This is a genomic window from Yoonia maricola, assembly GCF_002797915.1.
Taxonomy (GTDB): domain Bacteria; phylum Pseudomonadota; class Alphaproteobacteria; order Rhodobacterales; family Rhodobacteraceae; genus Yoonia; species Yoonia maricola.
Map to the genome: position 1 here is coordinate 114,205 of NZ_PGTY01000002.1, position 57,671 is coordinate 171,875.

General features: G+C 54.7%; 52 protein-coding genes (2 of these 52 only partly in view). 21 read left to right on the forward strand and 31 right to left on the reverse strand.

All coding sequences use genetic code 11. From position 1 onward, the window contains the following. On the forward strand, positions 1 to 178 hold the 3' portion of the coding sequence (locus BC777_RS10755; RefSeq protein WP_100368195.1) for an NUDIX hydrolase. It extends 275 nt beyond the left edge of the window; the window shows 178 of its 453 coding nt (coding positions 276-453); the start codon falls outside the window, past its left edge; it ends in the stop codon at positions 176 to 178. On the opposite strand, the gene BC777_RS10760 is transcribed toward BC777_RS10755, so the two are convergent. Beyond that, complete coding sequence (locus tag BC777_RS10760; RefSeq protein ID WP_133122544.1) at positions 175 to 738, reverse strand: hypothetical protein; 564 nt, start codon at positions 736 to 738, stop codon at positions 175 to 177. The genes BC777_RS10755 and BC777_RS10760 overlap by 4 nt on opposite strands. A gap of 328 nt (positions 739 to 1,066) precedes the next feature. Between BC777_RS10760 and BC777_RS10765 the strand changes: the two genes are divergently transcribed. Then, the gene (locus tag BC777_RS10765) at positions 1,067 to 2,281 is read left to right on the forward strand and encodes an argininosuccinate synthase (RefSeq protein WP_100368197.1); all 1,215 of its coding nucleotides are present in this window, start codon (positions 1,067 to 1,069) and stop codon (positions 2,279 to 2,281) included. 402 nt (positions 2,282 to 2,683) lie between these two features. On the opposite strand, the gene BC777_RS10770 is transcribed toward BC777_RS10765, so the two are convergent. From BC777_RS10770 to BC777_RS10785, 4 genes are read right to left on the reverse strand one after another with little or no spacing between them, the layout of a single operon-like run. After that, the gene (locus tag BC777_RS10770) at positions 2,684 to 3,385 is read right to left on the reverse strand and encodes a sulfotransferase-like domain-containing protein (protein WP_100368198.1); all 702 of its coding nucleotides are present in this window, start codon (positions 3,383 to 3,385) and stop codon (positions 2,684 to 2,686) included. Beyond that, positions 3,382 to 4,281: a D-amino acid aminotransferase gene (locus BC777_RS10775; RefSeq protein WP_100368199.1), complete on the reverse strand. Its 900-nt coding sequence runs from the start codon at positions 4,279 to 4,281 to the stop codon at positions 3,382 to 3,384. The genes BC777_RS10770 and BC777_RS10775 overlap by 4 nt, the downstream gene beginning before the upstream one ends. A 58-nt stretch (positions 4,282 to 4,339) precedes the next feature. Beyond that, complete coding sequence (locus BC777_RS10780; protein ID WP_100368200.1) at positions 4,340 to 5,206, reverse strand: ribokinase; 867 nt, start codon at positions 5,204 to 5,206, stop codon at positions 4,340 to 4,342. Further along, positions 5,206 to 7,461, reverse strand: a complete 2,256-nt coding sequence (locus BC777_RS10785) for an NADP-dependent malic enzyme (protein WP_100368201.1) — start codon at positions 7,459 to 7,461, stop codon at positions 5,206 to 5,208. Before BC777_RS10785 ends, BC777_RS10780 begins: the two co-directional genes overlap by 1 nt. A 122-nt stretch (positions 7,462 to 7,583) precedes the next feature. Here BC777_RS10785 and mutS point away from each other — a divergent pair, with 122 nt between their 5' ends. Beyond that, positions 7,584 to 10,211, forward strand: coding sequence for a DNA mismatch repair protein MutS (gene mutS / locus BC777_RS10790; RefSeq protein ID WP_100368202.1), 2,628 nt, complete (start codon positions 7,584 to 7,586; stop codon positions 10,209 to 10,211). On the opposite strand, the gene BC777_RS10795 is transcribed toward mutS, so the two are convergent. Genes BC777_RS10795 through hrcA form a run of 3 tightly spaced genes read right to left on the reverse strand, consistent with a single transcriptional unit; the run spans position 10,212 to position 12,891 of the window. Next, positions 10,212 to 11,261, reverse strand: coding sequence for a TPM domain-containing protein (locus BC777_RS10795; RefSeq protein ID WP_168769142.1), 1,050 nt, complete (start codon positions 11,259 to 11,261; stop codon positions 10,212 to 10,214). It lies immediately after the preceding gene. Beyond that, on the reverse strand, positions 11,258 to 11,815 hold the full coding sequence (locus BC777_RS10800; protein WP_100368204.1) for a nucleotide exchange factor GrpE: 558 nt from the start codon (positions 11,813 to 11,815) through the stop codon (positions 11,258 to 11,260). The genes BC777_RS10795 and BC777_RS10800 overlap by 4 nt, the downstream gene beginning before the upstream one ends. Positions 11,816 to 11,826: 11 nt before the next feature. Next, positions 11,827 to 12,891, reverse strand: a complete 1,065-nt coding sequence (gene hrcA / locus BC777_RS10805) for a heat-inducible transcriptional repressor HrcA (RefSeq protein WP_100368205.1) — start codon at positions 12,889 to 12,891, stop codon at positions 11,827 to 11,829. A gap of 115 nt (positions 12,892 to 13,006) precedes the next feature. On the opposite strand from hrcA, the gene rph reads away from it, so the two are divergent. The 3 genes from rph to hemW are packed head-to-tail and all read left to right on the forward strand — an operon-like array spanning position 13,007 to position 15,472. Beyond that, positions 13,007 to 13,714, forward strand: a complete 708-nt coding sequence (rph, locus tag BC777_RS10810) for a ribonuclease PH (protein ID WP_100368206.1) — start codon at positions 13,007 to 13,009, stop codon at positions 13,712 to 13,714. Beyond that, positions 13,714 to 14,322, forward strand: coding sequence for an RdgB/HAM1 family non-canonical purine NTP pyrophosphatase (rdgB, locus tag BC777_RS10815; RefSeq protein WP_100368207.1), 609 nt, complete (start codon positions 13,714 to 13,716; stop codon positions 14,320 to 14,322). The genes rph and rdgB overlap by 1 nt, the downstream gene beginning before the upstream one ends. Then, positions 14,315 to 15,472, forward strand: coding sequence for a radical SAM family heme chaperone HemW (gene hemW, locus BC777_RS10820; RefSeq protein ID WP_100368208.1), 1,158 nt, complete (start codon positions 14,315 to 14,317; stop codon positions 15,470 to 15,472). Before rdgB ends, hemW begins: the two co-directional genes overlap by 8 nt. Here hemW and BC777_RS10825 read toward each other — a convergent pair. From BC777_RS10825 to hemJ, 7 genes are all read right to left on the reverse strand, one after another. After that, complete coding sequence (locus tag BC777_RS10825; RefSeq protein ID WP_100368209.1) at positions 15,469 to 16,362, reverse strand: ParB/RepB/Spo0J family partition protein; 894 nt, start codon at positions 16,360 to 16,362, stop codon at positions 15,469 to 15,471. The two genes, hemW and BC777_RS10825, sit on opposite strands and share 4 nt — an antisense overlap. Continuing rightward, positions 16,363 to 17,160 (reverse strand): ParA family protein, encoded by a 798-nt coding sequence (locus BC777_RS10830; RefSeq protein ID WP_100368210.1) that lies wholly within the window; start codon positions 17,158 to 17,160, stop codon positions 16,363 to 16,365. Then, a complete protein-coding gene (gene rsmG / locus BC777_RS10835) occupies positions 17,150 to 17,770 on the reverse strand; it encodes a 16S rRNA (guanine(527)-N(7))-methyltransferase RsmG (RefSeq protein WP_100368211.1) in 621 nt (206 codons plus the stop codon). Before rsmG ends, BC777_RS10830 begins: the two co-directional genes overlap by 11 nt. Positions 17,771 to 17,773: 3 nt before the next feature. Beyond that, on the reverse strand, positions 17,774 to 19,642 hold the full coding sequence (gene mnmG / locus BC777_RS10840) for a tRNA uridine-5-carboxymethylaminomethyl(34) synthesis enzyme MnmG (protein ID WP_100368212.1): 1,869 nt from the start codon (positions 19,640 to 19,642) through the stop codon (positions 17,774 to 17,776). Positions 19,643 to 19,654: 12 nt separating this feature from the next. Continuing rightward, positions 19,655 to 20,935, reverse strand: a complete 1,281-nt coding sequence (gene mnmE / locus BC777_RS10845) for a tRNA uridine-5-carboxymethylaminomethyl(34) synthesis GTPase MnmE (protein ID WP_100368213.1) — start codon at positions 20,933 to 20,935, stop codon at positions 19,655 to 19,657. A 29-nt stretch (positions 20,936 to 20,964) separates the two neighbouring features. Continuing rightward, positions 20,965 to 22,236 carry a transcription termination factor Rho gene (gene rho / locus BC777_RS10850; RefSeq protein ID WP_100368214.1) on the reverse strand — a complete coding sequence of 424 codons (1,272 nt, stop codon included), beginning with the start codon at positions 22,234 to 22,236 and terminating at the stop codon, positions 20,965 to 20,967. Positions 22,237 to 22,357: 121 nt separating this feature from the next. Further along, the gene (gene hemJ / locus BC777_RS10855) at positions 22,358 to 22,807 is read right to left on the reverse strand and encodes a protoporphyrinogen oxidase HemJ (protein ID WP_100368215.1); all 450 of its coding nucleotides are present in this window, start codon (positions 22,805 to 22,807) and stop codon (positions 22,358 to 22,360) included. A 403-nt stretch (positions 22,808 to 23,210) separates the two neighbouring features. Here hemJ and BC777_RS10860 point away from each other — a divergent pair, with 403 nt between their 5' ends. The 4 genes from BC777_RS10860 to dnaQ are packed head-to-tail and all read left to right on the forward strand — an operon-like array spanning position 23,211 to position 25,939. Beyond that, positions 23,211 to 23,810 (forward strand): Maf family protein, encoded by a 600-nt coding sequence (locus BC777_RS10860; RefSeq protein WP_100368216.1) that lies wholly within the window; start codon positions 23,211 to 23,213, stop codon positions 23,808 to 23,810. Next, positions 23,807 to 24,634: a shikimate dehydrogenase gene (locus BC777_RS10865; protein ID WP_100368217.1), complete on the forward strand. Its 828-nt coding sequence runs from the start codon at positions 23,807 to 23,809 to the stop codon at positions 24,632 to 24,634. The genes BC777_RS10860 and BC777_RS10865 overlap by 4 nt, the downstream gene beginning before the upstream one ends. Further along, on the forward strand, positions 24,631 to 25,221 hold the full coding sequence (gene coaE / locus BC777_RS10870) for a dephospho-CoA kinase (RefSeq protein ID WP_100368218.1): 591 nt from the start codon (positions 24,631 to 24,633) through the stop codon (positions 25,219 to 25,221). Before BC777_RS10865 ends, coaE begins: the two co-directional genes overlap by 4 nt. Further along, the gene (gene dnaQ, locus BC777_RS10875) at positions 25,214 to 25,939 is read left to right on the forward strand and encodes a DNA polymerase III subunit epsilon (RefSeq protein ID WP_100368219.1); all 726 of its coding nucleotides are present in this window, start codon (positions 25,214 to 25,216) and stop codon (positions 25,937 to 25,939) included. Before coaE ends, dnaQ begins: the two co-directional genes overlap by 8 nt. Before the next feature lie 10 nt (positions 25,940 to 25,949). Here the strand turns inward: dnaQ and secB are convergent, their stop codons facing one another. Then, positions 25,950 to 26,447, reverse strand: a complete 498-nt coding sequence (gene secB / locus BC777_RS10880) for a protein-export chaperone SecB (RefSeq protein WP_100368220.1) — start codon at positions 26,445 to 26,447, stop codon at positions 25,950 to 25,952. A 58-nt stretch (positions 26,448 to 26,505) separates the two neighbouring features. Next, positions 26,506 to 26,988 carry an FxsA family protein gene (locus BC777_RS10885; RefSeq protein ID WP_100368221.1) on the reverse strand — a complete coding sequence of 161 codons (483 nt, stop codon included), beginning with the start codon at positions 26,986 to 26,988 and terminating at the stop codon, positions 26,506 to 26,508. A 112-nt stretch (positions 26,989 to 27,100) separates the two neighbouring features. Here BC777_RS10885 and BC777_RS10890 point away from each other — a divergent pair, with 112 nt between their 5' ends. From BC777_RS10890 to BC777_RS10900, 3 genes are read left to right on the forward strand one after another with little or no spacing between them, the layout of a single operon-like run. Continuing rightward, on the forward strand, positions 27,101 to 27,763 hold the full coding sequence (locus BC777_RS10890) for a Tim44/TimA family putative adaptor protein (protein ID WP_100368222.1): 663 nt from the start codon (positions 27,101 to 27,103) through the stop codon (positions 27,761 to 27,763). Next, the gene (gene mltA, locus BC777_RS10895; RefSeq protein ID WP_511256438.1) at positions 27,760 to 28,791 is read left to right on the forward strand and encodes a murein transglycosylase A; all 1,032 of its coding nucleotides are present in this window, start codon (positions 27,760 to 27,762) and stop codon (positions 28,789 to 28,791) included. The genes BC777_RS10890 and mltA overlap by 4 nt, the downstream gene beginning before the upstream one ends. Then, complete coding sequence (locus BC777_RS10900) at positions 28,791 to 29,381, forward strand: Smr/MutS family protein (RefSeq protein WP_100368223.1); 591 nt, start codon at positions 28,791 to 28,793, stop codon at positions 29,379 to 29,381. The genes mltA and BC777_RS10900 overlap by 1 nt, the downstream gene beginning before the upstream one ends. Here the strand turns inward: BC777_RS10900 and BC777_RS10905 are convergent. From BC777_RS10905 to hslV, 4 genes are read right to left on the reverse strand one after another with little or no spacing between them, the layout of a single operon-like run. After that, entirely contained in the window at positions 29,364 to 30,599 is a 1,236-nt protein-coding gene (locus BC777_RS10905; RefSeq protein ID WP_100368224.1) for an MFS transporter, read from the reverse strand. The two genes, BC777_RS10900 and BC777_RS10905, sit on opposite strands and share 18 nt — an antisense overlap. A gap of 47 nt (positions 30,600 to 30,646) precedes the next feature. After that, positions 30,647 to 31,954 carry an ATP-dependent protease ATPase subunit HslU gene (gene hslU / locus BC777_RS10910; RefSeq protein ID WP_100368225.1) on the reverse strand — a complete coding sequence of 436 codons (1,308 nt, stop codon included), beginning with the start codon at positions 31,952 to 31,954 and terminating at the stop codon, positions 30,647 to 30,649. A gap of 8 nt (positions 31,955 to 31,962) precedes the next feature. After that, positions 31,963 to 33,030 (reverse strand): hypothetical protein, encoded by a 1,068-nt coding sequence (locus tag BC777_RS10915; RefSeq protein ID WP_100368226.1) that lies wholly within the window; start codon positions 33,028 to 33,030, stop codon positions 31,963 to 31,965. After that, positions 33,027 to 33,584, reverse strand: a complete 558-nt coding sequence (gene hslV / locus BC777_RS10920; protein ID WP_100368227.1) for an ATP-dependent protease subunit HslV — start codon at positions 33,582 to 33,584, stop codon at positions 33,027 to 33,029. Before hslV ends, BC777_RS10915 begins: the two co-directional genes overlap by 4 nt. A 100-nt stretch (positions 33,585 to 33,684) precedes the next feature. On the opposite strand from hslV, the gene BC777_RS10925 reads away from it, so the two are divergent. Next, positions 33,685 to 34,602, forward strand: a complete 918-nt coding sequence (locus tag BC777_RS10925) for a capsular polysaccharide export protein, LipB/KpsS family (RefSeq protein ID WP_100368228.1) — start codon at positions 33,685 to 33,687, stop codon at positions 34,600 to 34,602. A 53-nt stretch (positions 34,603 to 34,655) separates the two neighbouring features. On the opposite strand, the gene trxA is transcribed toward BC777_RS10925, so the two are convergent. The 8 genes from trxA to regB form a co-directional block, all read right to left on the reverse strand. Next, positions 34,656 to 34,976 carry a thioredoxin gene (gene trxA / locus BC777_RS10930; protein ID WP_100368229.1) on the reverse strand — a complete coding sequence of 107 codons (321 nt, stop codon included), beginning with the start codon at positions 34,974 to 34,976 and terminating at the stop codon, positions 34,656 to 34,658. 60 nt (positions 34,977 to 35,036) lie between these two features. After that, entirely contained in the window at positions 35,037 to 38,375 is a 3,339-nt protein-coding gene (gene addA, locus BC777_RS10935) for a double-strand break repair helicase AddA (RefSeq protein ID WP_100368230.1), read from the reverse strand. Further along, positions 38,372 to 41,299, reverse strand: a complete 2,928-nt coding sequence (addB, locus tag BC777_RS10940) for a double-strand break repair protein AddB (protein ID WP_100368231.1) — start codon at positions 41,297 to 41,299, stop codon at positions 38,372 to 38,374. Before addB ends, addA begins: the two co-directional genes overlap by 4 nt. Then, positions 41,292 to 41,963: a nucleotidyltransferase family protein gene (locus BC777_RS10945; RefSeq protein WP_100368232.1), complete on the reverse strand. Its 672-nt coding sequence runs from the start codon at positions 41,961 to 41,963 to the stop codon at positions 41,292 to 41,294. The genes addB and BC777_RS10945 overlap by 8 nt, the downstream gene beginning before the upstream one ends. After that, a complete protein-coding gene (locus tag BC777_RS10950) occupies positions 41,960 to 42,931 on the reverse strand; it encodes an aminoglycoside phosphotransferase family protein (RefSeq protein WP_100368233.1) in 972 nt (323 codons plus the stop codon). The genes BC777_RS10945 and BC777_RS10950 overlap by 4 nt, the downstream gene beginning before the upstream one ends. Then, a complete protein-coding gene (gene tsaE / locus BC777_RS10955; RefSeq protein ID WP_100368234.1) occupies positions 42,924 to 43,388 on the reverse strand; it encodes a tRNA (adenosine(37)-N6)-threonylcarbamoyltransferase complex ATPase subunit type 1 TsaE in 465 nt (154 codons plus the stop codon). Before tsaE ends, BC777_RS10950 begins: the two co-directional genes overlap by 8 nt. Positions 43,389 to 43,429: 41 nt before the next feature. Continuing rightward, positions 43,430 to 44,986, reverse strand: a complete 1,557-nt coding sequence (locus tag BC777_RS10960) for a PAS-domain containing protein (RefSeq protein ID WP_100368235.1) — start codon at positions 44,984 to 44,986, stop codon at positions 43,430 to 43,432. A 77-nt stretch (positions 44,987 to 45,063) separates the two neighbouring features. Then, positions 45,064 to 46,467, reverse strand: a complete 1,404-nt coding sequence (gene regB / locus BC777_RS10965) for a sensor histidine kinase RegB (protein ID WP_100368236.1) — start codon at positions 46,465 to 46,467, stop codon at positions 45,064 to 45,066. A 155-nt stretch (positions 46,468 to 46,622) separates the two neighbouring features. On the opposite strand from regB, the gene BC777_RS10970 reads away from it, so the two are divergent. After that, a complete protein-coding gene (locus BC777_RS10970; RefSeq protein ID WP_100368237.1) occupies positions 46,623 to 47,174 on the forward strand; it encodes an ActR/PrrA/RegA family redox response regulator transcription factor in 552 nt (183 codons plus the stop codon). Between the two features lie 13 nt (positions 47,175 to 47,187). Here the strand turns inward: BC777_RS10970 and ppsR are convergent, their stop codons facing one another. Both ppsR and BC777_RS10980 read right to left on the reverse strand, forming a co-directional pair. Continuing rightward, positions 47,188 to 48,615, reverse strand: coding sequence for a transcriptional regulator PpsR (ppsR, locus tag BC777_RS10975; RefSeq protein WP_100368238.1), 1,428 nt, complete (start codon positions 48,613 to 48,615; stop codon positions 47,188 to 47,190). A 35-nt stretch (positions 48,616 to 48,650) separates the two neighbouring features. After that, positions 48,651 to 49,451, reverse strand: a complete 801-nt coding sequence (locus BC777_RS10980; RefSeq protein WP_100368239.1) for a cobalamin B12-binding domain-containing protein — start codon at positions 49,449 to 49,451, stop codon at positions 48,651 to 48,653. A gap of 275 nt (positions 49,452 to 49,726) precedes the next feature. Between BC777_RS10980 and bchF the strand changes: the two genes are divergently transcribed. The 6 genes from bchF to bchM form a co-directional block, all read left to right on the forward strand. Beyond that, complete coding sequence (bchF, locus tag BC777_RS10985) at positions 49,727 to 50,227, forward strand: 2-vinyl bacteriochlorophyllide hydratase (protein ID WP_100368240.1); 501 nt, start codon at positions 49,727 to 49,729, stop codon at positions 50,225 to 50,227. Next, on the forward strand, positions 50,224 to 51,537 hold the full coding sequence (locus BC777_RS10990) for a ferredoxin:protochlorophyllide reductase (ATP-dependent) subunit N (RefSeq protein WP_100368241.1): 1,314 nt from the start codon (positions 50,224 to 50,226) through the stop codon (positions 51,535 to 51,537). The genes bchF and BC777_RS10990 overlap by 4 nt, the downstream gene beginning before the upstream one ends. After that, the gene (bchB, locus tag BC777_RS10995) at positions 51,534 to 53,075 is read left to right on the forward strand and encodes a ferredoxin:protochlorophyllide reductase (ATP-dependent) subunit B (RefSeq protein WP_100368242.1); all 1,542 of its coding nucleotides are present in this window, start codon (positions 51,534 to 51,536) and stop codon (positions 53,073 to 53,075) included. The genes BC777_RS10990 and bchB overlap by 4 nt, the downstream gene beginning before the upstream one ends. Next, positions 53,065 to 56,610 carry a magnesium chelatase subunit H gene (locus BC777_RS11000; protein WP_100368243.1) on the forward strand — a complete coding sequence of 1,182 codons (3,546 nt, stop codon included), beginning with the start codon at positions 53,065 to 53,067 and terminating at the stop codon, positions 56,608 to 56,610. Before bchB ends, BC777_RS11000 begins: the two co-directional genes overlap by 11 nt. A 121-nt stretch (positions 56,611 to 56,731) precedes the next feature. Beyond that, positions 56,732 to 57,628, forward strand: a complete 897-nt coding sequence (gene bchL / locus BC777_RS11005; RefSeq protein WP_100368244.1) for a ferredoxin:protochlorophyllide reductase (ATP-dependent) iron-sulfur ATP-binding protein — start codon at positions 56,732 to 56,734, stop codon at positions 57,626 to 57,628. Beyond that, on the forward strand, positions 57,628 to 57,671 hold the start of the coding sequence (gene bchM, locus BC777_RS11010; protein WP_100368245.1) for a magnesium protoporphyrin IX methyltransferase. The gene runs 649 nt beyond the window's last position; the window shows 44 of its 693 coding nt (coding positions 1-44); it begins with the start codon at positions 57,628 to 57,630; its stop codon lies off the right edge, out of view. The genes bchL and bchM overlap by 1 nt, the downstream gene beginning before the upstream one ends.

Genomic DNA, 57,671 nt, shown 5'->3' on the forward strand with positions numbered 1-57,671 from the left:
GTGGGCGGAAAAGCTGTGCCATATCTATCTCGCACGGCCGGTGCGGCCGCATGGGCCGCCGACGGAACCGGGGCATATGGCATTGTGGTTAGCGCCGGAAGATGCGGTGCTAGAACTCTACAATGAAGGAGATGCAGATTTTGTGCATAGAGCGTGCTTGGTCAACGGGGTGATCTAATCGAAGGCGTCTGGAATTGACTGTTCCTGGTCAGACAACATCCGATCATATATGGCAGCGAGCGTTGTGATTTTAAGCACGGCAAAAACCCAGATAATCAAAGTTGTAAGCGCAGCATCTACCACCCCTCCTAACTGGTTGGCTGACGCTACAGTCACCAATCCGACCGCCGGCACAACATAATAAGCAATCGATAAGAAGATCGCCTGGTATTTGTAAGATCGCGAAGCCTGCCATGCCGCGCGCATCCCCATGGGCTGCCCCGCAACATAGGCTGGCAGAATGACTGCAAAACGAAGCCACAGCCAACCAAATATGCAGAATGCAAGAAATGAAGTGGCATATGCCATGTAGGACGTTTGCTGCGGACTAAGCTCGGCATTCAGCAACAACTGAAAGCCAAGAAACAGGACGGCAAACCAGACAATCGCCGTAGCAACAAACAATCCAAATACCCGCAGAATATATCCGCCGACAGCGCTGAAGAATTTTGCTGTATCATATGCTGCCTGCTGGTGCGAAATAAGATAGCTAAAGAGCCTGACCGCAAAAAGGGCCATGAAGACGGCCGGGAGCAAGAGCTGCGGCAACCCCGTAGTATAGAACTGCGCCACAAAGAAATAGTCGGGCCCAAGCACGAATTTAAGAAAGATGATCGACGCCAGCGTTATCAGAATTGGCGAGAAAGATGTGACAAGAACCAACCTAAGGTTCGTCCTGAGTATGTCCAACGCAGCCCAAGCAATAAATCGTGTCAAAAGTCACCCCTCAAGAACGTCTTGCTGGCTTGGACCGAAAACCACTTTTGGTCAATGCTGGCGGCTTGTGACTTTCATAGAAAAACGCTATCGCGCCATTCCAGAGACATTGACGTAAAGGCGCATTCCTATGACCGCTCCAAAGAAAGTTGTTCTAGCCTATTCCGGTGGCCTTGATACTTCGATCATCCTCAAATGGTTGCAGACCGAGTATAACTGTGAGGTCGTGACCTTCACCGCTGATCTGGGTCAGGGTGAGGAACTGGAACCTGCCCGCAAAAAGGCCGAGATGATGGGTGCTTCATCCATCTACATCGAGGACCTGCGCGAGGAATTCGTGCGCGACTTTGTCTTCCCAATGTTCCGGGCCAATGCGCTTTACGAGGGGCTCTATCTGCTGGGCACGTCCATCGCCCGCCCCCTGATTTCCAAGCGTCTCGTTGAGATTGCGGCCGCCGAAGGCGCTGATGCGGTGTCCCACGGTGCGACAGGTAAGGGCAACGATCAGATCCGGTTTGAACTCGCCGCCTATGCGTTAAACCCAGAGATCAAGGTTGTTGCCCCTTGGCGCGAATGGGATTTGGGCAGCCGGACCAAGCTGATCGAATTTGCCGAAAAGCATCAAATTCCAATTGCCAAAGATAAGCGCGGTGAAGCACCGTTCAGTGTGGACGCGAACTTGCTGCATACGTCTTCCGAAGGCAAAGTGCTGGAAGACCCGGCAGAGGAAGCGCCAGATTACGTCTATCAGCGCACTGTTTCGCCGGAAGAGGCCCCGGATACCCCCGAAATGGTCGAAATCACATTCGAGCGGGGCGATGCCGTTGCAATCAATGGCGAGGCGATGTCACCTGCAACCATCCTGACCAAGCTGAACGAGCTGGGCGGCAAGCACGGGATTGGCCGTCTTGATCTGGTGGAAAACCGGTTCATCGGCATGAAATCACGCGGTATCTATGAAACGCCCGGCGGCACTGTTTTGCTGGAAGCACACCGCGGGATTGAGCAAATTACGCTGGATGCAGGCGCTGGGCACCTAAAAGACAGCATCATGCCCAAATATGCAGAGCTGATCTATAACGGTTTCTGGTTCTCGCCTGAACGCGAAATGCTGCAGGCACTGATCGACAAGAGCCAGGAACATGTGTCGGGCACCGTACGCGTGAAGCTATACAAAGGGTCTGCAACAACCGTGGCCCGCTGGTCAGATCAGACGCTCTATTCCGAAGAGCATGTGACCTTTGAGGATGATATGGGCGCTTACGACCAGACAGATGCGCAGGGCTTCATTCAGTTGAACGCGCTGCGGTTGAAGTTGTTGGCGGCACGTAATCGTAAGGGTTAAGCGCTCAACCCGACCAAGAAGAACAAAGGGAGTCCATCTATGGACTCCCTTTGTTCTTCTCTGCTACCATATGATGGTGTTGAGAATCCTCTGACCCCTAGCTCTAGCCTGATACGGGCGGGCAACGGCCCGGGATAGGAGGTGAAAGCTAATGGCAAGATTAACGCGCAAAATCGGTCGAAGCGCGATTACAGGTCGCTTTACTTCGGTCGCCACGGCTCGCAACAAGTCAAAGACTCATGTTGTCGAGACCGTGAAAAAAACCAAACCTCGTAAGAGGAAGTAAGTTTCAGGGCAGCTATCTCTTGACCGGGTTGGCTGCCCTGTTTTCATAGTGTCACTAGATTCCATTAGATTCAATGAATAAATTCAGATGGTTAATTGTGAATCCAAATCAATCAGTTAGGCGATTTTGTAGGCCGACATCTGGCGATATGATTGTATGGCCTTAATGAGAATATCCTGTTTGTCTGTACTGATATTAGGCAACACCCCCTCTGCCCCCGCAAACCCGGTGCTTTGATGCACCGCCCTATACCAATGTGCAGCCCAGACACCATCTGCTTTGCGCGGTCCGGGCGGCCAGGACAGCATGACCGGATCGAACGGTAGGTTTATTGCATCGCAGAGTTTTCTCAGCATCATTTCCGGGTTTTCGCGGATGTCGGCACTGTCGATCACCACGCCGCCAATGCGGTTATAGAGCGCTGCTTGTTGCGCGAAACCGATGTCCTCCAGCGTCATCTCATCCCGCTTGGCCCCATAGCTGGCGATCACCCGCGCGGGATGGCGGATCAAGTGGATGTTCACACAGTCTTTAGCCCAGTCCAACGGGAAGCCATCGACCATATGATGCGCCATGTGTTTCATGTAGAAATGCGGCTTTTGGGCTGGAATAGTGTCTAAGCAGCGCCGCGCCACAGCCTCTGGATCAGTCTCGTGGGCTGCAACAATCTGATCCTTCATCGGATGATCCGCGCCGGTTGCTTTCAGATAAGGCGCATAGAACGGCTCATCCCACATGGCAAAATCGGCGCGATTGCCAAAGGCGTACATCATCGCCGTCGAAAGGTTCCGCGGCCCGGACCACATGGCGATCCTCATGAACGATCAACCAGGTCTTTGTAGAGACCGCGCAAGCGCTTGGTCATCGGACCAAGTTCGCCGGTTCCGATCATGCGTCCATCGATACTGCTGACGGGCGTTTGGGCGCCAAAAGTACCGGTGAGAAAGGCCTCGTCAGCGGAATACGTGTCGACGAGACTGTAATTTCGCTCAAACACCGGGATATCGTTCGCGCGGCAAAGGTCGATGACCTTTTGCCGAGTGATCCCATTCATGCAATAGTCGCCCGTACTCGTCCAAACGGCACCATTCTGCACAATAAAGAAGTTGCAGGCATTCGTCGTGTTCACGAAACCATGCACATCCAGCATCAGCGCCTCGTCCGCCCCGGCCTTTTGCGCCGCAATGCACGCAAGGATACAATTCAGTTTGGAATGACTGTTCAACTTCGGATCTTGCGTCATCGGCAGGCCCCGCTGATGAGGCACCGTCGCCAGCGTGATGGGGCGCGGGATCTTAGGGCGGGAATGTTCCATAATGATCACGAAGGTCGGCCCGGATTGCGACAGGCTGGGGTGCTGGAACGGGCGGACCTTGATGCCGCGTGTCACCATCAGCCGTGCATGGGCATCACTGGTCATCTGATTGGCTTTTTGTGTCTCTAACACTGCGGAAATGACATCGTTTTTGCGCATCCCAATATCAAGATCAATTGCTTTTGCCGCCTCGAACAGCCGATTGATGTGCTCATCCATGAAGGCCCATTTGCCATCATAGAGCCGCAGCCCTTCCCACACCCCGTCGCCAAGCATGAAACCGCTGTCGTAAACACTGACCATGGCCTCAACCTTGGGAACGATCTTGCCATCGACATAAATCAGGATGTTTTCGTTGCGCGCGTCATCTTCGGCCTGATGCGTGGTAACTTCGGTCATGATCTATCCTCGTGGCGCAACAGGCGTACGGATCGTATCGCGCATGCGGGCAGTAGCATCACTGTAGAAACGCCTGCACTTCTGACAAATCCGGTATCACGTCTGCCGTGCCGTGGCGTGTGACCATCAGCGCGCCTGCTTTGGTTGCTTGGCCGATTGCCTGCGCCATGGGCATACCCCGGTCAAGTCCGGCAAGAACATAACCGGTAAACGTATCACCGGCCCCGGTTGTATCCACAGGATCAACGGTGATCGCCGAGAAATGTTCTTTCCCGCTGATCCCATACCAATCTGCGCCGTCTGATCCGCGCGTTACGATCACATCGCGCACGGGCAGATCACTAGGGCCCCACCCGGTGGCGGCTTCTAGCTGCGCAGCCTCGACCGCATTCAGGATCAGAAAATCAAGATGGGGCAGAACCGCCTGCACTCTCTCTGCATCAAAGGGGGCGGCGGCATAAGCGATTTGTAGACCCAGCCTTTTGCCCATCTCGGCTGCGGTGCGTTGCAGGTTTGTTTCGTTTTGAATGACCAGCCAATCACCTGTTTCTGCCTCTGCCATGGCCGCCTGCAAAGTCACCTGCGGAATCTCTGCATTTGCGCCCGGATGCAGGATGATTGCATTTTCGCCCTGTGGATCGACCATGATGATCGCTTGGGCGGTTTCAGTCTCTAACACAGCGATATTGCGCGTATCCACACCGTATTCCAGCAGGCGCTGCACAGCCCAGCGCCCATCTTCACCCACTGCGCCGATATGGTGCACGCAGGCAGCGGCACGGGCAGCTGCAACGGACATATTGGTGCCTTTACCTCCTAGGAAAACCTGGCGTTTGGTTGAAGACAAAGTCTCTCCCGGTGCCGGAATGTGCGGGACACTGTAGACAAAATCCGCGTTGATTGAGCCAAGGTTCCAGATCGCCATCAATCCACCTTACAGGCAGCAATCACTGCCATGTTCATGATGTCATTGACGGTCGAGACGGTCGAGCAAATCTGGATCGGCTTGCCAATACCCGACAGGATGGGGCCAATCACCGTGGCACCCGCCATTTCCTGCATCAGCTTGACCGAGATTGAAGCAGAATGGCGTGCAGGGACGACCAAAACATTGGCCGGGCCAGTCAAACGCTGAAATGGATAGTTTTCCTGCGCTTGGGTGTTCAGTGCCACATCCACCGTCATTTCGCCTTCGTATTCAAAGTCCGCTTTGCGCGCGTCCAACACGCGCGGCGCCTTGTGCATTTTTTCGGCCCGTTCGGAAACAGGAGAGCCGAAGGTCGAAAACGAAAGGAAAGCAACGCGCGGTTCTAACCCCAGTTCACGGGCTACGAACGCACCGCGCTCTGCAATGTCGGCAAGATCATTTTCGTCAGGCCACTCGTGAACAAGCGTATCAGTGATCAGCACGATCCGCCCGTTATGCAAGACGGCCGTCACACCAACGGCACCGTCATGTGGTCCGGCATCGAAGACGTGATTAATCAGCTCAAGTATATGCGCGGACTTGCGCGTCGCTCCGGTGACCATCCCGTCGGCATGGCCGTGGGCAAGGAGAAGCGCCGCAAAAACATGTCTGTCGCGGGCAGCAAGGCGATGCACATCTTGGGCATCAAAGCCCTTGCGTTGCAAGCGTTCATAGAGGAACGTTTTGTAGGTTTCCAAATGGGGCGTTGTGGCCGCGTTAACGATTTCCAACTCATCATAGGCTTCGGGCAAGCCTTCAGCGGCCAGTTTTTCTTTCACGTCATCATCGCGACCGACGACCAGCGCTTTGCCCATACCGGAGCGTTGGTACATGACCGCGGCGCGCAAGACGCGCGGATCGTCGCCTTCGGCAAACACAACGGTAGACTGATTGGCGCGGGCGCGGGCATTGAGGCTGCGCAGGATAGATTGCGTCGGGTCCATGCGGGATTTGAGCGAGAGCTCGTAGACTTCCATATCAACGATGGGCCTGCGTGCCACACCAGTTTTCATACCGGCTTGGGCCACCGCCGTGGGAATCCGATGGATAAGGCGAGGATCAAAAGGCGTGGGGATAATGTAGTCGCGTCCAAAGGTCAGCTTTTTGCCGTAGGCCATGGCGACCTCATCTGGCACGTCTTCGCGCGCGAGCGCGGCGAGAGCCTCTGCGCAGGCGATCTTCATCTCATCGTTGATGGCGCGGGCATGGATGTCGAGCGCACCACGGAAAAGGTAGGGGAAACCAAGGACGTTGTTGACTTGGTTCGGGTAATCGCTGCGGCCTGTAGCAACGATAGCATCTTCGCGGACGGCATGGGCGTCTTCGGGTGTGATCTCAGGATCGGGGTTCGCCATGGCAAAGATTACGGGGTTTTCGGCCATGTTAGAGACCATTTCCTGCGTCACAGCCCCTTTGGCACTAACCCCCAAAAACACATCACAGCCTTTCATCGCGTCATCAAGCGTACGCGCCTTGGTATTGGCGGCATGGGCGGATTTCCATTGGTTCATACCCTCGGTTCGGCCCTGATAGATGACACCTTTCGTATCTGCCATGATGCAATTGTCGTGTTTGGCACCCATGGCCTTGAGCAGTTCGAGACAGGCGATGCCCGCAGCACCGGCGCCGTTAAGCACGATCTTTACCTCTTCGATCTTTTTACCAGATAGGTGCAGCGCATTCAGCAAACCAGCAGCGCAGATAACGGCGGTTCCGTGCTGGTCATCGTGGAAAACGGGGATGTCCATTTGCTCTTTGAGCGTCTGTTCGATGATAAAGCACTCTGGCGCTTTGATGTCTTCGAGGTTGATGCCGCCAAAGGTGGGGCCCATCAGCCGCACGGCTTTGATGAATTCATCAGGGTCTTCGGTGTCCAACTCAAGGTCGATGGAATTCACATCAGCGAACCGCTTGAACAGCACAGATTTACCTTCCATCACCGGCTTGCTGCCCAGCGCACCAAGGTTACCAAGACCCAGCACGGCGGTACCATTTGAGATAACCGCAACCAGATTGCCCTTGTTTGTATAATCATAGGCTGTGGCCGGATCTTCTGCGATTTCCTCGCATGGGATCGCCACACCGGGGGAATAGGCCAAGGACAGATCGCGCTGAGTTGTCATCGGCACGGTCGCCTGAATTTCCCATTTTCCGGGGCTGGGCTTCATATGGAATTGCAGCGCGTCTTCGCGGGTCAGTTTATTCTTTGACATGTGGTCCCCCCATTAATGCAACCAGACATAGCGGTTTCTGGCACTGGCCCGCAACGGGTTGATTTCTGGGTTTCGCCGCCACTCTGGCCTGTTAATGTGCACGGGATGATCCGGGGGGATGCATGAGCAGCACCAAAGGCACCACAACGCCCATGATGGCGCAATATCTAGAGATTAAAGCAGAGCACCCTGATGCCCTGCTGTTCTACCGGATGGGTGATTTCTATGAAATGTTCTTTGACGATGCCATCGCCGCAGCCGAGGCGCTGGATATCGCACTGACCAAGCGCGGCAAACATGACGATCAGGATATCCCAATGTGCGGCGTGCCACATCATGCCGCCGAAGGGTATTTCCTGACGCTGATCCGCAAGGGATTTCGGGTGGCTGTTTGTGAACAGATGGAAAGCCCCGCTGAAGCAAAGAAGCGTGGCTATAAGGCCGTCGTGAAACGTGAAGTTGTGCGGCTGGTCACGCCCGGTACGCTGACCGAAGACTCCCTTCTTGATGCGCGGCGGCATAATTTTCTGGCGGCGTTTCACGTTGTACGCAATGAAGGCGCCCTGGCGTGGGTCGATATTTCTACGGGAGCGTTTCACGTCATGCCATGCAGCGGGGCACAGTTGGGGCCTGAACTGGCCCGGCTAACACCGCGTGAAGTGATCGTGGTTGATGGAAATGAGGCAGATTGGGCTGAAACAGTCTCTGATTCAGGGGCGACGCTGACAACTTTAGGTGCAGCTGCATTTGATAGCACCTCGGGCGAAAAGCGGCTTTGCAAGCTTTATAAAGTCGGATCGCTTGATGCTTTCGGCAGCTTCAAACGCGCAGAGATTGCGGTGATGTCCGCAGTCGCGGAATACCTTGAGATCACGCAGCGCGGCAACCTGCCCTTGTTGCGCGCGCCCGTGCAGGAAGGCCAATCCGCCGCAATGCAGATTGATGCGGCCACGCGACGGTCGCTGGAACTGACCCGTGCAATGAACGGCGGCAAGCAAGGCTCGCTTTTGCACTGCATCGACCGGACGGCGACTGCTGGCGGGGCGCGATTGCTGGAAAGGCGACTTGCATCGCCATCTTGCAACGTGAACGTCATCATGGATCGTCAGGATGCAATTGCGTTCCTGACCGATAATACACGTCTTGGAGAAGACCTGCGCGACGCATTACGCGGCGTGCACGATCTGGACCGCGCCCTGTCGCGTCTGGCGCTGGATCGTGGCGGACCGCGTGATATGGCGGCCATTCGCAACACGATTGGGCAAGCGGGCGCTTTGTGGGCACATTTACCAGAAGGCTTGCCGGATACCCTTAAGACCTCCGCGCAGGATTTGACAGGTCATGAGGCATTGTTTGACCTCTTGGATCAGGCGCTGATCGCAGAACCCCCGCTATTATCCCGCGATGGCGGGTTTATTGCGCCAGATTATGATGCTGAACTGGATGAAGCGCGCAAATTGCGGGACGAAGGCCGGTCTGTGATCGCTGGCATGCAGGCGGAATACATTGAAACATCGGGTGTGTCGTCGCTGAAGATCAAACACAATAATGTGCTGGGATACTTTATCGAAACGACCGCGACCCATGCCGACAGAATGATGGCACCGCCCCTGAATGAAACCTTCATTCATCGGCAAACGACGGCCAATCAGGTACGGTTCACGACGGTAGCGCTGTCAGAGATTGAAACACGCATCTTGAATGCAGGCGGCAGAGCGCTGGAGATCGAAAAGCGGCTCTATTCCAGCCTAACTGATGCGATTTTGGCCGAGGCAGGGCCGCTGGGCGCGCTGGCGCGTGCCTTATCAGAAATTGATTTAACGGCAGCTTTGGCCCATCTGGCTGTCACGGAAAACTGGACGCGGCCAAAGGTTGACGACAGCCGGGCGTTTGACATCACAGGCGGACGACACCCCGTGGTGGAAGCCGCGCTGCAAAAGGAAGGCGCACCGTTTATTGCAAACGATTGTGGGCTGACTGATACGCCTATTTGGCTACTCACCGGACCAAACATGGCAGGTAAGTCCACGTTCCTACGGCAGAATGCTTTGCTGGCAATTCTGGCGCAGATGGGCAGCTTCGTGCCATCAACCAGCGCGCATATCGGGATTGTCAGCCAATTGTTCAGCCGCGTTGGGGCGTCGGATGACCTGGCGCGCGGACGATCAACCTTTATGGTCGAGATGGTGGAAACGGCAGCGATCCTTAATCAGGCAGATGACCGCGCGCTTGTCATTCTGGATGAAATCGGGCGTGGGACCGCGACTTACGATGGGTTATCGATTGCCTGGGCAACGTTGGAACATTTGCATGATGTAAACCGTTGCCGCGCGCTCTTTGCCACGCATTATCATGAGATGTCGGCGCTTTCAGCCAAGCTGGACGGCGTTGATAACGCGACGGTTGCCGTCAAAGAGTGGGAAGGCGATGTGATTTTCCTGCATGAGGTGAAACGCGGGACGGCGGATCGTAGTTATGGCGTGCAAGTCGCGCGTTTGGCTGGTTTGCCACCCGTTGTTGTCGAGCGGGCGAAAGTGGTTCTGGAGGCCTTGGAGAAAGGTGAACGCGAAGGTGGCGGTTCACGTAAGGCAATCATTGATGATCTGCCATTGTTTGCAGCAACACCTGCGCCAGTACCCGTTACGGCCGCGCCATCGGAAGTGGAAGAGGCGTTAAAGGCTGTTTTTCCTGATGATTTGACACCAAAAGAGGCGCTGGCTTTGATCTATGAGCTGAAAAACAAGCTCTGATTACCAGCTTCCGCTGGCCCCACCCCCGCTGGACCGCCCACCGCCACGGCTGCTGCTACCGCCGGAAGACGAGCTTTTCGTTTTTCGGGGGATCGTTTTTGTAACCGAGTACCGCGCATCGCAGTGATGACAGTGATAATCCGTGCGCCGTAGTCCTGATGACGAATAGGTCGCCGATTGAACGACGCGGCTGTCACCTTCGACCGTGCGAAAACCACATTCGCGGCAGGCACCATAGCCCGAAAACCATGCGCGATACCCTTCAATCGTTACATGATTGCAGCGGTCGCAATACCAGACATCATAATCAACGCTTTCAAGTTGCTCTTCCATCAATTGACCGGGCGACAGGCTGTCATCTTCGGTTTCTTCAAGATAGCGGCGCATGCGCGATCCATCGTTCGGACAGGTCCTAGGGCGATTGCGCCTGATGCGACGGATAAGACGCACAACAAAGGGTGCAATAACGGCAAAAGGCGCCATTAACCACCATCCAAGGTTCACGATGAAGCGTTTAAAGCCAATCCAAATTTGTTGTAGCGGCGATGCATCGTAGTTGCCGGGCAATGCGCCAGCGATCTGGTAGATCACCTCTTCCACACCGGTGCGAATACCATCAGCGTATTCATCCAATCGGAAATTTGGCACAATCTTTGTATCAATCACGCGTGCCATTGGTTCGTTGAGATCGGTGCCGTACCCGGCACCAACCTCTATGCGCAGTTCGCGATCCAGATGGGATACCAGCAATAACAGACCATCATTGCGATCGGCATCGCCAATGCCCCAAGCGTTGAACAAACCGGTCGCAAAGCTTTCAATGCTACCACTGTGCCCGTAATCCGACATGCGGGTGATGGTCAGAACTGTAAATTCGATGCCGCGTTCGGTATAAAGCTCATCCAGAACGACACGCAGATCGTCCTCTTGAGTGTCGGTCAGCAGATCGGCGTAGTCATTGACGTAAAAGTCAATGTCTTCGGGAAAGCTTTGCGCAAAGGCGGTGCTGACCCAAAAACAAAGAAGCCCTGCGAGAAGGTGCTTAATCAAGATGCCGGCGTGGATGAAACGCCAACCTGCGCGGGCCGCAGCAAACGATCATGCAACATGAAACCTTCCGCAGCGACCTGAATGATATCGCCAGCTTTAGTGCCAGGCAAAGGTGCCTCGAACATGGCCTGATGCAGTTTAGGATCAAATTTTTCACCGACTTCCGGTGTAATAGGGTCGATTCCATGTTTTTTGAAAACGCTGATCAACTCGCGCATTGTCAGTTCCACGCCCTCAAGCAAGGCCTTGTTTACGTCCTGCTCGGCCTCATCGGCGGACTGTAGCGCGCGGCGCATGTTATCGTAGACAGGCAGCATATCGCGGGCGAGCTTTGAGCCACCGTAATCTTCCGCTTCACGCCGGTCACGATCCGCGCGTTTGCGCAGGTTTTCGGTGTCTGCGAGAGCGCGCATGAATTTGTCGCGGAACTCATCACGCTCGACACGCAGTGCTTCAATCTCATCAAAGCTGGCTTCGGCCGCGTCAAAATCAATTTCGTCGCCTTCTGCAGCGAGTTCATCAAGGCTTTGCAGTTCTTCGTCTTTCTCAGACATCAGTCTTCCCTTTAAGAGCGGTCAGCAATCATTTTGCCAACCAACTTTGCGGTATAATTCACAATCGGCACGATGCGCCCGTAATTGAGCCGTGTTGGCCCGATCACACCGACCGCGCCAATAATCTTTCGGTCGGCGTTCATATAAGGGGAAACGACGAGAGATGAACCCGATAAAGAGAACAATTTGTTCTCTGAGCCAATAAAAATGCGCACGCCTTCGCCTTCCTCGGCCAGATCGAGGAATTGGGCGATATCACGCTTGCGTTCGAGGTCATCAAAAAGCGTGCGAATCCGTTCCAGATCCGCTTCATTTTCACTGTCACCCAACAGGTTGCCGCGGCCGCGCACGATGAGGCGCTCGGTCGCTTCGCCCTCGTTTTCCCATAGGGCGATGCCGTCTTCGACCAAAGCGGCGGCCAGCTGATCAATCTCTTGCCTGCGCGTTGAAATTTCGCGGGCGATGACGGCACCCAATTCGGACAGCGTGTGCCCTTCGGCAATGGCATTTAGGAAATTTGCGGCCTCCCGCATGGACGATGGGGTTTGGCCAGGTGGCGGCGTGAAAACGCGATTTTCGACATGGCCGTCGGCGAAGACCAGCACGACGAGTGCGCGATCTTGGGAAAGTGAAACGAATTCAATGTGTTTGATGGGCGCTTCGTGTTTTGGGGTCAGCACGAGGCTTGCCCCATGTGTGACACCTGACAGCGCCTGCCCAACCTGATCGAGGACGGAGGTGACGTCTTGATCATTCGTTGTCAGGGTGCGGTCGATCTTTTGGCGGTCTTCGCCATCCAGATCACCGACCTCTAAAAGGCCATCAACGAACATCCGCAGGCCCAGTTGCGTTGGAATACGCCCTGCGCTGACATGCGGACTTCCAACCAGGCCAAGGAATTCAAGATCCTGCATCACGTTGCGAATGGTCGCAGCACTGATCTTTTCCGAAAAGTCGCGGGTCAATGTCCGCGACCCGACAGGTGCGCCGCTTTCTAAATATCCTTCCACCACGCGCCGAAAGACTTCGCGTGAGCGATCGTTCATTTCGTCGATATTTGGCGGTTGTTGGGTCATCTCGTCCTCGGTTGAAGGCTGGGCAATTAAAACGAAGTTTGCGGGGGCGTCAATCGGGGTTGGATTTCATATGTGGGCAGCGTATCCCCCCAGTGCAACCGATAGGAGAGACTCCATGCGTCCATCAGGCCGTCAAACGAACGAAATGCGCGAAATCTCAATCGAGACAGGCGTGACGATGCATGCCGAGGGCTCTTGCCTGATCAAGTGCGGGAATACCCATGTTTTATGCACCGCGACGATTGATGAACGCGTACCCCCGTTTTTGAAGAATTCGGGTCTGGGCTGGGTGACGGCGGAATATGGCATGCTGCCACGTGCGACGAACACACGCATGCGCCGTGAGGCGAAGAATGGGCAATCGGGACGGACGCAGGAAATTCAGCGCTTGATTGGGCGGTCTTTGCGCGCTGGTGTGGACCGAGTGGCGCTGGGTGAGCGGCAGATTGTGGTGGATTGCGATGTGATTCAGGCCGATGGCGGCACTCGGTGTGCATCGATCACCGGTGGTTGGGTTGCTTTGAAAATGGCCGTGCAAAAACTCATGAAAGCAGGCGATGTGATCAGCGATCCACTAGTTGATCCGGTCGCTGCGATTTCTTGCGGGATTTATGCGGGGCAAGAGGTGCTGGATCTGGACTATCCAGAGGACAGCGAAGCTGGTGTAGACGGGAACTTTGTCATGACTGGCGGCAAACTGATTGAGATACAGATGTCGGCAGAGGGGTCGACCTTTACCCGGACGCAGATGGATGGGCTGGTTGATTTAGCCGAAAAAGGCGTCACCGAATTGACAGCAGCGCAACTGGCGGCGGTTGGCTGATGCGACGGTTTGACGGCAAGGATCTGGTGATTGCGACGCATAATCAGGGCAAGCTGGAAGAGATGGCCGATCTTCTAAAACCCTATGGGGTGTCTTTGACGTCGAACGCGGATCACGGCCTGCCCGAACCCGAAGAAACCGAAACGACCTTTGTCGGAAACGCCCGGATCAAAGCGCATGCGGCAGTGAAAGCTACTGGCTTGCCAGCATTGGCTGACGATAGCGGGATAGAGATTGATGCGCTTGGGAACGCGCCGGGTGTTTACACGGCAGATTGGGCGGAAACACCGAATGGCCGCGACTTCAAGATGGCTATGGAGCGAAGTTGGGCGGAGTTAGAGACTGTTTCGGCCCCCTTTCCACGCACGGCCCGATTTTGTTGTACGCTCGTTCTGGCGTGGCCTGATGGCCATGATGAGGTGTTTCCAGGTGTCATGCCCGGTCAGATTGTCTGGCCAATGCGGGGTGACCAAGGGCATGGGTATGATCCAATCTTTCAGCCTGATGGGTATGACATCACGTTTGGTGAGATGGATCGCTGGGAAAAGAACAAGATCAGCCACCGGGCCGATGCTTTTGCCAAATTGATAGCAGGTTGTTTTGCCTGAGGATTGGGAACATGGGGGTTTTGGCCTTTATATCCATTGGCCTTTTTGTCAGGCGAAATGCCCCTACTGCGATTTTAACAGCCATGTTGTGTCACAGATTGATCAAAAGGCATGGGCGGACGCCTATCTAAGCGAAATCGCACGGGTTGGGGCAGAAACTGAAGGGCGGGTGCTGCGGTCTGTGTTTTTTGGTGGTGGTACCCCAAGTTTGATGGACGCAGACGTTGTTGAAGCGATTTTAACGAAAGTGCGTACAACATGGCCTATCGCCAATGACATCGAGGTGACGTTAGAGGCAAATCCAACATCGGTAGAGGCGGGCCGCTTTGCTGCATATCGCGATGCAGGTGTGAACCGTGTGTCGATGGGAATTCAGGCGTTAAACGACGCTGATCTGAAAGCATTGGGACGTTTGCATACGGCGGCAGAGGCGATGGAGGCCTTTGATGTTGCGCGTGGTGTTTTTGACCGGGTGAGTTTCGATCTGATTTATGCCCGGCAAGGGCAGTCATTGTCTGATTGGGAGGTTGAGTTACGGCGTGCTTTAAACTTGGCGGTCGACCACTTGTCACTCTACCAACTGACCATCGAAGACGGCACAGCTTTTGGCGATCGCTATGCTGCGGGCAAGCTGCGAGGTCTACCAAATGATGATACGGCAGCCGATATGTATGCGGTGACACAGAATGTGTGTTCTGAAGCCGGGTTTGCCGCCTATGAGGTATCAAATCATGCGCGGCCCGGATGCGAAAGCATTCACAACAAGATCTACTGGAAATACGGCGATTATGCCGGGATTGGGCCGGGGGCGCATGGTCGTTTAACCCTTGGTGGAACACGGTATGCGACAGAGGCACCTCTTGCCCCGGCGGTGTGGTTGTCTCAGGTCTTAAAAACCAGGAATGGTGATAGTGGCCGCGAGGTATTAACCCCTAAGGATCAGTTCATTGAATTTCTACTCATGGGTATGCGTTTGCGTGAGGGCGTTGATCTTGCGCGCTTCCCGAACTCTATATCAAATATATTATTAAATAAAATCAACGACTTGAATGATTTGAATTTGATTCAGAAACAAAACGATATTATCCGTCTGACGGACGAGGGTTATCCGGTGCTGAATGCGGTGCTGCGCGAGATGCTTAACGCCTAGTTCCCAGACAAGGCCCGCAGCAAATCATCAAGTTGTTCAAGAGATTTGTAACCGATAACCATTTTTCCACCCTCTGATCCGGCAGGATGATCAATGGTGACCTTCATACCAAGCGTGGCGGACAATTCATTCTCGATTTGCACGGTATCTGCATCCTTGGGAACAGGTGCACCTGGCACAGACCGTTTCTTGATCGCAGGGCCTTTTTTGGCCAACACCTCGGTCTCGCGAACAGAGAGTTTACGTTGAATAACTTCGCGCGCCAGAACCACCGCTTGATCATGACCAACAAGCGCACGGGCATGTCCTGTGGAGAGCTGACCATTGATCAGATAGGTCTGCACTTCTTCGGGCAGATTAAGCAGACGCAGAAGATTCGCAATATGACTGCGGCTTTTGCCAAGCGCTGAGGCAAGCTTATCTTGTGTATGACCAAACCGATCCATCAACTGCTTGTATCCGGTAGCCTCATCAACAGGGTTCAGGTCGGCCCGCTGGATGTTCTCGATGATCGCGATTTCAAGGACTTCAGTGTCATCGTAATCACGCACAAGAACAGGAATCTCATGCAGCTTGGCCATTTGTGCAGCACGCCAACGACGTTCACCCGCAACAATTTCATAGATCTCAGCATCCAAAGGTGACCGGCGCACAATCAATGGCTGGATGATCCCTTTCTCAGCGATAGAGGCCGCGAGCTCTTTCAGGGCATCTTCTGCGAAGGTCCGGCGGGGCTGATCCGGATTTGGTTGCACTTGTTCGATTGGCACGACGAGATCCGGCCGTTTTGGCGCAGATTGTGGCGCGTCATCTGCCGCGACATCGACATCGGACATAAGCGCAGACAGCCCACGCCCCAAACCACGTGATTTTTTGGTTGTGCGTGCCATCTAGGCGGCCCTCATTTTATTTGTTTTTTCAATAAGCTCGTTGGCCAAGGCGCGATAAGCAGCGCTGCCCTTCGATGCACTATCGTAAGTCAGAACGGGAATGGCAAAGGATGGCGCTTCGCTGAGTCGGACGTTGCGAGGGATAACCGTCTTGAACACCATATCACCCATGTTTTCGCGCGCATCATCCTCGACCTGGAGCGACAGATTGTTACGGCTGTCATACATCGTGAGTGCAATCCCTTCGATCCGCAGATCGGGGTTGGCTGTTTGGCGTACATCGCGAACGGTGAGGATAAGTTGCGACAGACCTTCAAGCGCAAAGAACTCACTTTGCAGGGGGACGATAATGGAGTGCGCCGCAACCATGGCGTTTACCGTCAATATATTGAGGGAGGGGGGACAATCTATCAATATATAGTCGAAGTCCAATGGATCAGTTGGATTGCCACGCAACACATCGCGCAGCAGAAAGCTACGTTTTGCGTTATCAATGAGTTCTAGGTCAGCTGAACTGAGATCTGTATTAGCCGGTATGATCGAGAGGCGGTCAATAGTCGTCTGTTGGATAGCACCTGCGAGGGTCACATCGCCCGACAGAAGGTCATATGTGGTGGCATCCCGTTGGTCATGGTCAATGCCCAGCCCAGTTGAAGCGTTTCCTTGCGGATCCAGATCAATGAGAAGAACGCGCTTTTTTCGCTCTGCCAATGCAGCACCAAGGTTGATTGTGGTTGTCGTCTTACCAACGCCACCTTTTTGATTGGCTATCGCGATGATTTTGGGGTCAGTTGCCACGCGGATTTATCCTTCGGATAGCGAGTATTCGAGCCTCAGGATCAGTGATACTGGGATAATCTTCAAGGTCAAATGACCAGTTCTTTTGCGCATCTGCAACTTCTTGTTGCCATTGGCGACCTTTGGGAAACAAAGCGACACCTTCTGTTTTCATATGCTTTTCGGCAATCGGAACTAGCCCAGATAATGCGGTAAGAGCGCGCGCTGATACAATATCTGCTTCTTGTCTCGGTGCATCTTCGATGCGTTGCGCAATGACATCAACGTTGAGCTTACACTCACGTACCGCTGTTCGTAAGAAAGTTGCTTTCCGCTGGTCGCTTTCGATCAGAGTGAACCATGCTTCGGGCCGAAATGATTTGGCCATGATGGCCATGATGATCCCCGGAAAGCCGCCTCCACTCCCAAGGTCGAGCCATTTATTGTAGGATTGTGGCGCAAATTGATAGAGCTGTACCGAATCAACGATATGCCGTTCCCAAAGAGACGCGACTGTGCTGGTAGCAATCAAATTGATTTTTGGGGTCCATTTAGCGACGAGAGCCGCAAAAGCCTCTAAATCTTCCATTGTTTCACGTGAAACATCTATACCCGCAACATGCGACACCATAACTTATGTTCCGGTCGCGCGTTGCTGTTTTTTCGTTGCAGCAATAATCAGCATCAACGCGGCTGGCGTCATTCCTTCTATTCGGCTTGCATGAGCAACACTTGTTGGCCGCGTGGCGGTTAACTTGGCCACGATTTCATTCGAGAGGCCTTTGATATCATTAAAGTTGAGATCACTTGGAATGAGCTGTTTCTCATCCCGCTCCATTGCGGCTATATCCCGTTCCTGCCGCGCAATGTAATGCGCATAGAGAGCGTCTTTCTTCACCTGATCTTGTATCTTATGCGAGATCGTCTCGACATCTGGATGTAAAACAGCCAAATGTGAAAAATCGAAATCAGAGAGCGCGAGGGCCTCCAGCGCTGTCTTCTGTGGCCCGTCAGAATTTAACTTAACACCTGTGCTAGCGATCTCTCTTGCTGAAAGTTTGATATCGGACAGCTTTTTCGTAGCATCCGCAATGCCTTCCATCTTCGCAGTGAAGTGGTCCCAACGCATGTCTCCCACACATCCCAACTCCCGGCCACGTGGCGTCAGCCGTTGGTCCGCGTTATCGGCACGTAGGGACAGACGAAATTCGGCACGCGATGTAAACATGCGATACGGTTCTGACACACCGCGCGTAATTAGATCATCGATCATTACACCAATATAGGATTCTCGACGGCTAAATTGGATGGGATCCAAGCTTTTCGTCTTGGCAGCAGCATTCAAACCGGCCACCAAACCTTGCGCCGCAGCCTCTTCATATCCTGTCGTGCCATTGATTTGGCCGGCCAGAAACAGACCAGGCACATCTCTCAACTCTAATGTGGCCTGTAGTGCACGTGGGTCTACATAATCGTATTCAATGGCATAGCCAGGTTGCAAAATAACAGCGTTTTCAAGGCCATAGATCGAATTTACATAGGCTTGCTGAACATCCTCTGGCAAAGATGTCGAGATACCATTTGGATAAACCGTATGATCCTCAACCCCTTCTGGCTCAAGAAAGATCTGATGCGATGTCTTATCGGCGAAGCGCACGATTTTATCTTCGATTGACGGGCAATATCGCGGGCCCACCCCATCGATCTGCCCGCCGTACATCGCCGACCTACCTAGATTTTCACGAATGATATCATGGGTTTTCTCATTGGTATGCGTAATCCGACAGTCAATTTGCGGCGCATATGTCCCTGTCGACAGGAACGAAAACAGAGTTGGGTCGTCATCACTCGGCTGCGCTTCGAGGTTATCCCAGGCGATTGTACGTCCGTCCAACCGTGGCGGCGTACCAGTTTTCAGCCGGCCCATGGGTAAAGCAAAACTATCCAGACGCTCTGCCATTTTCACGGAGGGATCATCGCCCATACGCCCACCAGGGCGTGATATATCACCTATATGGATGATCCCACGCAGAAACGTACCCGTTGTCAAAATGACGCTTTGCGCAGTCAGTACGCTACCGTCACGCATTTTTACGCCCGTGACCTGTGGTCCGGTCATGCACAAATCAACCGCTTCACCTTCAACAATGTCCAGATTTTCAAGGGCAATCAGCTCTGACTGCATCTCTTTCCGATAGATTTGCCGATCTGATTGCGCGCGCGGGCCCTGCACTGCTGGGCCTTTCTTGCGATTGAGAAGTCGAAACTGGATACCAGCTTTATCAGCGACACGACCCATGACGCCATCCATCGCATCAATCTCGCGCACCAAGTGACCTTTTCCCAAGCCACCGATCGCTGGATTACAGGACATTACACCAATAGATGCTTTCGTCAGCGTGACCAATGCCGTCCGCACATCCATACGCGCAGCGGCATGCGCGGCCTCTGCCCCTGCATGCCCGCCGCCAATCACAATAACGTCGTAGTCATGATGTTTCACGTGAAACACTCCCTACTTTCCGATGCAGAAGCTGCTAAAGATTTCATCAAGCACATGTTCTACATCAACGCGGCCAACGATGCTATCCACTGCTCGGATGGCGGAACGCAAGTCTTCTGCAACAAGATCAGTCATAACATCTGAGCGACTTAGCCCGTCCTGCGCGTCCCCTAAATACCCGATAGCGCGCATCATCGCTATACGGTGTCTTTCACGCATAGCAACGCCAACTTGGCCAACTTTCTCGGCCAGACGTGCAGACACTTCCGCAATCAGCAAATCAATCCCTTCACCGGTTGCCCCCGAAACCCCCAAAACACTTGCACCAAACAAATCTGATTTTGCCTGCACTATCAGATCGTCCGCACCAACATCTTCTACATTCTCAGTCGGGTCCAACAACAAATGTATTCTTAAGTCAGCCTGCTTTGCCCGTTCTTTCGCTCGCGTGACACCCAGCTTTTCCACGATATCATTGGTATTGCGCATACCTGCTGTATCCAACAACGTCACAGGCACACCATCTAGATCCATTTGCACTTCAATCACATCGCGTGTCGTCCCGGCAATCTCTGATGTGATCGCAACATCACGCCCCGCCAGTCTGTTCAACAAAGTGGACTTTCCTACATTCGGCGCGCCAATAATGGCTACCTCAAATCCACTCCGCAAACGTTCAGCGATACGCACCCCAGATGCCTCCCGGTCCATCTCTGCGCTGACTTCACCTAACAATGCATTCACTTCGGGGCTTACATCGACAGGCACTTCTTCATCTGCAAAATCAATCGTTGCTTCCAGCAAGGCAGCGGCGCGAATAAGCTTGACTCGCCAACTATCCGCCAAGGCACCCAAGGCACCCGAAAAGACCCGCAATGCCTGCTTGCGCTGGATCTCGGTCTCTGCATCAATCAGGTCGGCCAGTCCTTCAACTTCAGCAAGGTTAAGGCATCCGTTTTCCAACGCACGGCGTGTGAATTCACCTGCCTCTGCCGGGCGCAAATCCGGCATATCACCCAAGGAAGCCAAAACTGCATTCACCACCACAGGGCTGCCATGAAGGTGAAGCTCAACAACAGCTTCACCTGTAAAACTCTGCCCGGCCGCAAACCGCAAAACCAGCGCCTGATCCAATAACGTACCATCAGCCGCACGCAGCGCCCGCAAACCCCGATCAGTTGGTACCATCCCACACAAGGCTTGCGCTGCAACAACAGATTGCGGCCCGGAAATCCGAATAATGGCAACACCAGCACGGCCCTGTGCAGTTGCTAAGGCAAAAATCGTATCCATTGTTTAACCCATTGTTTTAGAACAATAAGTTACGTATTCATTGAATCAAAGAAGTCAGAATTCGTCTTGGTCTGCTTCAGCTTACCAATCAGGAACTCAATCGCATCTGTTGTCCCCATCGGGTTCAGGATGCGACGCAAGACATAGGTCTTTGCCAGGTCACCCTTATCAACCAACAGCTCTTCTTTCCGCGTACCAGACTTCAGAATATCCATCGCTGGGAATACGCGCTTATCCGCCACTTTACGATCCAGAACAATCTCGCTATTACCCGTCCCTTTGAATTCCTCAAAGATCACTTCATCCATCCGCGATCCAGTATCAATCAGCGCTGTCGCAATGATTGTCAGTGACCCGCCCTCTTCGATGTTCCGTGCCGCACCAAAGAACCTCTTTGGGCGTTGCAACGCATTGGCATCCACACCACCCGTCAACACCTTGCCCGATGACGGCACGGTCGTATTAAACGCCCGGCCCAATCGCGTAATCGAGTCAAGCAAGATCACAACATCCCGCTTATGTTCAACCAAGCGTTTCGCCTTTTCGATCACCATCTCTGACACGGCGACGTGGCGTGTCGCTGGTTCATCAAACGTCGATGACACAACCTCGCCTTTCACTGACCGCTGCATGTCCGTCACCTCTTCGGGACGTTCATCAATCAGCAGAACGATCAGATAACATTCCGGGTGGTTCTGCTCGATCGAGTTTGCGATGTTCTGCAATAAAACCGTCTTACCTGTCCGCGGTGGCGCCACAATCAAAGATCGCTGTCCTTTACCAATCGGCGACACCAAATCAATGATCCGGGCCGACCGGTCTTTCACCGTTGGGTCAGCCACTTCCATGTTCAGCCGCTCATCGGGGTACAGCGGTGTCAGGTTATCAAAGGCTACCTTATGCTTGGCCTTCTCGGGTTCTTCAAAGTTAATCCGCTCCACTGACTTCAGCGCGAAATAGCGCTCACTGTCATTTGGCTCTTTGATCACCCCTTCAACCGTATCGCCCGTCCGCAAAGAATGCAGGCGGATCATATCAGGCGAGACATAAATATCATCAGGACCAGGCAGATAGTTTGCCTCAGGTGAGCGCAAAAAACCAAAACCGTCCTGCAACACTTCCAGCACGCCATCGCCACCGATAACCCATTCCTCATCGGCCCGCTCTTTGAGGATGGCGAACATCATATCGCCCTTCCGCATGGTCGAGGCATTCTCGATCTCAAGCTCTTCAGCCAAGGACAACAAATCCTTTGGGCTCTGCGCTTTCAGATCAGCAAGGTTCAGACGGTGTTGTGACATGAATAAATCCTGATGCCCGCATCAAACCTGGGCATATCTTCTATTGGCGATGGAAAATCACTTTCCCGGACGGGAAGCACTTGTCCAATTAAGGACGGCAACACTCAGAGTCAACGACTGACTAGAAAGGTCTTACAACAACAGCGACGACGATAAACAACATCAACACAGTCGGCACTTCATTAAACAAACGATAGGTCCGGCCAGTGCGCGTATTTGTCCCGGCTGCAAATTCTTTACGCCGCGCACTCATCCAACCATGGGCCCCTGTCATGAGGATCACCGAAATCAGCTTGACCCAAGACCAAACAGCGCCCCAATCAAACGCACCAAGGCCGATCATGATCAAACCCGCAACCCAGGCCACAATCATCGCCGGGTTCATGATCACTCGAAGCAGCTTTTCTTCCATAACCTGAAACGTATGATCAAGTTCAGATCCAACAGCTGCCCGCTCTGCATGATACACAAACAATCTAGGCAAATAGAAAAGACCAGCCATCCAAGCGATCACTGCCATGATGTGTACGGCTTTGATCCATAAATAAATGCTGTCCAGTAAATTGATCATGCACTGTCGCCTTCCTCGCTTCGTTCCTCCTTAATAATTATTAAAGGAAAGAAAAGATGTTGTTGTTGTTTGTGTAGCGATTTTCTGTGGGTTCTTCATTCATCCTCAGAGTTATCCCAAGGATCATAAAATGAAAAATAATGGTAAAACTTCAAAGTTTATATAATAAAGCAACCAAAACAATGCGTTATAACTTTTACGATCTCTAGAAATATCACAAAACCATGGTTGACAGCCTACCGCCCATGATTCTTCCACATAGCCGACTTATCCATACCCACCGTGGAAGATTGTGAACGAACGAACGTAAGTCACTTGATCTTTATCAAAACTGCAATGAGATCCTAGATATGCCCAAAATCACCCGCCATAAGACACATGTTCTGTCCCAAAGGTTATCCACATGAACGAGACTATCATTCTCGCCTCCGGTTCAGAAATACGCGCCCAACTTCTCAGGAATGCAGGTGTGGATTTCGAAATATCAGTCGCGCGAGTTGATGAAGACGCGGTCCGTGCTTCATTGCAGGCGGAACATGCATCTCCACGCGATATTGCTGATACGCTGGCAGAACTCAAAGCCCAACGCGTGGCCACCCGCCACTCCGATGCCCTTGTTATCGGATGTGATCAAGTTCTGGCACTTGATCACGCTATCTATAGTAAGCCTGAAACCCCAGATGATGCGATGGATCAACTCAAATCATTGCGCGGGCAAAAACATCAACTCCTTTCAGCTGCTGTGATCTATGGCGAAGGCAAACCACTTTGGCGTCATGTCGGTGTGGTCAGACTTTTCATGCGTGATGCGTCGGATGCCTATTTGCACGACTATGTGGATCGAAATTGGGACAGCATCCAACATTCCGTCGGCGCCTATAAGCTTGAAGAAGAAGGAGTGCGACTTTTTACACGCATTGAAGGAGATTATTTCAATGTGCTTGGCCTCCCGCTCCTTGAACTCTTGTCATATCTTACACTTCGCGGAACATTGCCATCATGACCCAGATCCCGCGCGCCGGTGTGATCGGTAATCCGATCAGCCATTCCCTTTCTCCCAAATTGCACAGCTACTGGCTGAACCGTTACGGGATTGAGGGTGCATACACAGCGCTGCAAGTGACGGAAGACAAGCTTGAATCTACGCTTTGCGACTTGCCCGGAAAAGGTTTTATCGGGGCTAATGTCACACTGCCACATAAGGTTAGTGTGTTGCAGTTCGCTGACCAGGTCACAGACCGCGCCACGCTGATCGGTGCTGCCAATACACTGATTTTCAAGCAAGATGGCAGAATTTTTGCTGATAATACAGACGGCTATGGGTTCATGGCCAGTTTGCGTCAAGGCGCACCTGATTGGGATCCAAAGGCTGGACCTGCTGCAATATTTGGTGCGGGCGGCGCGGCGCGCGCGATTATCGTCGCCCTTGCTGATGCTGGTGTGCCTGAAATTATTCTCGCCAACAGAACCCGTGCAAAAGCTGAAGCACTGCGTGCAGACTTTGGGGCACGGGTCAGCATTGTCGACTGGGTGCAAGCCGACAAAATGCTCGAAGATGCAAACACGGTGATCAATACTACATCTTTGGGAATGACCGGCGCACAGGAATTCAAAGTTTCTCTTGATACGCTTTCACCCAAAGCGGTCGTGACAGACATCGTCTATACGCCCTTGCAAACGCCATTCCTTATTGCAGCGGCTGAAAGGGGCTGCACGACCGTTGATGGTTTGGGCATGCTCCTGCATCAAGGTGTTCCTGGCTTTGAACGTTGGTTCGGCCAGCGTCCAGAGGTTGATGAGGCAACACGCGCGGCAGTCCTGGCATGACCCATCTGTTGGGATTGACCGGATCCATTGGGATGGGAAAATCCACGACAGCAGACATGTTTCGTAACGAAGGCATCCCTGTTTGGGATGCAGACGCAGTTGTTCATGCCCTTTACGCAAATGGTGGTGCCGCCGTCGCATCAATTCAAGCAGCTTTGCCCGATGCCGTTGTTGATGGCGCTGTCAACCGCGCCGTCCTTAAAGACATGATCGCCGAAGACCTGAGTGTGATGGGTAAGCTCGAAGAAATCGTGCATCCGCTAGTGGCGCAGGACAGAGCGGCGTTCCTGAACGCACATGATGACCCGCTTGTCGTCTTTGATATCCCCCTCTTGTTTGAAACCAAGGCCGATGGCTGGCTGTCATCCGTCCTTGTCGTCTCAGCACCAGCCGATGTGCAAAAAGAACGGGTGATGGCCCGGCCCGGTATGACAGAAGATCAATTTGCACGGATCATGGCGCGTCAAATGCCGGATGCAGACAAACGAGCCGCCGCCGATCACATCATCGAAACACTGACGCTGGACGACACCCGTATCGCCGTGCGAAACCTGATCGCGGAATTGACAGGACAGACAGATGCGTGAAATCGTACTTGATACGGAAACCACAGGTTTTGAACCGCATGAAGGCGACCGGATTGTTGAAATCGGTGCTGTTGAACTGATGGGCCACGTCCCGACCGGGCGGACCTATCACCAATATATCAATCCGCAACGGTCCATGCCTGCCGAAGCCTTTGGCGTACACGGTATTGGTCCCGATCTGCTTGAACCTCCACAAGAACCTAAACCAGGGCAAGAAACGCTGCGTGATAAGCCACTTTTCAAGGACATCGCACAGGACTTTGTTGATTTCGTCGGTGATGCCAAGCTGGTGATTCACAACGCTGCCTTCGACATGAAATTTCTGAACGCAGAGCTGGGGTGGCTGAACCGCCCGCTTCTGCCAATGGATCAAGCACTTGATACACTTGCTATCGCGCGTCGCAAATTCCCCGGCTCGCCTGCATCGTTGGACGCGCTTTGTCGTCGTTTTGCCATCGATAACAGTTCGCGTACTTTACACGGCGCTTTGCTGGACAGTGAAATTCTGGCCGAAGTCTATCTTGAACTGATCGGTGGGCGGCAGCCCGACTTTGCTTTAGCGGCAGATACGCGCAGTCAAGCCGCAGGCGGCCAATCCGATGAGTGGCGCCCGATGCCGCGACCGGAACCGCTTGCACCGAAACTGACAAAAGAAGAAGCCGCCGCCCATGCTGCGTTTATTGAGCAGTTGGGCGACGGCGTGATCTGGAAAAACTGAAGCGGGTCGCTTAGTTGGCTTTCGCCTTTTCGGATTCAGCACGGCGCGCCAGTTCAGAACGATAAAGCGCAAGGAAATCAATTGTTTCAAGGTTAAGTGGTGGGAAACCACCGTCGCGTGTCACGTCGCTGACGATCCGACGCAAGAACGGGAAGGTAATGCGCGGGCATTCGATCAACAGGTAAGGGTGCATCTGATCTTCCGGCACGCCTTCGACGTGGAACACACCCGCATATTCAATCTCAAGCACGAAAAGCGGATCGCCCTTTTCTTTGGTTTTGCTTGTGATGTTCAGTTTTGTGATCACTTCATACTGGTTGTCCGTGCTGCGCTTGCGTGCATCAAGGTTTACCTGCACCTGAATTTCGGGCTGCGCATCACCGGTCACACCCTTTTGAGCGAGGATGTTTTCAAAAGACATATCGCGGATGTATTGCGCCAAAACGCGGCTGGTGATTTGCGGGGCGGCCGTTGGGGCTGCGGCGCCGTTTTCAGGTGTATCGGTCATTGGAAAGGGCTCCAGTTCAATAAGGTTCGCGCGTTCCTATCAGCCTAAATCTACAGGCTCAATCCCGCGTCCACTCTGAAGGGCCATCGTTGCGGCTTTTCTGCGGGGTCACATCCTCGAAGTCGCCATCAATGACACGGTCACCTGTTGGCTGTGGGCGCTGGGCCGGACTCTCGCCCATCTCAAAGCGCTGTACTTTCACTTTGGATTTTGCCCAGATGAACGCCTTGTGCCGGACGGCGGGCACCAAAAGTGAAAGACCAACCACATCAGTAAAGAAACCGGGGGTGAGCAAAAGCGCCCCAGCAAAAAGGATCATCGCACCGTGGGCCAAAGGTTCTGTCGGGTCCTGAAGCTCAGAGAAAGACCGTTGGAGATTACCAATCTCGCGCAGCCCTTGATTGCGGACCAAGTAGGACCCAGCGATCGCTGTCAGCAACACAATCAACAATGTCCACCAGACGCCGATAAATCCGCCAACCTGAATAAACAGGGCGATTTCGATCATCGGGACTGCGATAAACGCAAATAACAGCCACATAAGCTCCGGCCTTTCATAACATGTTCGGGGGTAAGGTGGACTCAGCCCCGCCTGCGACCTACATAAGGATCGAAAGGGCGTGTTTCCATGCCTTCCCTTGAACGAGGTCAAAATGAACTCTCCGCTTATTCAGCTTCTGGTGCTTGCTGGCATCGCTGTTTTCTTGATTTTGCGTCTGCGCGGTGTGCTTGGCACGCGCGAAGGTTTTGAGAAACCCGCCGTCACCCGGCCAGAGCCTTCTGCACGCGTTGGCAAACCTGAATTTGATGTGATCGAAGGTGGCCCTGATCTGGATATCACTGATCACGTTGAAGAAGGGTCCGATTCTGCCAAGGCCCTTGCGGATATGAAGCGTGCTGATCCTTCTTTCAACGTCAGTGAGTTTCTTGGTGGCGCGCGCGGCGCCTATGAGATGATTTTGATGGCCTTTGAAAACGGTGATCTGGACAGCATCGTGCCCTTTATCTCTGAAGATGTTTACGAAGCGTTTGCATCTGTAGTCGATGAACGCCAGCGTCAGGGTCTGACCATTGATGCCAAGTTCATCGGTATCAGCGACATGACGCTGACTGACGCCGCATTCGACGATGCCTCGCAAGAGGGTGAAATCTCGGTCCGGTTCAAATCTGAAATGACATCCGTTGTGCGCGATAATGCCGGCGATATTATCGAAGGCAGCGAAACCGAGATTAAACGTCAGAAAGACACGTGGACATTTGCGCGTAAAATGGACGCTGGTGATCCGAACTGGCGGCTTGTTGCCACCGGGGAATGATCGCCGCCACGATAAGGCTTTTTGGCCTTTCACTGACACTTGCGGGCAGCGCGATGGCCGAACCTACCTATACCCAACTGCGTTTTGATGACTTGCAAGGGTGGCTTGATGATGATCATCAGGCTGCCTTTGATGTTTTCACGAATACTTGCCGGGATTTGAACGATCCGCAGTGGGAGATCTTGTGCGATTTCGCCAAGACAAATCCGGACCCGCGTAGTTTCTTCGAAAAGTTCTTTCATCCCGTCCTGATCGAGGATGGAGATCCGATGTTGTTTACCGGGTACTTTGAACCGCAACTTTCAGGCTCGCGTGAAAAGGACGCGTCCTATCCCTATCCGATCTACGGAGTTCCTGACGATCTTGTTTTGGGAGAGCCCTATTTCACACGACGTGAAATTGACGAAGATCAGCCACTTGCTGGTCGCGGATTAGAGCTAGCATGGCTGGCCGACCCGGTTGATCTGTTTTTCTTGCAGGTACAAGGATCAGGCCGGATCAGCCTGCCTGATGGCACAATGATGCGTGTGGGCTATGGGGGAAAGAACGGACGCGATTATTCCTCTGTCGGCATGGCGTTGGTTGATCGTGGGGTATTTGAGCCGCATCAGGTCTCTGCCGCCGTAATCCGCGATTGGGTGTATCAGAACGGCGAAGAAGGCCGCGCGCTTTTGTGGGAAAACGAAAGCTATGTCTTTTTTCGCGAAGTCAGCGAAGTGCCTGCCGATCTTGGGCCTTTGGGGGCAATGAACCGGTCCATTACTGAAGGGCGTTCCATTGCGGTTGATCCAGCTTTTGTTACCCTTGGCGCGCCCGTCTGGATCGAAAAGGAAGGCGCAGAACCGTTGAACCGCTTGATGGTTGCCCAGGATACAGGTTCAGCGATTAAGGGGGCGCAGCGCGCCGATATTTTCTTTGGTACCGGGGATGATGCGGGTCTTGAGGCAGGCAAGATCAAGGATAGCGGCCGTATGATTGTGCTGTTGCCTACAACTATGGCGCATCGTTTGGTCGTGGCGCATCGATAATGCGCAAGCCGCGTCACCTATCCGCTGAAGAACGTGCACTTTGGGATCGCGTCGCAGAGCGTGCCACGCCTTTGCATCCCAATCGGGAAGAGCCTGCACCGGATGCTTTGCCGATATCGAAGGCAAAAAAACCAATCATGCCACGCGATCCCTTGCCAGATTTTCGCGTTGGGCAAAAGACGAGTGCCGCGCGTCGCCATGACGTCATGCGCCCGCTTGTTGATCGGTTGGCAGCCGCCCCGGTGAACATGGACAATAAGTCTTTCGGCAAGATGAAGCGCGGCAAGCTGAAACCCGAAGCACGGATTGACCTGCATGGCATGACAATGGCCGAAGCACACCCAGAGTTGGCTTCATTTATCATGCGCTCTCAATCTATGGGCCGCCGTTTGGTTTTGGTGATCACCGGTAAAGGCAAAGACCGTGATGATGGCGGGCCGATCCCCACGCGCCATGGCATCTTGCGCCACCAAGTGCCGCAATGGTTGGCGCTGCCACCGCTTAGCCCTTTCATTTTGCAGGTAACGCCAGCGCATCTGAAACACGGCGGGCATGGGGCGTATTACGTCTATCTACGGCGCAACCGATAGGGCTTGGCGCGCTGTTCGTGTTGGAATGATCAAAATAAGTGCGGCAAAGGCAAAGGCGGCAGCATAGCCCAGCATTTGGGTTTCAAATCCAACACCTTGGTCAATGAGCCAACCGCTCAACCCTGGACCAAGCGCCGATCCCAATACCATCAGTGCTGCCGCCGCTGATTTAATCGCGCCCATGTGCTTGGTCCCATAAAACTCGGCCCAGCAGGCATTCAACAACGTGACCTGACCACCCCCGGCGGTGCCCATTAATACAACCGCCAGTGCTGTCCAACCTAGTGATGGCGCATACCAATGCAAGATAAATGCGATCACATAGGGGATCAGGTAAAACGGCAAAAGCCGGGTCGCCCCAAACCGGTCAATCGCCCAACCATAGGCGATCGTTGAAAGCGAAAGTGCCAGCGTTCCAAGCGGAAAGACAGACACAAGCGAAAGGTGTGACCACCCTTTGATCTCGGCAAAATGTGCCTGATGGAACCAAAACGCTGTCCCGAACCCTGAAAATGACATCACGGCCGGGATCATGGTCCAAAACAGGGGGTGGCGCAGCGCATCGGCACGCGTCCAATGCTTGCCACCCATCCCCGTGGCTTGCGTTGTTTCAGCCATGGATTGCGGTGTGCGTTCCAGCCTCAGCAAACGATAAAGCACAAAGCACGCCAAGACGCAGAAGCCTGCAAAGCAGACCCAAAGGGTGCGCCAGTCGATAAATGACTTCAGCCAGACCATAATCAGCGGCAAGGTTGCTTCGCCCAGCATGAACCCAAAGGCGGTAATCGCCAATGCGCGTCCGCGCGTGGCGATAAACCAACGGGATATCGCGACGGTCCCAACATGGTGGGTCATCCCTTGGCCAGTAAAGCGCAGTGCGAAAACGACAAAAGGCAGTAACGCGGCTACAGCGTTGAACGCCATGAACAGACAGGCCGACGCCAGCATCAGGACCACTACAATCCCAATCGTCCTTACTCTGAACCTGTCGGCCAATCCACCCGCAAAAACCATCAGGATCGCCGACGCCCCGGTGCCGACCATATAGATCAGCCCCCAATCACCGTTGGATAACCCATAGGCCGCACGGATTTCCCCGCCAAAGATCGAGATAAAAAAGGTTTGCCCAAAGCTCGACAAGAACGACAGCAATGCACCCGTCGCGAGGAAGGGCGCGTTTTCGCGGATAAACGCAAAGTATCCAGTCGGTTGGCTCATCCCGCTTTGATGATCCGACTAGGGCAAAGTTGAAACCCTAAATCGCGTCAAAGCACATAGCGGCTTATATCCGTCGACCGCGACAGCTCACCCAGATGTTCCTCGACAAAGGCTGCATCAATGGCAATGTCATCGCCCGCGCGGTCAGGCGCGTTGAAGGATAGATCTTCGAACACACGTTCGATCACAGTGTAAAGGCGGCGTGCGCCAATGTTTTCCACGCTTTCGTTGACCTCTGCTGCGATCTTGGCCAGCGCTTTTATCCCGTCTTCGGTGAAATTCACAGTGACCTCTTCGGTTTTCATCAAAGCCGAATATTGCAGGGTCAAAGCGTTGTCCGTCTCGGTCAGGATGCGGACGAAGTCATCTTCGGTCAGCGCACGCAATTCAACGCGGATTGGTAGACGGCCCTGCAGTTCGGGCAATAGGTCGGATGGTTTGGCCACGTGAAATGCGCCGGATGCGATGAAAAGGATGTGGTCCGTCTTGATAGGCCCATGTTTCGTAGAAACGGTGGTGCCTTCGATCAGTGGCAGCAGGTCACGCTGTACCCCTTCGCGTGACACATCGGCCCCGCGCGCATCGGCACGGGCGCAAACCTTGTCGATCTCATCCAAGAAAACGATCCCGTTTTGCTCGACCGCTTCAAGTGCTGCTTTTGTCACGGTCTCATCGTCCAGCAGCTTGTCTGCTTCATCCGCAATCAGCGCTTCATAACTGCTTGCAACGGTCATTTGCTTTTTAACCGTGCGGCCGCCCATTGCTTTACCAAATAGATCGCCAAGGTTCATCATGCCGCCCATTCCGCCAGGCTGGCCGGGTATTTCGAAACCGCCCATCGGGTTGGAATTGTCAGCTAGTTCAAGCTCGATGATGGTGTCATCCAACTCGCCTGATTTCAGTTTCTTGCGAAACATCTCGCGCGTTGCATCGCGGGCGTCCGTTCCAGCGACTGCCGTGATGACCCGATCTTCTGCTGCGGCGCGCGCCTTGGCCTTCACATCTTCACGCATGTGTTCGCGGGTGTCGATGATCGCAGTATCAACCAGATCGCGGATGATCTGTTCAACATCACGACCCACATAACCGACTTCGGTAAACTTCGTCGCTTCAACCTTCAGAAACGGTGCACGCGCCAGTTTTGCCAAGCGGCGCGAGATTTCGGTTTTGCCGACACCCGTAGGCCCGATCATCAGGATGTTTTTTGGATAGACTTCATCACGCAAATCATCGCCCAATTGCTTGCGCCGCCAACGGTTTCGTAGCGCTACCGCGACAGCGCGTTTGGCATCTTTCTGGCCGATAATAAACCGGTCGAGTTCCGAGACGATTTCGCGGGGGGTTAGGTCAGTCATAGTGATCCTTAAACTTGTGAAGGCGGCAGGCGGTGCAGCGGGATAAATCCGGGCATCAGGCGCAGAACGCGTGCCCTGATCCGTTCCCAAAATGCACCAAGAAGAAGTAGGACGATACCGAGGATCAGTACGGTCCATGCGGCCCCGTTACCCTCGAAAACAGTGGCGGCGAGTGCAACGATATAGCCGATGGCCGCAATCAGAAACGACCGGCGGTCGATGACAATTGCGACGGCGGCGAAGAGCAAGAGAACACCGAGCAGGATCAGGTTTGATCCCCCGTTTTCCTGGTCCAGCAGTGACAGCGCCATGGTGTTTACCAAAGCGGGTGCTGCGACCACATGCAGCCAAAACCCATTGGCAGAGCGGCGGGTGACCCGGTGTGGGTCGGTCATGTCGAACATCATGGCGACAGCGAAGACAAGGATGCCCAAGATAAGGGTGATCCAGGCAAAGGGGCCGCCGGCGGAAAGCAGAAAGAATTCGCTTACATCAGCGATGCGTCCTTCGCGACTGCCCGCATAGACGATGGCAACGATGAACAGCCCTATGGCGATCATTGCCATGGCAAAGGGCACGCGGAAGCGCCACCAGTAAACAAGAATGGCCAATGTCGCCAACAACAACGGGAATGGCACGCTGGAATAGTCGTTTTGCGCGATCATAAAGGGCTCTGACAGAACGGAGGTAAAGCCAAAGGCAGCGTTTGCTGCAAACATAACCGATAGCGCAATCGCCGGGGCAACCATGCGCCGTTTGCGGACAAAGTATTCGGACAAAAGCCAGAGGAAACCTGCGCCAATCAGCGATACCCACATGGCATAATCTTGCAAATTGATGATCTGACCGCCCAGGACCAGCCCGACAACGCCCCACCAGCCCGAGGCAAGGATCAGCAAACCGATCACGATGAAAATCTCATTGAATCCTTTGAACAGTTCAAACGGTTCATCGCCGGGGTGCAGATTTTCACGCGCACCACGCCTGCTGTCGGACAGGCTGATCAGACCTGCGGCCTGCTTCTCGTTGATCAACCCACTGCCAACGGCAGCTTTGAGATCATCGCGTTCGATCATGCTTTGATAGCCTCAACCGTCAAATTGCCGTTGGTGTAGACGCAGATATCCGCTGCAATCGCCATCGCTTCGCGGGCAATCGTTTCGGCGTCTTTCTTACTGCCCATCATGGCGCGGCCTGCGGCCAATGCAAAGTTCCCGCCGGATCCAATGGCTGCGATATCATGTTCTGGTTCCAGCACATCGCCTGCGCCGGTGATCACCAGCAATTCTTTCCCATCACTGACGATCAACATTGCTTCCAGCTTTTGCAGGTATTTGTCGGTGCGCCAGTCTTTGGCCAACTCGACCGAGGCGCGGGCCAGCTGGCCGGGCGTTGCTTCTAACTTCTTCTCCAAGCGCTCCAACAGTGTAAAAGCATCCGCCGTCGATCCCGCAAATCCGCAGATCACATCCTGCCCACCCGGTGACAAGCGACGCACCTTGCGCGCGGTGCCCTTGATGACCGTTTGACCAAGACTGACCTGCCCGTCGCCTGCAATCACAACTTGCCCGCCTTTGCGGACACCGATGATTGTTGTGCCGTGCCAGCCGGGGAATTCTTCACTTGCCATTGGTCGCTCCTTGTCACTTAGGCCTATATGGCGGGGTGATGGGGGGCAAACAACCCCGGACGGGTTGTTCAAGGCGCGGGGCACCGCTAGCGTTCGGCGGATGAATGCCCGCGATACTGTTACGTTTTACCTGCCACCCCACCTGCGCAAACAGGCGGAACGAGGCAATCACAACTTTATTTCGAAGGTAAGCGAGGTGCTGACAAGCGCTGGGCTAATCGTCGCTTTTGATGGTGACGATGATCTTGCGCGCCTGCGCGCAGTGGCCCGACCGGGGCGAGGAATGTATCTGATGGACCCACCTGCGAACGCGCGCGGGCTGACCTTTCGCAAGACCTATATTTATCCGTTCTGGCATATTGAAAAAGAGGCTGAGCGCTGGAATTGGCCGGTGGCACAAGACGTGTTTGATCGGCGGAAAGTCGATGCCCGCAAGGCTGCGAATTTTTACCGGTTTTGGCGGCGACGCCTGTTTGATGATGCACCTGATCATGCCCGCAAGGACGGTTTTGTATATGTACCTCTACAGGGGCAACTTTTGCGCCAAAGGTCGTTTCAGTCATGCAGCCCGTTGGACATGATCAAAACGGTATTGGCCCATGATCAAAAGCGGCAGGTTGTCGTCACCTTGCATCCGTCCGAAACTTACACAACTGCAGAACAAAAGGCGTTGGAGGCGCTGGCCTCTGAGGATGACCGGTTGATAGTCGACCGGGGAGGATCGCCCCGATATCTGCAAAACTGCGACTATATCGTAACCCAAAATTCCGCCGTTGGCTTTGAAGGTTATTTTTTTGGCAAACCTGTGGTCTTGTTTGCGAAATCAGACTTTCACCATATTGCCTTGAATGTCGCGGATTTAGGACCGGAGCAGGCATTCACAGCAATGGACGACCACGCACCGAATTATGCGGCATATCTTTATTGGTTCCTGCAATTACGCGCGATCAATGCAGGACGGCCAGAGGCGAAGAAACGAATTGCCGCGTCTTTGCGCTATCACGGCTGGCCCGTTTGAATGAAAAAAGGGCGCCGCAATGGGCGCCCTTTCAGAAAACTCTGTCGGGCTGCTTAGATGGATTCCTCGATCCAGCCTTGTAGTGCGGCCTTGGGTGCGGCGCCCGCTTTGTTGGATACAACTTCACCGTTCTTGAAGACGAACAGCGCAGGAATGCCACGCACGCCCATTTGGGCGGGTGAGTTCGGGTTCTCGTCGACGTTTACTTTGACGATCTTGACCTTGCCTTCCATCTCGGCCGAAAGCTCTTCCAGAGCGGGGCCGATCTGTTTGCATGGGCCACACCACTCTGCCCAGAAATCCACGACAACGGGGATATCGGAATTGCGGACTTCGGCGTCAAAGGTTGCGTCGGTGACTGCTACGGTTGCCATTGGGGTGCTCCTTGGCGAAAAAACATTGGAGACTGAAACTAGGAACCCTGCCGCCGCTGGTCAAGATGTAGCAGCTGTGTTCAGCGCTTCGTGAAGATGTTGTTGGGGTATTTCGGTCAATGTCCCGTTATGGGTCCAAAGAATAGCCGTTTTGATGGTGTGATCGGGGTAGATCAAACGCAGTGCATGGTCATAGGCGGCCAACTGGCGCTGCAGACCTAGGGGAGTTTGCGTGGGCGTTTCAGGGACCAGCCTGTTTGATTTGTAATCAATTGCCGTGATCATATCCAGCCCGATGATCAGCCGATCAATCGCCCCATGAATGCGGCCAAGGCCGGGGATGTCAGCCGTCACAACGACCTCGGTCAAGGCATCGGCCTGCCAAAGCCACGCAAGGTCGGGCTTGTCGATCAAGGCGATAACCTCTTCAACCAATGTGGCATCGTCGGTTTGCAACAGTTGCAGCCCAAGCTTGTGTCGCCGATCTTTCGCGACCATTGGCAAATGCTCAAGCAGCAGGTGAATTTGTGTCCCCCGCGCCAATGCATCGTCGATATCGTCACCAGCGGGATCACCTTTCATGATTTTATCACCGGGCAATTCTGATGGGGCGATTGTCTTGTTGGATTGTGGGATCGGCAATTCACCAAAATGCGGCGGTGCGACCTTTATCTTTGGCTTCGCATCCTTTGTAACCAAATCGGGCGCATTCCAATCCAATTCTGACACGCGCCGCAGAGGCATGTCACCAAGCATCGCGTCATAATCACCGCGCCTGCCCATTCCATCAGCGACAATGTTGTACCAACTCGCATCACCTTCCCCGACATCGCCCGCGGCACCCACGATCAGCCATTTTTCGGCACGTGTCATTGCTACGTAAAGCAACCGCATCCGTTCGCGCGCTTGCTTGGCGATAACGGTATCGCGCAATTCGGCCACGACAGGGGCCGAAGACTTTGCCGGGGTCTTCCAAATCAAGTGATCGCCGGCTGGCAACAGTTCTTGTTTTACCTGCACATCGCGTTTGGCGGTGTCGGGCAAAATGACAATCGGCGCTTCCAGCCCCTTAGCGCCATGCACGGTCATCACGCGAATGCGGTCACCTTGACTTTCCATCTGGCGTTTCACTTCCAGTTCGTCGGTTTCCATCCAGGTCAGGAAGCCGGTCAAACTGGGCACGCCCGTGCTTTCGTAAGCAAGGGCTTGGGACAGCAACGCGTCAATTCCATCTTCAGCTTCTGGCCCCAACCGGGCAAGCAACCTGCGCCGCCCATCATGCCGGGTCAGGATGCGTTCGATCAGGTCATAAGGACGCAGGAAGTCGGACTTGCTGCGCAGGTCGTTCAGAATTGCAAGGGTTTCGGTATGGTTAGAGTTGCGCAATGCTTCCCACAGGAAACTGCCTTTGGGCCGGTGATGGGCAAGCGTAAAAAGATCCTGCTCGGACCACCCAAACAGCGGGGATCGCAGGGCAGAGGCGAGTGACAAATCATCTTCAGGCAAAGCCAGAAAGCTGAGAACAGCGGCAAGGTCTTTCACGGCCAATTCGGCCCCGACCCGTAGCCTGTCAGCGCCTGCGATCTTTAGATTAGCGGCTTTACAGGCGCGAATGATCTCAGCAAAGAGTTCGGACCGGCGCTGTACAAGGATCAGGAAATCGCCCTCTGTAATGGGGCGGCGGTTGTAGGTTCCGGTGTTATCGATTTCTTCGGGGATCGTTTCATGCCCGATGATATGTTTGATCTGTTCCGCAACGCGCTGGGCCATCAGCACGGTGTGATCGGTGGCGCTGGGCTCATCAACAGGTTTGAACCATTCGCGATTATCCTCGACGATGGACTTTTCAATCACTGGCCACAAGTCGACGCGACCGGGCATGTTTTCCTTGAACGCGATATGGGTCAGTGTGTCGTCCATCCCTTCTGCGCGGTCCCCAATAAAGGTCTGATCTACGACGGAAAGGATCGCTTGGGAAGATCGGAATGAATGGTCCAGTGATGTGACCTCAAACGGTTTATCAATTGCCCGGTGTGCATCGCGGAAATGCGCCTTCATCTGGTCAAAGGCCGCCGGATCAGCCCCTTGGAACGAATAGATCGACTGTTTCTTATCACCCACAACGAAGACGGTCCGTTCCCGATCCATCCGCGCGCCTTCGCCTGTCGCAAACTCTTGCGTCAGTTGCTCAATGACCGCCCATTGGGTTGGGCTGGTGTCCTGCGCTTCGTCCACCAGTATGTGATCGATCCCACCGTCCAGCCGGAACAGCACCCACTGCGCGACATCCCTGTCGGTCAACAGCGCCTTGGCCTTGCGGATCAGATCGTCGAAATCAAGCGCGCCCATGGCGAGTTTGCGCGCCTCATATGCAGGGACAAAGACGTTGGCGAAATCATAAAGCGCTTTGGTGCGGTCCAGTGCCAATAATCCCAGCCGATAGGGGCGCATGTCTTCGACACGCCCCATCAATGGTGCGATATCTGCCATCAGATCTTCGTTTGCGGCGCGCGTTGCCTTGGTGGGCAGGGTGTTGGTTTTGGCCGTGAATGGTGCTTTCGCGCCTTCACCAGTCAGAAAGACGTTTTCGAGGACCGCAAGAATGTCATGCGGTGCATGTGCGTTGCTGATGATTGGGCGCAAGGCGTTTGCGGCTTTGACGTCATTGGTTGAACCCGCCGCACAGGCGTTCACGAACCGCGACAGCAGTTTTTCGTCAAAGACATCATCAAGCAGCGTTTCAACAGTAAGGTCTTCTGGGATACCAAGCGTTTCATTGATCGATGCAAAATCGCGTTTCTGATGGAAATATTCGCGCTTTCCGGCGATTTCAGCCGTAAATTTATCCAATTCGCTGCCGGTGAAATGTGCAAGCAGTTGATGCACGACATCTGCCTGTGGACCCACCACCATCTCATCAACCACCTCTGCCCGCAAGATTTCTGCGGCCCGATCTTCCATCTCGCGGAATTGTGGGCTGACCTGCGCTTCCAATGGAAAGCGCCGCAGCACGCCTGCACAGAATGAATGGATGGTTTGGATTTTCAGACCACCGGGCGTTTCAATGGCGCGGGCAAAAAGGGTGCGGGCCTGCGCAAGTTGCGCCCCATCAATCTGGCGATCAACGCCTAAAGCCACCAATTCGGCGCGCAAGTCATCGTCCGCCATCATGGCCCATGCGCCCAAACGCTGGAACAGGCGGTTCTGCATCTCGGCTGCGGCGGCTTTGGTGTATGTCAGGCACAGGATGTTCTGCGGTGAGACCTCTTCCAGCAGCAATCGCGCCACGCGGTCGGTCAGCACGCGTGTTTTGCCGGACCCCGCATTGGCCGATAGCCAGGTCGAGGTGCGTGGATCGGCGGCATCAACCTGTCGTTGGGTTGCAGCATCGCGGATCATGTCAGCACCTGTGGGTCAGGGTCGTCGCTGGTGCCCCATTCGCCGTAACGCGACAGATGATCATAATCGCTTTGGTCCGTTTTTGAAAATAACGCGAGGCGAGCCGTATAGCCGCGTTTGGGGTCGTGCCAATTGGCAAAAAGCGCCTCTAACTCGCCCCAAACCTGATTGGGTGGGTTGTCATCGAGCGGCGCCGGCACTTTTTTCATAGCCGCATTTACCCCGATAAAGGTGGCGCCAGCGACCGACATGGGACCAAGGCTTTCGAACGCGCCAAGCTCCACCATCGCCGCCTCTAGCAAGAGCTGCTTGTCAAAGGTCAGTTGCTGATTTTTGGTCGGAACCGCCCCGGTTTTATAGTCATAGATCAGCGCCGATCCGGTGTCTGTCAGGTCAATTCTGTCGGCCTTGCAGGTCAGCAAAACACCAGAGGGTGCGACAAAAATCTCGCCAAAGGCTTCGATCTTGTTCTCGGTCGCAAGAGTTTGCCGTTCTGCCTCATCCGCCAAAAACTGATCGGCGGATCGTTCCATCCGTGCCATCCACTGTGCGCGGATTGTTGGCCACGGGCAATGTGCGGCAAATTCTTCGGCCGCGATTTGCATCAATGCATCTTTGTCATTCGCCCCGTGTCCGGAACGTATGAAACGCTCAAGAATGCCATGCACGATTGTGCCGCGCAGGGGCGCATCTGCGGTGGGCACCAGCGGGTCGAGGGGGCTGAGGTGCAGCGTGTTGCGTGCATAGATCGCGAAAGGATCGCGGATCAGCGTTTTGATTTGGGTCACGGAAAGCTTGCCTGGTCGCGCAGCGATGGGCGGACAAGGCGAAGGGCGAGGTTGCGCTGGAACCCGGTTTTCAGGCGTGGACAGAGCGGCCGCCATCGCACACCAACGTCCGCCCTCGGCGCGCATCGCTTCCAGCGCATCGGGTCCGTTTTGTTTCGGCAGACCTTTCAACAAATTCGTCAGCCGGTTGACCCAGCGTGACGGCACAGTTTCCGCATCGGCCGAGCGTTTCGCCCGTGTGATCCATACCTCGCGCCCGGCAACCGCTTGTTGATAGTCATGCGCCGACAGTCCAATCCGCCGTTCTGGCAGCAAAAGCCCCGCCTTGGCCCGCATGACCCTGTTCAGCCAAGGATCGGGGGGTGGTGCTTCGGGCCAAACGCCATCGTTCATGCCGCCCAGAATGGTCAGATCAACGCCCTGTACCCGCGCCTCAAGCGTTCCCCAGATCAGGATGTCGGGGTGGCCCGCATCGCGATCCCGCACTGTGCCTTCGGCGATGACCGCCCCAAAAAGGGCCGCATAGTCCCGTGCGGTCATGGTGCCGCCTGCGCTGGCAACTTGGATCAGGTTATCGCAGGTTTTGCGTGCTTCGCGTCCTGCCGCTTCGTCCCAAAGGCCGCCTGATCCGTCAGCGGCGGGGCCTGCGCACAACTGTGTGGCAACGGTGAGGTGCTGATCCAGATGGTCAGATAATGTCTGGCCGTGCGCCGTTTCCAACCCGGCGATCAGCTGTGCGAGCCAACCTGCCCACCCGGCGCGCTCTGTCCCTGTCTTTGCCCATGTCAGCAGATCTTCCGGTTTTGGGAAGGGCGGCCCATACCGGCGCAGGTATAGTTCAAGATCGCGGGTATGGCGCAGGTGTTCGCCGCGGTCGTCCCGCCCGGAATGGCACAGCGGGTGTTTTAGCAGGGTCAGCAATGCCTCACCTGTCAAAGGTTTACCAAAAAGGTCCGCGACATGGCGTAAAAACCGCCCCGGCGGGGACAGGGCAAGGGGCATACCGGCACTGTCGTCAGGCTTGATATCCCAACGGTCGAGGGCAGCCGTCACCTGACGGGTCAGCATCCGATCAGGCGAGATCAGGGCGGCAGTGATCCCATCCTTTGCCGCTTGGCGCAGGCGCAGCGCAATGGTTTCTGCCTCAGCGCGGGGCGAGGCTGCTTCTACCAAAGTCAAACCTTTGGTCGCGTCGTGCAGATCGCCAAGATCAGGGCCTTCCGCCAGCCACTGGTCTGTCACAGGCGCGGGGCGCAGTGATAGGGAAATCAGCGCGTTGCGCGCTGGGTGCACTGGCGCTTGTCCGGACCATTCGCCAACATCATTTCGCCCAAACCCGATCAGGTCCATCAGGCGGCGGAAGCGGAATTGCGGATGATCCTCTGCGGTCAGATCATCATCCATTGCGTCCCAGACGTGATCAGGCAGATCGAAATCGAACCCCGGCAGGATGATTGCACCCTGTGGCAGCTTGGCGACCGCCTGCATAAAGAGTGCCGTCGCGCCGCGCGATCCGGTTGATCCTGCAATGAGGATGGGATGTATCGGCGGTTCTGTCTCCCAATTTGCGGCAAGTGTTTCGATCACCATGCGTTGCCGCGCTTCTTTATCGGGTGGTTCATTTTGTTGGTCAAAGAACGGGGTGATGATCTTGAGAAACGCCAACGCGCGTTCCCAGTGTCCGGACTGATCGGTGACATCGAGACCAGTGATCACATCGGGTTTCACACCTTCGCCCTGCATTTCATCCATGAGTTTGGCAAGGCTGTCGGACAGATCATAAAGTGCCGCACGCGGCGCAAGGTCAGGTTCCTGATCAAGTAGTTTGGCCACGAATTGCGATAGCTCCAATCGCCGCCGCAGGGGTGACACCGCAGGTGGCAAATCAAGCGAGACCGGATCGTTTGCAAGATCGGTGATCAGGCGGATACGGGGCAGCAAACGCGCTGGGCCCGCGTCAAAAACCGCCCTGATGCGGCGTTGCATGCGGGTTGTGTTGACGTAGATTTCAACCCGAGCCAGATCGGTCGGTGTCATATCTGCGGTGCGCGCAAGCAGCCCGGCGACAAGCCCTTCGGCAAAATCAACGCCGGGTGGGCTGGCAAAGATGCGCGGTTTGGTTGCGGGGTCAAACATCCAGCATTGCCTCGGCTGCTTCAATGCTGGACGGTTGCCCAACATCGCACCATTGCCCGTCGTAAACGGTGCCATAAAGGCCGCCGCGCGCGCCGATAATGTTCCATGCGATATTCAGCGAAAACGCGGTTTCTGCGATCTCAGACAACACATCGGTTCGCAGGATTTGCAGGCCGGTATAAATGGCTTCTGGCGCGCGATGCAGTTGACCGTTTGCGTCGATATGGAAATCACCTTTGCCAAGGTGGCCAGAAACGTTGCGCTTTTCCACGAGTAGCAGGAGTGCCTCCATTTCGGGCCGCCATGCCTGCAGGATGTGCCGTATCGGGTTAGGGCCATTCCAGACGGCGTCGGTGTTCATGGTCAGGACCGGATTGCCATTCAGAAGCGGCAATGCCTTGCGCAAACCGCCACCGGTTTCCAAAAGCATATCGCTTTCATCAGAAAAAATGATGGGCTGGCCGGCAAGATGGTCGCGGATCATATCGCCGTGGTAGTGTAGGTTGACGACCTTTTTGCTAATGTCGGTGTCTTTGGCAAGATCAAGTGCGTGGTCGATCAGCGCCTTGCCTGCCACCTTGATCAACGGCTTGGGTTTATCCGCCGTCAATGCCCCCATGCGGGTGCCAAGCCCGGCGGCGAAGAACAGGATTGGCATGCTCATGCGACCAGCCTCGCCAGTTTTTCTGGTGTTGGCGCGGGCACAGTATCCAACACCGCTTGTTGTAGGTTGGCAAGTGCCGGGTCTTGGAGGTCTTGCAGGATATGGCCCCAAACGCGCGGCATGAAATCAAGGTAGCGCGGTTTTCCCATCTCAGTCACGAGGCGCGCAAAAACACCAAGGATGCGTAGGTTACGCTGCACGGCAAGACAAGCAAACGTTGTTTGAAACTGGCCCTTTGCGCGGGTGCTGTCGGTGAAATACTGGATCATTTCTGTGGCCACGCTTGGGCTGACGTCGCGCCGGGCATCCCGTAAAAGCGAGGCAAGATCATAGCCTGCGGGTGCGATGAAAGCGTCTTGAAAATCCAGCAACCCAACTTTGTCATGGCCCGTTAGATTGGCCCGCCAAATCAGGTTTTCGGCATGGAAGTCACGTAGGGCCAGCGTATCAGGATCGGGTGCAAATTCTGCCAGCGCATGATGCACTTGTGCGCAAAGATCATCAGTGGGCGCGTGGCTGTAATATGGTCCAATGATCGCGACCATCTCGGCACCGACGGCAGGTGTCATCTTTTTAAGATGGGCGGGGGGCGTCACTTCTTCCAGCCGCAGCAGGATATCTGCGGCAGACCGGTAAAGTATCATCTCATCTGATGGCATGTCCTGCAGCCATTGCGCAAAGTCATTTATCCCCAAATCGCTTAGCAGCAATAGCCCGTTTTTGGGGGCATGCCCGAGGATATCTGGTGCGGCAAACCCATGCTGGCAGAGCAGATTTGCTATATCAACAAAGCTTCTTGTGTCTTCGCCGTTTTCGGGCGGCGCATCCATCAGAATTGCCGTTTCGGGCCCGGACGACAGACGTAGGTAACGGCGCGCTGATGCATCACCGGCCAGCGGGGTTTGCGCCCAATCTTGCCATGGGCCACCGGCAAGGAAATCTGCGATGATGGTGGCGCGGTCAGGCATTCAAGCCTCGCAACCTGTCGGGCCAAGGTGAGGGTCCCGTGATTGTCAGGTGATGTTGGTCCTCTTGTGCTTCAAAGGCTAGTGTCAGCGCTGTTTTGGGTGCGACGTCGCCTAACCGATCCGGCCATTCTATTAGGCATATCGCGGTTTCAAATGCCTCACTTAAACCCAGCTCCAATGCTTCATCCGGGTGCGTCAGCCGATAAAGATCGCAATGCCAGATATCACCATTTTCATCGTCATAGGTTTGCACCAGAGTGAATGTAGGAGAGGGGACATCTTCCATCCGCCCAAGGCGTGCGCGGATCAGGGCGCGGGCGAAGGCGGATTTGCCTGCGCCAATCTGCCCATCCAGCAAGAGCGTGTCACCTGCCTTGAGGTATGTTGCGATTTTCGCTGCCAAAATGCCGGTGGCTTCTTCATCGTCCAGAGAAAACGCAAACAAGGTGTGGGTCATAACCCGACATTATGGGGTTGCGACGGCCCTGCAAGCGGAAATCAGCGCTTGCCAGCTTCGATTGCCATATCGCGCATCATCAGCTTGCGGATTTCGGGCCTTTTTGGTGGTGCGATTGCAAAGCGCACGAGCGTCATCCCGCTTGCGATAGGGTCCGCATGGCAGGCCAAATGTCGCCCGTCCTCCATCAGTATCGTGTCTGACCATGGCGGTCTGGTACCAAGTTGCTGGATGAAATCACGCATGTCATGCCACATTGACGATGGGATACAGTGGTTTTGCCAAACCTTCATCTCAGACGGTAAGATGCGGTGTTCGAGCACCTTTTCCGGCCCGTTGGACCAAAGGGTAGTGTAGGCGCGATTGGACATCACCAATGTGCCGGTCGCTGAAAAGACTGCAATGGCGTCGGACAGCGTATCAAGTACGGCTTGGCCGGTTTCGATGTCACGGCGGAAGCGCCGTGTCAGCGACACCTCTGCGGTGATATCTTCGAATAGCAAGGCAAAGGCGCCATCTGGATGCGGCCGCCCGGTGACGCGGTAGGTCTGCCCGTCTGGCAGTGCCCAGTTCTTGCTGTAGGTTCCGTTCTTTGCGGCTGTTTCAACAGCCGTGAATTGTTCGCGCCATGATGTATAATTCTTGGGTTCAGGCATCATGCGTATTTCGCGCAAGCGGTCGAGCACGGTATCAATTGTGGGACTGGCGCCAAGAAAATCAAAGGGTAGGCCGGACATATCGCTGAAGGCCGGATTGAACATTTTCACTTGTCTGTTCTTGTCAAAGATCGCAAGGCCAATGGATAGTTCCCCAAATGTCTTGCCAAGTGTTTTTACAAATTCTGATCTGGCACTGTCTGCGCGGACAATTTCGGTTGCGTTATTGGCGAAATGCAAACGCCCGCCTGCATGGATCACGGTTGAAATGTCAAACCATTGGTCCTTTTCACCATCAGCTGGTTTGACCGCAATCCTGCGCTTTTGCGGCTCCAGCGGTTCCGCCGTGGCATCGAAAAGGGATTTCACATCCAGTTCACGCAGCGCTTCGATATACGCATTATTCGCCCAACGCAGATGCCCGTTTTGATCTTCGTGCCAGACTAGCTGTGTCGAATGGGTGGTGATGCTCTGCATCAATGCGGTTTCTGCATTGCTAGCGTCACAGGACATGCGCAACGCAGCCAGTTCGCGGGTCCAGGTTTCATCGCCATTCAGTGAAATCCGCAACCGGTTGTCCGTACGTTTGGCATCGATAAAGACGGTCGGATCGCTTTCGCTACAGATACGAAATGCCGCTGCGTCAGGATCGGCGAGCTTTTCTTTGATACCCGGAAATTCTGGCGTGACATGGGTAATCATCACATCAAGATCACTCAGGTTATTTGCGCCGTGACCGATCATCGCCCATGCATCGGGGGTGGCATCGATCAGATGATCATCAGCGAAAAGAAATATTGTCCCTTTATCGGACGCTTTGTTGAAAGTGGCGGCTCCTTGCGGGCGTGCGGGTCTTTTGGATTGCAGCAAAGTAATGATCACCGCAGCGCCGCAAACCGCAGCAACACAGATGGCGAGAAGCTCTGCCATGTTCAATAACATGATGTATCCATTCCTGACTCTGCGTGATTAAGATATCGATCAGGAAAGTTAACGTCGTCTTAACATTTGGGCCAAGATTATGGCCAAACAGCAATAGGTTGGTTTTCCCCCAAAGGTGCGTTTTGCGTAGGTTTATTTGTTTGCAGCAACTTGCGGGGCCAACTGACCTCAACAATTGCACCACCTGTTGCCTGCCCGGTCCAGCTTGCATGCCCATGCTTGCGGCTGTTGGAAAAGCTCAGTTTCGCACCTGAACGTTCAAGTAAAGTCTTTGCAATAAAAAGCCCGAGCCCCATTCCTTCATAGCCCGGACGCCGGGCGCCATCTTCGGACAAACGGCGGCGTTTGACAAACGGATCACCGATGCGCCCAATCACAGAGGGCGGAAAACCGCGCCCATCGTCAGAAATGCGCACGGTAATCGTGTCCTCGGACCATGTCATTTCTACCATCACCTGCGCGCGCGAAAAATCGACGGCATTCTGAATAAGATTGCGAAGCCCATGGATGATTTCGGGGCGTCTTTCTATGCTGGGTTGGGTCAGGTTGGCCCCTTCCTGTGGCACAATGTCGAAGCGGACCTCCTTGCCTCGGTCCAAATGCGGCTCGGCCGCTTCGCGGATTACCGTTTCAATGGGTGCAAAGCGCACCTGTAAATCATCCTTGCCGGAGCGCCCCATGGATTGCAAAATATCGCGACACCGATCTGCCTGGGACCTGATCAGTTCAGCATCCTCCAGCAGCTCTGGGCGATCTTGCAATTCTTCCTTCAACTCACTGCTCACCAGTTTGATCGTGGCCAGTGGTGTGCCTAATTCATGCGCTGTGGCTGCAACAACGCCGCCAAGATCTGTCAGTTTTTGTTCGCGTGACAGGGCAAGCTGTGTGGCCAGCAGTGCCTCGTTCATGGCGTTCATCTCGGAGGTGACCTGGCGGGCGTAAAGTGCGACAAACACAAGGCTGATCAACAACGCGACCCAAAACCCGAACTGAAACAGCACTGGCAAAGCAAGCTCTGCGCCAGCATCACTCATCAAGGGCAGGTGATAGCGGCTGACAATCGTGACCAGCGTGATCGCCGTCAGTCCCAGAAAAACAGTGCTTCTGATATGCAATACTGTCGCAGAGATCGTCACTGGTGCCAGCACAAGCATCGCAAAGGGGTTGTTCAGCCCGCCTGTCAGATACAAAAGCGCGGACAGCTGGATGATATCAAAGACAAGCCAAAGGGTTGCTTCAAGCCCCGACATGCGTTTGTTGGTGGGATAGGTATAATAGGATACAAGGTTCGCAGTGATTGCGATGGTGATAACCAAAGCCGCCGCACCGACCGCAATATCAATGCCATACAGCCTGACCGCAACGATGATAGCTGCCGATTGGCCAGCAATCGCAAACCAACGCAGGGTGACCAGCGTGCGCAGCCTGATCCAGTTGGTTCTTTCTGGTCGCTTCAAAAGCTGAAAGTCGGTAGGCGGCATGTTCTGAAATCCGATACGCGGGTTGATAGAAAGGATAACCTGAATACCGCCATGATCAATGCGACTTGATCCATGACCTTTCAGATACGCCGCGTTCAGTTGACGCGGCCTGCTACAATTCTACTTATCTAAAAGAACTGGCAATAGGTCTTAATATGAATATCGAGGCGTTGGATCTGGGCGAAGACAAAAGTCTTCTTCTGGTCGATGATGATGAAGCGTTTTTGCGCAGGCTCGCAAAAGCGATGGAAAAACGTGGTTTTGACGTTGAGATGGCAGGTTCTGTCGCCGCTGGTAAAGCTGTGTCCACGGCCCGCCCGCCTGCTTACGCGGTGGTTGATCTGCGTTTGGAAGACGGCAATGGCCTTGATGTGGTGGAAACGCTACGCGCCCGCAGACCGGATGCGCGGATCGTGGTCTTGACCGGATATGGGGCCATCGCCACTGCCGTGGCGGCAGTGAAAATCGGCGCAACCGATTATTTGTCCAAACCTGCGGATGCCACTGATGTTACCAATGCGCTGCTTGCCTTGACGGATGAATTGCCACCACCCCCCGAAAACCCGATGAGTGCAGATCGGGTCCGCTGGGAGCATATTCAGCGCGTTTATGAACTATGTGATCGCAATGTATCCGAAACAGCGCGGCGGTTGTCGATGCACCGGCGTACCTTGCAGCGCATACTTGCTAAGCGAAGCCCGCGTTAACCAAAGGCAGTCTCTACTCTTTGTTTTCTGTTTCGCGGCTCAACAAATCGAATTTACGCAGTTTGACGTAAAGCGATTGGCGTGACAGCCCCAGCATCTCTGCTGCGGCGACACGGTTGTTCATCGTCAGTTTCACCGCTGTTTCAATGCACATCTTTTCAACCACATTGGTTGTTTCAGCAACGATGTCTTTCAACGTGGCACTGCCTACCAGTTCGGCAACCGAGCGCATGCTGTCGTCACTGCCCGGATGTGACCGCGCTTGCGCAACCTCTGCCCGGTTTGCATCACGCAACACGAAGGCAAAAACAGTCTGCTGACCAGCCAAAAGTTTGGTCACGGACACATCAACCGCGCGTGGGCTGCCATAGGCACCGGCCAGTTTTGTTGCATAGCTGCGCATCCGCCCGGCACGTTCGGCGTTTTCTGCCATAACTTTGAAATCAACGCTGCCGCGTTGCAGATAGTCTGCAATGCTGCGATCGCGCACGTTGATGTCATGCGCCACATCAATCATGTCAAGAAATGCATCATTGGCGGACAGGACATCACCGGTATCTGTCGTAAAGACCATCGGATCGGGGCCATCGGCATACAGAGCTTGTAGATTTTCGGTCAGGGCATCCGCCCGCACGGCGTTTTTGTTTTCTGGCACAAGTCTGCACAGCAACACCCGCTCACCCGCAGCACGGAACAGCGTCGGATATATCTGGACGGTGCCACCGTTGCCGCGCAAATCAGCCTTTGTTTTGTTATTCATGTCCGAAATGGCTTGCGACGCAAGCGCATCAACCATATCGCCGCGCTTGCGACCCTCAAAACAGCCCGACAATTGGTTGCCGATCAGGCTTTCCAAGGGACGATCGACAAGGGCAACTGCGGCGGAATTGGCCTCTGTAATTTCCCCGGTCAGGACCGAGACGAAAAGAACAGCCTCCGTGGTGTTTTCCATCAGAACGCGAAAGCGTGTGTCATATTCGCGCTGTGTTTCATAATCGCGCTCTAGTGACAGCTGCGCTTCAACCAGTTGTTGCTGCATCTCGGCAATCGGGCGCAGGTCACGGCCCAACAGAAGAATGGCGCCATCCGGCCCGATCCGGTGAAAGCTATAGCGGACAGGAGATTCCCAGCGATTATTGCCGTCGGTATGGTTCAGCTCAACCGGGCGCACCTTTTGTTTGCCCTCAAGGAACTCCGCAAGGCGGCTTTCAAATTTCGAAACGCTTTCAATTGTGAGTGAGGTGCGGATGTCTTTCTTTTCCCAGCTTTCAAGCTGACGAAAGGCCTCATTGGCGGGGTTCACAAGGACCGAAAGGATCGAACCGTTATCAGAAATCACGACGCCAACATCGGCCACTTCTGCGATGATATCGCCAAGGATTTCGGGTGCAATCAACGGGATTGCGCCGCTATTCCAATACTTTGTTCCACGGGACGTCATTGATGTCGCCTGTGACTGGGAGCCGCCTTCATGGATCAGGTCCCGCCCTTGGCGTGTGCTATCTTGTGTATATTTTGTGGTAGGCCGCAAAGCGTCAGCGCCTCGTCTGGAATTCTTGTGGCATAGTCCGCCCCTGTAAGCGCCGTTATGTTATCAACCGTCTCAACGTCCAGAATGGTGCCACCTACCACCACAGGCGGGGGTGTATTCGTCGAGGTTTTTATAACATCAATCATACGGCGCAACGATTCAAGCGTTTCGCCACGCGAAGATGAAATAAAGACACCGCGGTATTTAGTACTTGAAACGCCAGCGGCAACGTCTTCCGCCTTGCAACCCAAAATCAACTTCACCGAATACCCTTTGCGGCGCAATTGACTGGTGAGAACAATGGCCCCCAGTGTATGGTAAACATCTTGCAGCACGATCAACAGGATCGACGGTGCACCCGGTGTTGCGGTATTGTCGCTCGCCCAGTGCGGGCCAAGTTCGCGCATCATTGCCTGCAAACGCGACGCGCCAATGGTGACATTGGCAAAGCCCAGCTCATCCTTGCACCAAAGATCACCGAGATCGCGCGCAATGGCCGGAATATAGTGATCTGCAAGGTCTTCGGGTGCGATGCCCTGCGTCAGCGACCGCTTGATTACATCGCGCGATTGTTTGGGGTCAGGATCAAGCGCTGCGTCTTTGAGCCGCAAAAAAACAGCGTTATCCAGTTCCAGCTCAGCGCTGTCGTCCGCAAAAGCCGCCGCAACACGACGTCCCTTTGCGTATGGCTGCACCAGCGGCACCGCACGTTCCTTCTTTGCGTCAAAGTTTTGACGATCGGCCATCCATGTGTCCTCTGACTGAAACAAAGCCCAAAGGCATCTTTTGCAGCAGTTGTTCCATTCTCGTTTGTGAGTGCGGGAATGTCAAAGCAAATTGACATAAATCAAGTGTGTGTTAACGCGCGATTTAGAAAAACCCTTATAAACAGGCGTCTTAACACCTATAGCATTTATGATTTTGATGCACTCTTACATACAGACATTAGTGTAACTTAAAGTTGACACATGACATGTTTGGCCCATAGTCTTGACACAATACGATGTCAGGGAGGGTTTACATGGCTATCGCCAGTATAAACACATCAAGTGTGCAAACACTGGATCGACGTTTGTATTCAGACGCTGAAAGAGCACGTCGCGATGCCACAAAATGGACCCTCGTTCAGGGTCTTTTAGCACCCTTCCAGTTTGTCGTCTTTCTGATCTCTTTGGGCCTTGTCATACGTTACCTGTCGACGGGCGCGGGATACGATGCAGCGACCCTATCTATCATGATCAAGACGGGTGTTTTGCTACTGATCATGGTGACCGGTGCGATCTGGGAAAAAGTGGTCTTTGGGCAGTATCTTTTTGCGCCCGCATTCTTTTGGGAAGACGTGTTCAGCTTTGCGGTTATCGCATTGCATTTATTATATGTTTTCGCTCTTCTGACAGACAGCCTTGCCCCTGTTGGTTTGATGTATTTGGCCCTTGCCGCTTACGCCGCCTATGTCATCAACGCCGCTCAATTCGTTTGGAAATTGCGCCTTGCCAGGTTGGATGCGGAGGCGCGCGCATGAACGTCCCCCTTCCCCCTACAAATGGCGGTTGCCGAACTGCTCCGGTGCTTAAAGAACGCGGCCAGCGCGAGGTGTTTTGCGGCCTCACGGGGATCATCTGGTTACACCGTAAAATGCAGGATGCGTTTTTCCTTGTTGTGGGCTCGCGGACCTGCGCGCATTTGCTGCAATCCGCCGCTGGTGTGATGATATTTGCCGAACCACGATTCGGCACTGCGATTCTCGAAGAACAAGATTTGGCGGGCATGGCCGACGCGCATCAGGAATTGGATCGCGAGGTTGAACGGCTGTTGTCGCGCCGTCCTGACATCCGGCAACTATTTTTGGTGGGATCCTGCCCCTCTGAAGTGATTAAGATCGATCTGGCTCGCGCTGCAGAACGTCTAAGCCAGGTTCATGCGCCCCATGTGCGGGTTTTGAACTATTCCGGTTCCGGCATTGAAACGACCTTCACTGAAGGTGAGGATGCATGCCTTGCGTCAATGGTGCCCGTGTTGAAAGATACTACCGCCCGTGAGCTGCTCGTCGTTGGCGCCCTGCCCGATGTGGTCGAAGACCAGATGGTTTCGCTCCTGAACGATATGGGCATTGGCCCAATCCGCCTGCTTCCCGCACGGCGGATTGATGACACGACCGCAGTTGGCGAAAACACTGTCTTTGCGCTGACCCAACCTTTCCTTGGCGATACCCATGCCGCGTTAGAACGGCGCGGTGCACGCCATTTGGCGGCCCCTTTCCCGTTTGGTGATGAGGGCACAACCGCTTGGCTGCGCGCCATCGCCATTGAATTTGGCGTCAGCGAAGAAACCTTTGAGGCGGTGACCGCTGCCCCCCGCGCCCGGGCGCGCAAAGCGATTGCCCAAGCGGCAGAGGCGTTGCGCGGCAAGTCTGTGTTCTTCTTCCCTGACAGCCAGTTGGAAATCCCGCTTGCACGGTTCCTGACCCGTGAGTGCGGGATGACAGCGGTTGAGGTCGGCAGCCCCTATATCCACGATGCCTTGCACGGTCCTGACCTTGATCTGTTGCCCGCTGGCCCGCAGATTTCTGAAGGTCAGGATGTGGACAAGCAGTTGGAACGTGCGCGTGCCGCCCGGCCTGATCTGACAGTCTGCGGTCTTGGTCTGGCGAACCCGCTTGAAGCCGAAGGTCTGTCTACAAAATGGGCCATCGAATTGGTCTTCACACCAGTGCATTTCTACGAGCAAGCCGGTGATCTTGCGGGTCTCTTTTCGCGGCCCCTGCGCCGGAAAGCTGTCCTCCACATGCAGGCCACAAGTTCTTCTATTGAAACGCGCGAGGCCATGCGATGAAGCTGACCGTCTGGACATACGAAGGCCCGCCCCATGTCGGCGCCATGCGCGTCGCAACTGCGATGAAAGGCCTGCATTACGTGCTGCACGCCCCGCAGGGTGATACTTACGCAGACCTGTTGTTCACGATGATCGAGCGACGCAACCACCGCCCGCCTGTCAGCTACACGACCTTTCAGGCGCGGGATTTGGGTGCTGACACGGCGACTTTGTTCAAGACTTCTTGTCAGGATGCCGTGGACCGGTTCGATCCTGAAGCGATTATCGTTGGCGCGTCCTGCACCGCTGAACTTATCCAAGATGATCCGGCAGGTCTGGCCGAAACCATGGGTCTTTCGATCCCTGTCATCCCGCTCGAATTGCCCAGCTATAGCCGCAAAGAAAATTTCGGCGCGGATGAAACGTTCTATCAGATCGTCCGCAGCCTCGCGCAGCCGCAAGAGCGGACGGCACGGGTAACCTGTAACATCCTTGGCCCAACCGCGCTGGGCTTTCGCGCCCGCGATGATGTGGAAGAGTTGACCGGGCTTCTGTCTGAAATGGGCATCGACATAAATGTCGTGGCCCCTCTGAACGCAACACCGTCTGATATCGCGCGCCTCCCAGCGGCGCATTTCAACGTGTTGCTGTCGCCAGAAACGGGCGAGGCCGCGGCGCGGTTCCTTGAGAAGAACCACAATCAGCCATTCACAAAGGTTGTTCCAATCGGCGTAGGTGCGACCCACGACTTCATTAGTGAAGTCGCTGCGATCACCGGCGTCTCTGGCCGCCCGGACGAAAGCCGCCTGCGCATGCCGTGGTGGTCACGGTCGGTGGACAGCACGTATCTAACCGGCAAGCGTGTCTTCATCTTTGGCGATGGCACCCATGTTGCTGCCCAAGCACGCATCGCGCGCGATGAGATGGGTTTCGAGGTTGTCGGTATCGGTTGCTATAACCGCGAAATGGCGCGACCCATTCGGGCGTTGGCCAAAGAATACGGCGTTGCGGCCTTGATCACCGATGATTATCTGGAAGTTGAGGCGGCGATTGAAAATCTAAGCCCCGAAATGATCCTCGGCACGCAGATGGAGCGTCATATCGGCAAGCGTCTGGGCATTCCTTGCGCTGTCATTTCCGCGCCCGTCCATGTGCAGGATTTCCCTGCGCGCTATTCCCCACAAGTCGGTTTTGAAGGTGCGAATGTTATCTTTGATACGCTGATCCATCCGCTTGTGATGGGTCTGGAAGAGCATCTGCTGACCATGTTCCGCGACGACTTTGAATTCCATGATGCAGCCGGTCCAAGTCATCATGGCGGGCATAGCCCTTTGCCAGAGGCAGGAGCCTCCGGCGGGAGTTTGCCGGCCAAGATGAAGGATGAAGCGGTGCCAGATAACGTGATCTGGCTGTCGGATGCGGAACGTGAGCTGAAGAAAATCCCGTTTTTCGTGCGTGGCAAGGCACGCCGAAATACCGAAGCTTTTGCGACCGAGAAGGGGTTGCACGAAATCAGTCTTGATACGCTTTACGAGGCAAAGGCCCATTATGCGCGATGAGGTGATGCATAAACCTTACCGCGTGGTGATCGTCACGCTGGATGCCCATGCCGCTGGTCCTGCTGCGCGGGTTTCGGCGCGGTTGGCACCCGATTTTCCAGGCCTGGAGGTGCAGGTTTTGGCGGCCGCTGAATGGGGCGAATGCCCTGATGCGCTCACCAAAGCCAAAGCAGCGATTGCGCAGGGCGATATTGTGATCGCCAACCTTTTGTTCCTTGAAGAGCATATCAACGCGATCCTGCCTGCGATGGCCGCCCGCCGTGAGGGTTGTGACGCGATGATCGGCATGATTGCTGATGCGCAGGTCGTCAAGCTGACCCGTATGGGTGATCTGGATATGGCTAAGCCTGCCAGCGGGGCAATGGCCCTGCTGAAAAAGCTGCGCGGTTCTGGCAAACCGTCAACCGAATCTGGCGCGAAGAAGATGCGCATGCTGCGCCGCTTGCCCAAGATCCTGCGGATGATCCCAGGCAAGGCGCAGGATCTGCGTGCTTGGTTCATGTCGATGCAATATTGGCTTGGTGGGTCTGATGATAACGTTGAACATCTGATCCGTTTCCTGATTGGCCGCTATGCCACACGTGCCGACTGGCAAGGTGTCACGGCCAATGCGCCAATCGAATACCCTGATGTGGGCCTTTACCACCCTGACCTACCTGACCATCACATCACCACTGATTTGACCGCGCTGCCCGGCCCCGATGCCCCTGTGGCAACCGTTGGTGTCTTGATGTTGCGCTCTTACGTGCTGGCCTCTGATTGTGCCCATTACGACGCTGTGATCCGCGCGTTTGAAGCGCGCGGTATGCGTGTGATACCTGCCTTTGCGGGCGGTCTGGACGGGCAGCCGGCTGTTGATACCTACTTCAAGGGCAATGTAGATGCGCTAGTCTCACTCACCGGTTTTTCACTGATCGGTGGCCCCGCCTATAACGACAGCGACAAGGCGGTTGCCTTGTTGAAAGACCTCGATGTGCCCTATATTGCCGCGCAGCCGCTGGAATTTCAGACGCTTGGTCAATGGGCCAAAAGCGATCAGGGTCTTGGTCCGATTGAGACGACAATGTTGGTTGCCTTGCCAGAGATTGATGGCGCGACGAACCCTACAGTTTTTGCCGGACGGCACGGGACGGATGGTTGCGATGGTTGCGCGCATGCTTGCCGGGCGCAATCTGATTGTAAGGCGATGGCCCCGTGTCATGAGCGGATCGAGAGCCTGACGGAAAAAACCCTCCGTTTGGCCCTCTTGCGCCGTAAGCGGAATGCGACGAAGAAGGTTGGCATTGTCATCTTTGGTTTCCCGCCGAATGCGGGGGCTGTGGGGACGGCCGCTTACCTGAGTGTGTTTGAAAGCCTGCATAATACGCTGACGCGGATGAAGGCCGAGGGATACACTGTTGAAGTGCCTGCCACGGTCGATGATCTGCGCGCCGCGATCTTGCAAGGGAATGCTGCGCAATACGGCCAGCAGGCCAATGTAGCCGCCCATGTGGATGCCGATACCATTGTGCGCAATAGCCCACATCTGGCCGAGGTTGAGGCGGTTTGGGGCCCAGCCCCAGGGAAAATCCAATCGGACGGGCGCGGTGTTTATGTGCTGGGCCAGCAGTTCGGCAATGTCTTTGTCGGGGTGCAGCCTGCCTTTGGATACGAAGGCGATCCGATGCGTTTGCTCTTTGAAAAGGGCTTTGCACCGACCCATGCGTTTGTGACCTTCTATCTGTGGTTACGGAATACGTTCTCTGCTGATGTGGTCTTGCATTTCGGGATGCATGGCGCGTTGGAGTTCATGCCGGGTAAGCAGGCGGGCCTGAGTGGGCAGGACTGGCCGGATCGTCTGATCGGTGAGATGCCAAATGTTTATCTTTATGCCGCGAATAACCCGTCCGAGGCGACATTGGCCAAGCGCCGGTCCAATGCAGTGACGATCACGCATTTGACGCCCCCCCTTACAACCGCTGGCCTTTATAAGGGGCTGGCCGAGTTGAAGGATAGCCTGACCCGTTGGCGTGAAATGCCCGCTGATGATGATCAGCGCGCCGATCTGGAACAGTTGATCCGCGACCAGGCGAATGCAGTTGATCTGAATGCGCGGGATATCGACAAACTATGGCTCAAGCTGCTCGAGACCGAAGGGTCGCTGATCACAGAAGGTCTGCATGTCGTCGGCAAGCCGCTATCCGGTGCTGCCCGCGCGGATATGATGCGTTTGATGCCGGAAGGCAAAGCAGCGGATCAGGCGGCTGAGTTGCTGAAAGAAGACCACGAACTGCCAGCTTTGATGCGTGCGCTGTCGGGCCATTTCATCGCGCCGGTTCCCGGTGGTGACTTGATCCGTGCGCCGCAGATTGTGCCGACTGGCCGCAATATCCATGCGTTTGATCCGTTCCGCATGCCAACCGCATTTGCGATGTCGGAAGGGGCCAAACAGGCCGACCTGCTCTTGGAAACCCATGCGAGCCTGCCGCGTACTGTGGCTTTGGTACTTTGGGGGTCGGACAACATTAAATCCGATGGTGGCCCGATTGGGCAAGCGCTGGCGTTGATGGGGGCGACGCCGCGGTTTGACGCTTTTGGCCGGTTGTCGGGGGCAGATTTGATCCCGCTCGAAAAGCTGGGCCGGCCACGCATTGATGTGGTGATGACCCTATCGGGGATTTTCCGCGACTTGCTGCCGTTGCAGACCCGCATGTTGGCTGAGGCAGCATTGAAATGTGCGACGGCGGATGAGTTGCCAGAGCAGAACTTCGTTCGCGGGCATGCGCTGGCCTATGCCGAAGAAATGGGTTGCGAACTGGAGGATGCCGCGCTGCGCGTCTTCTCGAACGCAGAAGGGGCTTATGGGTCCAATGTAAACCAGTTGGTTGATAGTTCTGCCTTCGGTGATGAGGACGAATTGGCTGACGCCTATGAGGCCCGCAAATCATTTGCTTATGGCGTGAATGGTAAGGCCTCGCAGAACCCGGCGTTGTTGCAGAAGGCGTTGAAGGACGTTGATCTGGCCTATCAGAATTTGGAGTCCGTTGAGCTGGGTGTGACAACTGTTGACCACTACTTTGATACGCTAGGTGGGATTTCACGCGCGGTGAAACGCGCCAAAGGCGGCGAGAGCGCGCCGGTTTACATTGGTGATCAGACCCGTGGGTCTGCCAAGGTACGCACTTTGCAGGATCAGGTCGCGTTAGAGACACGCAGCCGCAGTTTGAATCCGAAGTTTTATGAAGCCCTGCTGAACCACGGCCATGAAGGTGTCCGCCAGATTGAGGCACATGTGACCAATACGCTCGGTTGGTCTGCGACCACGGGTGAGGTGGAGCCTTGGGTTTATCAGCGCCTGTCCGAGACATTTGTACTGGATGCCGAGATGCGCGAGCGGTTGGCGGCGTTAAACCCGCAGGCGTCCATGCGGATGGCGAACCGTCTGCTGGAGGCGTCGGATCGTGCGTACTGGGCGCCCGATGAAGATACGTTGGCCGCTTTGCAGGATGCAGCGGATGCGTTGGAAGATCGGATGGAAGGGGTCGCTGCGGAATGACGTGCTTTGCAACAGATTTTGCGCCCCTTTGGGTCGCGGTGAAAAGGGGGCCAGCCCCCTCGTCGCTGCGCTCCTCACCCCCGGAGTTTTTTTACCAAGATGAAGATGAAAGGAGGCTCGCATGAGCCCCAGAGATGACGTTCCAAACCTGAAAGGTCTGGATGGCGAAGGGTCTGTTCAGGTCCATCAGCCTGAAGATGCAAAGATCGAAGGCGCGAAGGTGTTTTCGGTTTATGGCAAGGGCGGGATTGGGAAGTCGACGACGTCTTCCAATCTGTCGGCGGCCTTTTCCATGCTGGGCAAGCGGGTGCTACAGATTGGCTGTGATCCCAAGCATGACAGCACGTTTACGCTAACCGGATCTCTGGTGCCGACGGTGATTGATATCCTCAAAGAGGTCGATTTCCATTCCGAGGAATTGCGCCCTGAGGACTTTATCTTTGATGGCTTCAACGGTGTGAAATGCGTTGAGGCGGGTGGCCCGCCAGCAGGAACTGGTTGCGGTGGCTACGTTGTTGGTCAGACGGTGAAGCTGCTCAAGCAGCACCATCTGCTGGAAGATACCGATGTCGTGATTTTTGACGTGCTGGGCGACGTGGTTTGCGGAGGTTTTGCCGCCCCATTGCAGCATGCGGATCGTGCGCTAATCGTCACCGCGAATGACTTTGACAGCATTTATGCCATGAACCGGATTATTGCCGCCGTGCAGGCCAAATCTGCGAACTATAAGGTCCGCCTCGCGGGCTGTGTTGCCAACCGGAGCCGTGAAACGGACGAGGTGGACCGCTATTGCGAGACCGTTGGCTTCAACCGTATCGCCCATATGCCTGATCTGGATGCTATCCGCCGCAGCCGTCTGAAGAAGAAGACGCTGTTCGAGATGGATGATGAGGAAGATATCGTTCAGGTCCGTAAGGAATATATCCGTCTGGCTGAGACGCTATGGAACGGGACAGAGCCGCTGGCACCAGCCCCGCTGCCAGACCGTGAAATCTTTGAATTGTTGGGGTTTGATTGATGGCTGACTACGCCGCCACACGTGACCGGGTCGAACATTATTT

Bases quoted from the DNA above. Each gene is read 5' to 3' on its own strand.
- BC777_RS10780 (WP_100368200.1), bottom strand. From the start codon at position 5,206: ATGGCGATCTGGAACCTTGGCTCAATCAACGCGGATTTTGTCTACAGT.
- BC777_RS10945 (WP_100368232.1), bottom strand. From the start codon at position 41,963: ATGAGCATGCCAATCCTGTTCTTCGCCGCCGGGCTTGGCACCCGCATG.
- mnmE (WP_100368213.1), bottom strand. From the start codon at position 20,935: ATGGATACGATTTTTGCCTTAGCAACTGCACAGGGCCGTGCTGGTGTT.
- rho (WP_100368214.1), bottom strand. From the start codon at position 22,236: ATGTCACAACACCGTCTGAACCTTGCTGATCTGAAAGCGCAGAGCCCA.
- regB (WP_100368236.1), bottom strand. From the start codon at position 46,467: ATGCCGCCTACCGACTTTCAGCTTTTGAAGCGACCAGAAAGAACCAAC.
- hslV (WP_100368227.1), bottom strand. From the start codon at position 33,584: ATGGCAAGTGAAGAATTCCCCGGCTGGCACGGCACAACAATCATCGGT.
- BC777_RS10950 (WP_100368233.1), bottom strand. From the start codon at position 42,931: ATGCCTGACCGCGCCACCATCATCGCAGATTTCCTTGCCGGTGGCCCA.
- BC777_RS10905 (WP_100368224.1), bottom strand. From the start codon at position 30,599: ATGAGCCAACCGACTGGATACTTTGCGTTTATCCGCGAAAACGCGCCC.
- BC777_RS10775 (WP_100368199.1), bottom strand. From the start codon at position 4,281: ATGACCGAAGTTACCACGCATCAGGCCGAAGATGACGCGCGCAACGAA.
- BC777_RS10900 (WP_100368223.1), top strand. From the start codon at position 28,791: ATGCGCAAGCCGCGTCACCTATCCGCTGAAGAACGTGCACTTTGGGAT.
- hslU (WP_100368225.1), bottom strand. From the start codon at position 31,954: ATGACTGACCTAACCCCCCGCGAAATCGTCTCGGAACTCGACCGGTTT.
- bchB (WP_100368242.1), top strand. From the start codon at position 51,534: ATGAAGCTGACCGTCTGGACATACGAAGGCCCGCCCCATGTCGGCGCC.
- mltA (WP_511256438.1), top strand. From the start codon at position 27,760: ATGATCGCCGCCACGATAAGGCTTTTTGGCCTTTCACTGACACTTGCG.
- secB (WP_100368220.1), bottom strand. From the start codon at position 26,447: ATGACCGATACACCTGAAAACGGCGCCGCAGCCCCAACGGCCGCCCCG.
- BC777_RS10860 (WP_100368216.1), top strand. From the start codon at position 23,211: ATGAACGAGACTATCATTCTCGCCTCCGGTTCAGAAATACGCGCCCAA.
- tsaE (WP_100368234.1), bottom strand. From the start codon at position 43,388: ATGACCCACACCTTGTTTGCGTTTTCTCTGGACGATGAAGAAGCCACC.
- rdgB (WP_100368207.1), top strand. From the start codon at position 13,714: ATGCGACGGTTTGACGGCAAGGATCTGGTGATTGCGACGCATAATCAG.
- BC777_RS11000 (WP_100368243.1), top strand. From the start codon at position 53,065: ATGCGCGATGAGGTGATGCATAAACCTTACCGCGTGGTGATCGTCACG.
- BC777_RS10885 (WP_100368221.1), bottom strand. From the start codon at position 26,988: ATGTGGCTGTTATTTGCGTTTATCGCAGTCCCGATGATCGAAATCGCC.
- addB (WP_100368231.1), bottom strand. From the start codon at position 41,299: ATGTTTGACCCCGCAACCAAACCGCGCATCTTTGCCAGCCCACCCGGC.
- BC777_RS10865 (WP_100368217.1), top strand. From the start codon at position 23,807: ATGACCCAGATCCCGCGCGCCGGTGTGATCGGTAATCCGATCAGCCAT.
- addA (WP_100368230.1), bottom strand. From the start codon at position 38,375: ATGATCCGCGATGCTGCAACCCAACGACAGGTTGATGCCGCCGATCCA.
- BC777_RS10915 (WP_100368226.1), bottom strand. From the start codon at position 33,030: ATGATCGAACGCGATGATCTCAAAGCTGCCGTTGGCAGTGGGTTGATC.
- rsmG (WP_100368211.1), bottom strand. From the start codon at position 17,770: ATGGTGTCGCATGTTGCGGGTATAGATGTTTCACGTGAAACAATGGAA.
- mutS (WP_100368202.1), top strand. From the start codon at position 7,584: ATGAGCAGCACCAAAGGCACCACAACGCCCATGATGGCGCAATATCTA.
- BC777_RS10890 (WP_100368222.1), top strand. From the start codon at position 27,101: ATGAACTCTCCGCTTATTCAGCTTCTGGTGCTTGCTGGCATCGCTGTT.
- BC777_RS10760 (WP_133122544.1), bottom strand. From the start codon at position 738: ATGGCCCTTTTTGCGGTCAGGCTCTTTAGCTATCTTATTTCGCACCAG.
- BC777_RS10960 (WP_100368235.1), bottom strand. From the start codon at position 44,986: ATGTTATTGAACATGGCAGAGCTTCTCGCCATCTGTGTTGCTGCGGTT.
- hrcA (WP_100368205.1), bottom strand. From the start codon at position 12,891: ATGACCCAACAACCGCCAAATATCGACGAAATGAACGATCGCTCACGC.
- BC777_RS10800 (WP_100368204.1), bottom strand. From the start codon at position 11,815: ATGTCTGAGAAAGACGAAGAACTGCAAAGCCTTGATGAACTCGCTGCA.
- bchF (WP_100368240.1), top strand. From the start codon at position 49,727: ATGGCTATCGCCAGTATAAACACATCAAGTGTGCAAACACTGGATCGA.
- BC777_RS10990 (WP_100368241.1), top strand. From the start codon at position 50,224: ATGAACGTCCCCCTTCCCCCTACAAATGGCGGTTGCCGAACTGCTCCG.
- trxA (WP_100368229.1), bottom strand. From the start codon at position 34,976: ATGGCAACCGTAGCAGTCACCGACGCAACCTTTGACGCCGAAGTCCGC.
- coaE (WP_100368218.1), top strand. From the start codon at position 24,631: ATGACCCATCTGTTGGGATTGACCGGATCCATTGGGATGGGAAAATCC.
- hemJ (WP_100368215.1), bottom strand. From the start codon at position 22,807: ATGATCAATTTACTGGACAGCATTTATTTATGGATCAAAGCCGTACAC.
- ppsR (WP_100368238.1), bottom strand. From the start codon at position 48,615: ATGACGTCCCGTGGAACAAAGTATTGGAATAGCGGCGCAATCCCGTTG.
- rph (WP_100368206.1), top strand. From the start codon at position 13,007: ATGCGTCCATCAGGCCGTCAAACGAACGAAATGCGCGAAATCTCAATC.
- BC777_RS10825 (WP_100368209.1), bottom strand. From the start codon at position 16,362: ATGGCACGCACAACCAAAAAATCACGTGGTTTGGGGCGTGGGCTGTCT.
- BC777_RS10765 (WP_100368197.1), top strand. From the start codon at position 1,067: ATGACCGCTCCAAAGAAAGTTGTTCTAGCCTATTCCGGTGGCCTTGAT.
- BC777_RS10980 (WP_100368239.1), bottom strand. From the start codon at position 49,451: ATGGCCGATCGTCAAAACTTTGACGCAAAGAAGGAACGTGCGGTGCCG.
- bchL (WP_100368244.1), top strand. From the start codon at position 56,732: ATGAGCCCCAGAGATGACGTTCCAAACCTGAAAGGTCTGGATGGCGAA.
- dnaQ (WP_100368219.1), top strand. From the start codon at position 25,214: ATGCGTGAAATCGTACTTGATACGGAAACCACAGGTTTTGAACCGCAT.
- BC777_RS10925 (WP_100368228.1), top strand. From the start codon at position 33,685: ATGAATGCCCGCGATACTGTTACGTTTTACCTGCCACCCCACCTGCGC.
- BC777_RS10770 (WP_100368198.1), bottom strand. From the start codon at position 3,385: ATGAGGATCGCCATGTGGTCCGGGCCGCGGAACCTTTCGACGGCGATG.
- BC777_RS10970 (WP_100368237.1), top strand. From the start codon at position 46,623: ATGAATATCGAGGCGTTGGATCTGGGCGAAGACAAAAGTCTTCTTCTG.
- BC777_RS10785 (WP_100368201.1), bottom strand. From the start codon at position 7,461: ATGTCAAAGAATAAACTGACCCGCGAAGACGCGCTGCAATTCCATATG.